This is a genomic window from Rhodococcus sp. NPDC059179 (assembly GCF_042754885.1).
In the GTDB taxonomy this organism is placed as follows: domain Bacteria; phylum Actinomycetota; class Actinomycetes; order Mycobacteriales; family Mycobacteriaceae; genus Rhodococcus_G.
In genome coordinates this window covers 173015-229990 of the sequence record NZ_JBHZBV010000002.1, presented here as the reverse complement: position 1 = coordinate 229990, position 56976 = coordinate 173015, and the positions used below count along the sequence as shown (strand labels likewise).

The window sequence follows — 56976 nt, the reverse complement described above, 5'->3', positions numbered from 1 at the left end:
GGTCGCTCGAAACAACACTGGAGAGGGGTTGCGGCGGGGCGGTGGGGAGCACCGGTTCGCTCGTGAAAGAATCGTCACCCGTGAAGACCTTCGATTCGCTGTTCGCCGAGCTGACCGACCGTGCCGCCACCCGCCCCGAGGGCTCCGGCACCGTGGCCGCGTTGGACGCGGGCGTCCATGCGCAGGGCAAGAAGGTGCTCGAGGAGGCAGGCGAGGTGTGGATTGCCGCCGAGCACGAGAGTGATGAGTCGCTGTCCGAGGAGATCTCCCAGCTGCTCTATTGGGTGCAGGTGCTGATGGTCGGCCGTGGGCTCAAGCTCGAGGACGTCTACCGACATCTGTGAGTCGCGCACCGACCCAGAACCGACTCCTCTAGCCACTTCCGGAAGGAACACCCCCATGCTGCGCGTCGCAGTGCCCAACAAGGGCTCGCTGTCCGAATCCGCCGCCGAGATCCTGGACGAGGCCGGCTACCGTCGCCGCACCGACTCGCGCGACCTGACCGTCCTCGACCCGTCGAATCAGGTCGAATTCTTCTTCCTGCGCCCCAAGGACATCGCGATCTACGTCGGGTCGGGCGAACTCGACCTCGGCATCACCGGTCGCGACCTCGCGCTCGACTCCGGCGCCCCGGTCTCCGAGCGGTTGTCACTCGGGTTCGGCCGCTCGAGTTTCCGCTACGCGGCCCCGGCGGGGAAGGCCTGGTCGCCCGCCGACCTGGCCGGTCTGCGGATCGCCACCTCGTACCCGAACCTGGTCCGCGAGGACCTGGCGGCCCGCGGCATCGAGGCCACCGTCATCCGGCTCGACGGCGCCGTGGAGATCTCCATCCAGCTAGGCGTTGCGGACGCCATCGCCGACGTCGTCGGGTCGGGCCGCACGCTGCGCCAGCACAACCTGGTGGCCTTCGGCGAATCGCTCTGTGACTCCGAGGGTGTGCTCATCCAGCGGGACGGCTCCGACGGCGCGGACAAGGCGCGCAACCAGTTGGTCGCACGTGTGGAGGGTGTCGTTCGCGCGCAGCAGTACGTGATGCTGGACTACGACTGCCCGCGTGCGCAGGTCGACGAGGCGATGCGGATCACCCCTGGGCTCGAGTCTCCGACCATCGCCCCGCTCGCGGACGAGAAGTGGGTCGCGATCCGTTCGATGGTGCCGCGCAAGGTCAGCAACGACGTGATGGATCAGCTCGCCGATATCGGCGCGAAGGCGATCCTGGCTACCGACATCCGGACCTGCCGGGCGTTCTGATCCCAGACGACATCGGGTCCCGCGGCCATGTGCTGCGGGACCCGATGCGTTGTGCCGTCAGTTCGGTCGGATCTGCACCGTCTGGTTGATCCGGCCGACCGGACCGGACTCGTCGTGCAGCACACCCGCGCACATGCCGACGCCGTCCGGGCCGTAGGAGGTCTCCGCGGAGATGCCGACCCATTCGCCGGTAGGCACCCGGAACAGGTGCACGGTCAGGTCGGTGTTCAGGTAGGTCCACTCGTTCGGGTGCAGCTTCGCGCCGACACCGTTGGCGACGTCGGCGACGGTGAAGAGTCGCTGGATCGGGGTGAGTGATTCGCCCTCCACCAGAACGGGATTTGGACGGGCCCACACCTGACCGGGGCCCTCGCAGCCGATATCCGCCAACCACTGCCAGTCCAGGGTGGCGACAAACCCGGTGCCCCAGAAGCGCCCGTCCATCGGGGTCGTGTGCGACTGCGACAGCGGGGCCAACGCGGGGTCCGCCGCGTGCTGGACCGCGGTGGTGTCCGCGGTCTGCATGCGCCATCCGGTACCGCGGGCGACCGCGCGCTGGGTGCCGTCCGGGCCGGCGGCCCACAGCTCCGCCACGACCAGCTCGACCCGCTTGCCCGGCCGTTCCACCCAGGACCGCACCTCGATCTCGCTCAGCGGCACCGGCCCGAGGATCTCGATGACCACCCGCGTCAGCCGGGTGTCGGGGCGCTGCTCGCAGCGCTCGAGCGCCCGCACCAGGAGGGCGGACGGCGGCGCGCCGTGCTGCATGGTGTCGGCCCAGGTGCTCACGGTCAGGGCGGTGGTCGCGAAACGTTCGACGCCGTCCCCGGTCGACTCCAAGGGGAGGTAGTAGGCCTGGTCACTCACTCGACGATCTCCTCGAACTGTTGCGCTTCATCTGCCGGGCTCTCCGGCCACCCCGGGTACGGCGGCGGCGTGCCGCCGAATGCGGGGCAGCGAACCTTATGATCGCACCAGTTGCACAGCCGCCCCGGATTCGGTCGGAAGTCGCCCGTGACCCCGGCCGCGAGAATGGCCTTCCAGATCGCGGACAGGGTGCGCTCGAAGCGGAGCAGTTCGGCCTCGTCCGGCGCGTAGGTGAGGATCTCGGCGTCGGCCAGGTAGATCAGCCGCAGCTGGGCAGGCACGATTCCGCGGGTGCGCAACAGCACCAGCGCGTAGAACTTCATCTGGAACAGGGCCTTGGACTCGCTGATCTCCCGGGGCGCCCGACCGGTCTTGTAGTCGACCACCCGGACGTGTCCGTTCGGGGCGACGTCGATCCGGTCCACGAACCCGCGCAGCAGCACTCCGTCGTCGAGTTCGGTCTCCACCCGCAGCTCGCACGATTCGGGATCGAACCGGGTGGGATCCTCGAGCCGGTAATAGCCCTCGATCAGCGCGCGTGCCTCTGCCAGAAACGCGACCCGCTCCTCGGCGGGGACCGTATCGGCGATCTCGGGGGATTCCGCGAGCAGTTGCTCCCAGGCCGGGTCGACCAGGGACACCGCGCGGTCGGGAACCCGTTCCGGGGCGGGTAGCGCGTACAGCGACTCCAGCGCCGCGTGCACCACCGTTCCCTTGAGCTGCGCCTTCGACGGCACCTCCGGGATCCGGTCGACCGCGCGGAAGCGGTACAGCAGCGGGCACTGCTTGAAATCGCCCGCGCGGGAGGGGGACAGTGCAGGCCGTGAGCGCGGGCGCGCCGTCCCCGCGGCGGTGGCGTCGGGGGACTCGGCAGGGGGCGTCGACACGGGAGAGCTCACACCTGGCAGGGTATGCGGCGGGTCCGACACCGCTGTCGGGGCCGGCGCGTGGGTCGCCGGGAATGCTGAAGCAAGGAGATCTCCAGTCGTGGTTGGGCAAGACGTGAACGCACGCGAGAAGCGACCTACCGGACCGTTTCGGGAGGGCGACCGCGTTCAGCTCACCGACGCGAAGGCGCGCAAGTACACGGTGGTACTCGAGGCGGGCAAGGAGTTCCACACCCATCGCGGCGGGATCCTGCACGACGACCTGATCGGCACCCCCGAGGGAAGCGTCGTCACCTCCACGAACGGCACCCCGTACCTGGCGCTGCGGCCGCTACTGGTCGACTACGTGCTGTCCATGCCGCGCGGCGCTCAGGTGATCTACCCGAAGGATGCCGCGCAGATCGTGCACGAGGGCGATGTCTTCCCTGGCGCGCGGGTCCTCGAGGCCGGTGCCGGATCGGGCGCGCTGACCTGCTCGCTGCTGCGAGCGGTCGGGCCCGAGGGCAAGGTCATCTCGTACGAGATCCGCGACGACCACGCGGAGCACGCGGTCCGCAACGTCGAGACCTTCTTCGGCGGCCGCCCCGACAACTGGGAGCTGACGGTCGCGGATCTGGCGGACTTCGACGCCGAGGCGTCCGGAGGTCCGGTGGACCGCGTGATCCTGGACATGCTCGCGCCATGGGAGACGCTGCCCGCGGTGTCGAAGGCACTGGTGCCGGGAGGAGTGCTCATCGTCTACGTCGCGACGGTCACCCAGTTGTCGCGGGTGGTCGAGGCGCTGCGCGAGCAGGAGTGCTGGACCGAGCCGCGGTCATGGGAGTCGATCGTGCGCGGCTGGCACGTCGTCGGCCTCGCGGTCCGCCCGGAGCACCGCATGCAGGGCCACACCGCGTTCCTGGTCAGCGCGCGCAAACTGGCCGAGGGAACGGTCACCCCGAAGCCGCAGCGTCGCGCAGGCAAGGACAAGAAGGTCTAGAGGCGCTCCGCGCCCGTGAGTCCTTCTGGCCCCTGTGTGGACCAGAAGGACTCACGGGCGCCGCAGGCGCCTATTTGACGCAGGTCAGCTTGCCCATCGAGAAGATGGTGCACGCGGCGTCCTCGGAGAGCACCCACTTGCCGTCGACCTGCTCGAAGACGACCTCGGACGCGGCGCCGCCGTGCGGGCCCGTGATGGTCGTCGTCGCCGACACCGTGTCTGCGTCCACCGCAGCCACCTTGGTCACCTCGGTGGTCAGCGGATAGCCCTGCAGGACGCCGTTGAACTGTTCGAGGACCGCGGCCTGGCCGTTGCCGTTCTCGACGAGCACGGCCTTCTCCGTGGTGGCGACCGCGGGGTCGAAGAAGGTGACCAGCGTCGCCTGCAGCTCTTCGACGGTCGGGATCGCTGCGGCCGCGTCGGCGGTGCTGGTGGCGGTGGTGGCCTCGGTCGACTCGTCGGAGCTGCAGGAGGCGACTCCTGCGGCCAGGGCGATTGCGCCTGCGGCGATGAGGGACTTGCGAATGATCACGAATAGGCCTTTCTCGTTGGCGACGGTGCCATTTAGTCAGGTAAGGCTAACATCAGGAGTATCGTGGGGGACCGGGCTGCCGTCCCACAGTGTGCGACGGCATGCGGCCCGTGTCCGCCTGTCGGTCCACAGTTTTGGTACCGCGGCTGTAGCGTTGATAGATCGCACTGGGAGGAGACGCACATGAGCGCAACAGAGAATCCGGACTCGCTTGCCGCCCGGGCGGAGCTCGAGGCGCTACGTCTGGAAGCCGCAGGACTTCGCCGTCAGCTCGCCCAGTCACCCGAGCAGGTACGTGAGCTCGAGTCCCGCGTCGACTCGCTGTCGATCCGGAACTCGAAGCTGATGGACACGCTCAAGGAGGCTCGTCAGCAGCTGATCGCGCTGCGCGAGGAGGTCGACCGTCTCGGTCAGCCGCCCAGCGGTTATGGCGTACTGATCTCGACCCACGCGGACCAGACGGTCGACGTGTTCACCTCCGGCCGCAAGATGCGACTGACCTGCTCGCCGAACATCGACACCGAGACGCTCCGGCCCGGTCAGACCGTCCGCCTCAACGAGGCGCTCACCATCGTCGAGGCGGGGGCCTTCGAACGGGTGGGGGAGATCTGCAGTCTGCGCGAGGTTCTCGACGACGGGGAACGGGCTCTGGTGGTCGGTCACGCCGACGAGGAGCGCGTGGTGTGGCTCGCGCATCCGCTCGCGCTGGCCGCGTCCGACACGACGATCCATCCCGATGACGAGGACATCGACTCGCCGTCGCGCAAGCTGCGGCCCGGAGATTCTCTGCTGGTCGATTCCAAGGCGGGCTACGCCTTCGAGCGCATCCCCAAGGCCGAGGTCGAGGACCTCGTGCTCGAGGAGGTGCCCGACGTCGACTACGGCGACATCGGCGGTTTGGGTCGGCAGATCGAACAGATCCGCGACGCCGTCGAGCTGCCGTTCCTGCACAAGGACCTGTTCCACGAGTACTCGCTGCGCCCGCCGAAGGGTGTGCTGCTCTACGGCCCTCCCGGCTGCGGCAAGACGCTCATCGCCAAGGCCGTCGCCAACTCGCTGGCCAAGAAGATCGCCGAGGCCAGGGGGCAGGACGCAAAGGACGCCAAGTCCTACTTCCTGAACATCAAGGGCCCGGAGCTGCTCAACAAGTTCGTCGGTGAGACGGAACGGCACATCCGGATGATCTTCCAACGGGCTCGTGAGAAGGCCTCCGAGGGCACCCCGGTGATCGTGTTCTTCGACGAGATGGATTCCATCTTCCGCACCCGCGGGTCCGGCGTCTCCTCCGATGTGGAGACCACGGTCGTGCCGCAGCTGCTCAGCGAGATCGACGGCGTCGAGGGCCTGGAGAACGTCATCGTCATCGGTGCGTCGAATCGCGAGGACATGATCGACCCCGCGATCCTGCGGCCAGGCCGGCTCGACGTCAAGATCAAGATCGAGCGTCCGGATGCGGAGTCGGCGCAGGACATCTTCTCGAAGTACCTGACCGAGAGCCTGCCGGTCAACGCCGACGATCTGGCCGAGTTCGGAGGCGACCGGACGGCCTGCATCAAGACGATGATCGAACGCGTCGTGGACCGGATGTACGCCGAGAGCGACGACAACCGATTCCTCGAGGTGACGTACGCGAACGGCGACAAGGAGGTGCTGTACTTCAAGGACTTCAATTCGGGCGCGATGATCCAGAACATCGTCGACCGGTCCAAGAAGTACGCGATCAAGTCGGTGCTCGAGACGGGGGCGCCCGGCCTTCGGGTGCAGCACCTCTTCGACTCGATCGTGGATGAGTTCTCCGAGAACGAGGACCTGCCCAACACCACCAATCCCGATGACTGGGCACGTATCTCGGGCAAGAAGGGCGAGCGGATCGTCTACATCCGTACGTTGGTCACCGGCAAGAACGCCAGTGCCAGCCGCGCCATCGACACCGAGTCCAACACCGGCCAGTACCTGTAAAGCGGAATCGATCGGGCCGGGCACTCACGCGGGTGCCCGGCCCGATCGCGTTGCGGCGTGGGACGGGGCCGCGAGGCTCACGCGAAATAGTCGGCGAGCAGTTCCCGGGTATCGGGCACGAACGGCCACGACGGGTCGGCGAGGTGCGCGCGCAGCTGCGCCTCGGTCCACCACCAACCGTCGACGATCTCGCTCGCCTGGTGCCGGATTGCGCCCTCATAGCGCGCCTCGAACGCGAACAGGTGACAGCGCAACGGTTTACCGTCCCAGCTGCCGTCCCACGCCACCCGGGCGATGGCGGACAGCTCGACCCCGGTGACGCCGAGTTCCTCGGCCAGTTCGCGGACCGCGGTCTGCTCGGGGCTCTCTCCCGGATCCACCACCCCGCCCGCGAGGCAATCGTGCATGCCCGCGAAGACCGCCTTGGCGGGGGAGCGGCGGTGCACGTAGATCCGGCTGCCGTCCACCGAACGCAGCAGCACCCCGGCGCTGGCGTGCCACAGGCCCTCGGCGTATACCTGCGACCGTGGGGCCGTGCCGATCACCGCACCCGCGGCGTCGAAGACCGTCACGACCTCATCCGGCGCGGCGGGGCCGCCTGCCGACGGAGGCTGCGATGGGCACTGATCCATCCGCCCATCGTTCCACGCGGGGATAGGCTGGCGAAGTGCCCCTACCGCGCAGGCTCGCCGAGATCAACAGGGTGGTCACCAATCGTGTCACCCGGCTCGGCGCGGGCTGGTTGCCGGGCTACGCGATCGTGCTGCACCGCGGCCGTCGATCGGGACGGTTGTATCGGACGCCGGTCAACGTCTTCCGTCGCGGCGACGGGTACCGGTTCGCGCTGACCTATGGACCCGGCAGCGATTGGGTGCGGAATGTGCTGGCCGCCGGGCATTTCGATATCACCACCGGTGGTCGGCTGATCACGCTCGTCGAACCCCGCGTTGTCCGGGACCCTTCAGCGGGATGGGCGCCGCACGGCGTCCGCCTGGTACTCCGCCGGGTCGGTGCCGACACGTACCTTCAGTGCCGGATCGAGCACTGAGCCCGCTGAACCACCGGGCCTCGCGGAGGGGCGGTCTGCCGCCCGAAACGGCTTGGCGCAGACCGGAAGCAGGGCGATGGACTCCGCAAAGGTGCGAACAGATTCCATCCGGAATGTCCGGCTTCTTTACCTGAGATAATGTCATAACGCAGCTTATCGGCATTTGGGCCGAACTGGGACAGTCGCGCACCGAACGATCTCGAACAAGCCTCGAGGGCGGGGGTTCGGCGCCCGAGGGGGACCGAACATCGACTCGGTGACGTAGTGAATCGTGCTCGGTGGCCCGGTTGTGTTTCGATTCGAGGGTGGTTGGCGAGGACCGGCAGGGCGCACGCGTGAACATCCGGGTTGCGGTTGCGCAGCCGACGACCGCGCTCGGCTGCCTCTCGGACAACGTTGCCGCACACGCGGCGGCGGTGAATCGTGCTGCCGCCGATCTCGTCGTCTTCCCGGAGATGTCGTTGAGCGGATACGCGATGGACGCGCCGACGATCGCTCTCGACGACCCGCTCCTCGTTCCGCTGATAGCGGCATGCCGGCGCACGGGCGCCATCGCCCTGGCCGGGGCTCCGGTCCACACCGGCACCGGCGGCCGGGGCATCGGAGTGCTCGCCGTGTCCGGCGACGGAGTCACCGTGGCCTACATCAAGATGTCCCTCGGTGCGGACGAGGCACGGCACTTCGAGTCCGGTCACGCTCCGGCGAGTATCGAGGTGCGAGGCAGGCGGGTCGGCATCGGGGTGTGCCGGGATACGAGAGTCGCGCATCACCTCGACAGCACCGCCGCCCTCGGCGTCGACGTGTATGTGGCGGGCCTGGTCCACGCGCCTGACGAGCTGGCCGAACTCGGCGCCCGGGCGCGGAGGATCTCGACGGCATATGACGTGCCGGTTGCATTCGCAGGGTTCGCCGGGCCGACCGGTGGTGGTTTCGGGCAGACCAGCGGCGGCTCGGGAGTGTGGGATCGAACCGGGACCGTGCTGCGGCAGCTCGGAGCCGAGCCGGGCGCGGTCGCCACGGCGGACCTGTGACCCGACCGGCGACGCCACGGCACCGCATAGGGGGAACGGTCGAAAGATCGAGCGGGTCGACGATCTAGGCTCGTGGGCATGCAGCGCATCATCGGTATCGAGGTCGAGTACGGGATTTCCTCCCCGACGGAGCCGACCGCGAACCCCATCCTGACCTCGACCCAGGCGGTGCTGGCCTACGCGGCCGCCGCCGGGGTGCCCCGAGCCAAGCGCACCCGCTGGGACTACGAGGTGGAATCGCCGCTGCGCGACGCCCGCGGATTCGACCTCGGCCGGTTCAGCGGTCCGGCGCCGGTGATCGACGCCGACGAGGTCGGCGCCGCGAACATGATCCTCACCAATGGCGCCCGGCTGTACGTCGATCACGCGCACCCCGAGTACTCCGCGCCCGAATGCACTGATCCGCTGGACGCGGTCATCTGGGACAAGGCGGGCGAGCGGGTGATGGAGGCGGCCGCTCGGCACGCCTCGAGCGTTCCCGGCGCCCCGCGGCTCCAGCTGTACAAGAACAACGTCGACGGCAAGGGCGCGTCGTACGGCACCCACGAGAACTACCTCTGCTCGCGGGAGACCCCGTTCTCGGCGATCATCGCCGGGCTCACGCCGTTCTTCGCGTCCCGGCAGGTGATCTGCGGGTCCGGTCGGGTCGGCATCGGGCAGTCCGGAGACGAGTCCGGTTTCCAGCTCTCCCAGCGCGCGGACTACATCGAGGTCGAGGTCGGCCTCGAGACCACCCTCAAGCGCGGCATCATCAACACCCGCGACGAGCCGCACGCCGACGCCGACAAGTACCGGCGCCTGCACGTGATCATCGGCGACGCGAACCTCGCCGAATGGTCGACCTACCTCAAGGTCGGCACCACCGCGCTGGTCCTGGACCTGATCGAGGCGGGGGTGGACCTGTCCGACCTGCAGCTCGCCCGGCCGGTGACCGCCGTGCACCTGATCAGTCACGACCCGACGCTACGACAGACTGTCGCACTGGCGGACGGGCGCGAGCTGACCGGCCTTGCGCTGCAACGGATCTACCACGAGCGGGTCGCCGCCTTCGTGGAGCGGCGGGGTAACGACGACCCTCGGGTGGCGGACCTGCTCGACAAGTGGGCCACGGTCCTCGACATGCTCGAGCGGGACCCGATGGAGTGCGCGCACCTGTTGGACTGGGTCGCGAAGCTGCGGCTGTTCGAGGGCTTCCGGCAGCGCGAGGGACTGGCGTGGTCGGCACCCAAGCTGCACCTGCTGGACCTGCAGTATTCGGATGTGCGCCTGGACAAGGGGCTCTACAACCGTCTGGTGGCGCGAGGCTCGATGGAACGGCTCGTCACCGAGCAGCAGGTGCTCGACGCGATCCGCAACCCGCCCACGGACACCAGGGCGTACTTCCGCGGCGAGTGCCTGCGCCGGTTCGGGGCCGACATCGCCGCGGCCAGTTGGGACTCGGTGATCTTCGACCTGGGAGGCGATTCCCTCGTCCGGATTCCCACGTTGGAGCCGCTGCGGGGCAGCAAGGCGCATGTCGGCAAGCTGCTTGAGTCGGTCGATTCGGCCGCTGACCTGGTCGATCAGCTCACCAGCTGAGACCGGAGCGCGCGACACGCTCGTCCACCACCTCAGGGTGCCTCGCACTCGGTAGGGTGGGGGTCCGTGCACGAGCGAGCGCACACTGGTTGTGCAGGTAGTTGTGCAAGACATAAGAGGAGGTCGGCGGCTATGGCGCAGGAGCAGACCAAGCGTAGTGGCGGTGGCGACGACGACGATGCCCCGATCGGCGACGGTGCCGCGGGACAGGAACGTCGGGAGAAGCTCGCCGAGGACACCGACGACCTCCTCGATGAGATCGACGACGTGCTCGAAGAGAACGCCGAGGACTTCGTGCGCGCGTACGTGCAAAAGGGCGGCCAGTGACGGCGGATCACCAGCGGTCCATGGTCGGGGGTGACCGGCTGCACTTCGGTTCGCAGCTGTCCTCGTTCTCCGATCACCTCCGCAAGCATGCGCCGGAACTGTTGCCGGAGAACCGGATCGACCTCGGTCGTCAGCGCGTGGGAAGGGGTGACGCGATGGACGCGGCGGACATCGCTCCGCACGGCACCACGATCGTCGCGCTGACCTTCGCAGGCGGCGTGCTGATCGCGGGCGACCGCCGGGCGACGATGGGAAACCTGATCGCCAGCCGTGACGTGGAGAAGGTGTACGTCACCGACGACTATTCGGCGGCCGGTATCGCGGGAACCGCGGGCGTCGCGATCGAGTTGGTGCGGCTGTTCGCCGTCGAACTCGAGCATTACGAGAAGATCGAGGGCGTGCCGCTCACATTCGACGGCAAGGCCAACCGGCTCTCCTCGATGGTGCGCGGCAACCTCCCGGCGGCGATGCAGGGCCTCGCCGTGGTGCCGCTGCTCGTCGGCTTCGACCTGGATTCGGCGACGCCGGAGAAGGCCGGGCGGATCGTGTCCTACGACGTGGTCGGCGGGCGGTACGAGGAGCGGGCCGGCTACCACGCGGTCGGTTCCGGATCGCTGTTCGCGAAGTCCGCGCTCAAGAAGACCTACGACCCGAAGGGGGACGAGGAGAGCGCGCTGCGGGCCGCGATCGAATCCCTCTACGACGCAGCAGACGACGATTCCGCGACCGGCGGGCCCGACGTGAGCCGCGGCATCTACCCGACGGCGGTCGTCATCACCGCGGCCGGTGCCGTCACCGTTTCCCAGGAACGGACGTCCGAGCTCGCCAAGACGGTTATCGCCGAGCGCACCAAGGCTGAGCACATCAAGGAACGGGGTGAGAACGCATGACGATGCCGTATTACGCCTCCGCCGAGCAGATCATGCGGGATCGCTCGGAGCTGGCACGCAAGGGAATCGCCAGGGGCCGCAGCGTCATCGTGCTGACCTACGCGCACGGCGTGCTGTTCGTCGCGGAGAACCCGTCCACCGCGCTGCACAAGGTGAGCGAGCTGTACGACCGGCTCGGGTTCGCCGCCGTCGGCAAGTACAACGAGTTCGAGAACCTGCGGCGGGCGGGCATCGTGCATGCCGACATGCGCGGCTACTCGTACGACCGTCGCGACGTGACGGGTCGCTCCCTGGCCAACGCCTACGCGCAGACCCTCGGCACCATCTTCACCGAGCAGCCCAAGCCGTACGAGGTGGAGATCTGCGTCGCCGAGGTGGGCCGCGTCGAACAGCCGAAACACGCTCAGCTCTACCGCATCACCTACGACGGGTCGATCGTCGACGAGCAGCACTTCGTGGTGATGGGCGGTGCGACCGAACCGATCAGCACCGAGCTGAAGGCGTCGTACAAGCCGGACCTCGAGCTCGGCCCCGCTGTCGAGATCGCGGTGAACGCGCTGCGGGTCGGCACCGGAATACCAGGCAACGGTGAGGCCGAACCGCGCGCCATCGGCGTCGAGGCCCTCGAGGTCGCGGTGCTTGACCAGACCCGCCCACGCCGGGCGTTCAAGCGGATCACCGGCACGGCGTTGTCCGGGTTGCTGCCCGCCAACATGGTCGCCGGGTCCTCGGACGCGAAGTTGCCCGAAGCCGCTCCCGAAGGTGACGAGGGAGCCGGCGCCGCCGGGAACGGCACCGGCAAGGCCTGACGGGGGTCACCGGGGCGGGAGCTCAGCGGTAGAGCCGCAACGCCAACGGTCTGCTGGCGAACCGGAAGCTGCGCCCCTGCCCGACCACCTCGCCATCGGTGGCGAGTGAGACGGCCTCGCCGTGCACCAGGGCCTCCAGGTCGGTCACCAGGCGGCGTTCGTAGCCGGCCGAGCCTCCCAGGGTGCCGGTCGCGGCTGCCAAGAGCAGCCGGGTCCGCGACCAGTGCCGGTCCGCGCGTAGGAATCGGACGTCGAGGCGGCCGAGATGCAGTTCCGGCCGCGACATCGGGACCTGATCGGACGGCGAGTAGCGGCCGTTGCCGACGAAGAGCATCCACACCGCGGTCCGGTGTCCGTCGAGGGACAGCTCGAGGGGCTGCGCCTCCGCGAGGACCCTCACCATCGCGGCGGCTGCGGCAGGCCACTTCCCGATCCGCGGCTCCCATCGTTCGCGCAGCCGAACCGCGTCCGGATAGCCGCCGAGGCTGGCCGTGTTGACGAACGGCAACGGCGTCCGCCCGTCCACGCACACGTCCGCGACGTCCAGCAGCACCGCGCGTCCCGACGCCAGCGCGTCTCGGGTGGCCTCGATGTCCTCGACCCCGGCGTCGCGCGCGAAATGGTTCAGCGTGCCGCCCGGGAACACCGCCAGCGCAAGGTCACTCCGGATGGCGGCCGCGGCCGCGGTCACCACCGTGCCGTCGCCGCCGCACACCCCCAGTGCGCGCGGCCGCTCGCGCGCGATCGCGTCGAGCAGTTGGTTGCCGACGTCCGTGTCCTGGTCCGCCTCGAGGAGCGTCGCGCCGGGCAGCGTCGCGGCCAGCTCGGTGGACGGGTCGTCGTCCGCCGCACCGGAGCCGGGGTTGACCAGGATCAGCACGCCCGCGCCGTCGGGAACCTCCGGCGCCTTCGCGGTCGGGCCGAGGGTCGCCGGGTCCTCGCTCCGCACCGCCCACCAGCGTCGAGTGAGTAGGGCCATGCCCCCACCCACCGCGGCGCCCGCCAGCACATCCGACGGCCAGTGCACGCCGATGTGCACCCGCGAATAGGCGACAGCTGCCGCCACCGGCGCGAGCAGCGCCGCGGTTGCGGGTGATTCCAGGGCCACCCCGGACACGAATGCGGCGGCGGAGGCCGCGTGGCCGGACGGGAACGACGAGGACGACGGGACCCGTCGCGCCTGCCGGTACACCGCCACCCACCCCTCTGGCGGGCGCCTGCGGGGGAGGGCAGGCTTGAGCACCCCGTTCGTCAGCGCGCTCGCGCCTCCGAGTGAGAGCAGTCCACGCACGGCCGCGCGCCGGGGCCGCCCGCCGAGCAGGAACAGGCAGGCACTGATCCCGAACCACATCACACCGTGATCAGCGGCCCGGCTGAGCGCCCTCAGGCCGCGGTCGGACGCGAGCGGCGCCAACGGCGAGACCCGCTCCGACGTGGTCATCTGTTCAGCGTAGGCGCCACGAAACGCCGTATGTAGGTATTGCTGTGAGCCGGTCAGAGGGGCGTTCGGCGCTGTACTGTCAGAGTGTGGAACGACGAATCATGGGCATTGAGACCGAGTTCGGTGTGACGTGCACCTTTCACGGCCATCGGCGGCTGAGCCCCGACGAGGTGGCTCGCTACCTGTTTCGCCGCGTGGTGTCCTGGGGCCGCAGCTCCAACGTCTTCCTCCGCAACGGCGCACGCCTCTACCTCGACGTGGGCTCGCACCCCGAGTACGCCACCGCCGAGTGCGACAGCCTGGCGCAGTTGGTCACCCACGACCGGGCGGGCGAGCGGGTCCTCGAGGACCTCCTGATCGACGCCGAGGAGCGGCTCGCCGAGGAGGGCATCGGCGGCGACATCTACCTGTTCAAGAACAACACCGACTCGGCAGGCAATTCGTACGGCTGCCACGAGAACTTCCTGGTGGTGCGGGCGGGCGAGTTCTCCCGGATCTCCGACGTTCTGCTGCCGTTCCTGGTGACCCGCCAGCTGATCTGCGGCGCGGGCAAGGTGCTGCAGACGCCGAAGGCGGCGACCTTCTGCCTCTCGCAGCGGGCCGAGCACATCTGGGAGGGTGTCTCCTCGGCGACCACCCGCTCGAGGCCGATCATCAACACCCGCGACGAGCCGCACGCCGACGCGGAAAAGTACCGCCGACTGCATGTCATCGTCGGCGACTCGAACATGTCGGAGACCACCACCATGCTCAAGGTGGGCACGGCGGCGCTGGTGCTTGAGATGATCGAGGCCGGGGTCGCGTTCCGCGACTTCGCGCTCGACAATCCGATCCGCGCGATCCGCGAGGTCAGCCACGACATGACCGGCAAGCGTCCGGTCCGGCTGGCAGGCGGACGCCAGGCCAGTGCGCTCGACATCCAGCGCGAGTATTACGCCCGCGCCGTCGAGCACCTCAAGACCCGCGAACACGACCCGCAGGTCGACCAGGTCGTCGAACTGTGGGGGCGCACCCTTGACGCCGTCGAGTCGCAGGACTTCGCGAAGGTCGACACCGAGATCGACTGGGTGATCAAGCGCAAGCTGTTCCAGCGGTACCAGGACAAGCACAACCTCGAGCTGTCGGACCCGAAGATCGCCCAGCTCGACCTGGCGTACCACGACATCAAGCGTGGGCGCGGCGTCTTCGACCTGCTGCAGCGCAAGGGGCTGGCCAAGCGTGTCACCGAGGACGAGCAGATCGACGAGGCGGTCAACACACCTCCGCAGACGACCAGGGCGAAGCTGCGCGGCGAGTTCATCTCGGCCGCCCAGGACGCAGGCCGCGACTTCACCGTGGACTGGGTGCACCTCAAGCTCAACGACCAGGCGCAGCGCACGGTGCTGTGCAAGGACCCGTTCCGTTCGGTCGACGAACGCGTGGAACGCCTCATTGCATCGATGTGAGTGCCGGACGGCCAACGATCTGGCACTAGGCTGCTGAGCCGTGGCGATCACCAAAGTCGAGCGGTTGATGAACCTGGTCATCTGTCTGCTCTCCACGCGGCAGTTCCTGACCGCCGAGAAGATTCGGCACAGCGTGGCGGGGTACGACGAATCTGCCAGCTACGAGGCGTTCAGCCGGATGTTCGAGCGGGACAAGAACGAGCTCCGCGATCTCGGCGTGCCGCTGGAGACCGGCCAGGCCACCCGCTACGGGACCGTGGAGGGGTACCGGATCAACCGGGACGCCTACGAGCTGCCTGACATCGATCTGAGCAGCGAGGAGGCCGCGGCCGTCGCGATCGCGGTGCAGTTGTGGGAGTCGCCGGAACTGACCTCGGCCGCCCAGGGCGCGCTGCTGAAGCTGCGCGCGGCGGGAGTGGTGGTCGACCAGGACTCCGCGTCGGCGATCATCACCGCGCTGCCCGCCCGTACCAGGGGATCCGAGCCGGCGCTGGAGAAGCTGCTGGCCGCGGTCGACGCCGGGCAGAGCGTTCGGTTCGAGCACCGGTCGGCCCGCAACGAGCCGCTGCGCACGCGCACCGTGCAGCCGTGGGGCGTGGTCACCCACGCCGGCCGCTGGTACCTGGTCGGGCACGACACCGACCGCGACGCCACCCGGACGTTCCGGCTGTCCCGGATCGGTGACGACGTCGCCGCGTTCGGGCCGGTGAACTCGGTACACAAGCCGGAGGGCGTGGACCTGCGCGAGATCGTGGACCGGATCGTCGGCTCGGGCGGCGTCACCGGCACCGCCACCGTGTGGGTGGCGGACGGTCGCGCCCAGGAACTGCGGCGGCTCGGGCGGGCGGCGTCGGATCGGACCGTCGGCGACCGGTCGGGCACTGTGCTCGAGATACCGGTGCGGTCATGGGACTGGGTGGCCAGGCTGATCGCAGGCTACGGGGAGGACGCGCTGGTGTTCGAGCCCGCGGAGCTGAGGGAGGACGTGCTGGACAAGCTGCGCTCGGCGCTGACGCCCGCGGGTGATCTGCCCGGGAGCGATGTGTCCGCGAGCGATGTGGAGGGCCGATGAGCCAGAAGCTGTCGTCCCGGCTTGCCCGGCTGCTGAACATGGTGCCGTACTTCATCGCCAATCCGGGGATGAGCGCCGCGGAGGCCGCCGCCGAGCTGGGGGTGAGCACCACCCAACTGATGAACGACCTGAACCAGCTGTGGATGTGCGGGCTGCCCGGGTACGGACCGGGCGACCTCATCGATCTCTCGTTCTCGGAGGAGAGCATCGAGGTGACCTTCTCGGCCGGCATCGACAGGCCCCTGCGACTCACCTCGACCGAGGCGACGGCGCTGCTGGTTGCCCTGCGTTCGCTCGTGGAGATGCCGGGCACCGCCGACCCGTCAGCGGTGCAGGGTGCGATCGCGAAGATCGAATCGGCCGCAGGCGTCGCGGCGGGCGGGTCCGTCGCCGGCGTGGGCGAGCGGGGCGAACAGGCGGAGGACCCGGTGGCCGCGACAGTTCGCTCGGCGGTGCGTCGAGGCCTGGCCCTGGAGCTGACCTACTTCTCCGCGTCGCGGGACGCGGTGTCGCAGCGAGTGGTGGACCCGGTACGCATCGTCCTGGTCGACAACCACAGCTACCTCCAGGCGTGGTGCAGGCAGGCCGGGGGAGTCCGGTTGTTCCGGTTCGACCGGATCGATGCGGCAACCGAGCTCGACGAGCCAGCCGCCGCGCCCGAGGACGCGCTGGAGGACGGGCATTCGATGGACCTGTTCCACGACGACCCGACGCTGCCGCAGGCCCGGCTGCTGATCGCGCCGGAGCACGCCTGGGTGATGGATTACTACCCGATGACAGAGGTCGTCGTCGCCGACGACGGCTCGATCGAGGCGTCGATGCGGTACGGCTCGCAGGACTGGATGACCCGGCTGATGGTCGGGTTCGGGCCGGGTGTCCGGGTGCTCGGCCCGGACGATCTGACGGCGTCCGTTCGAAACCGTGCGCAGGTCGCTCTCGCCGCCTATCGTGGGGCCGCGACCGCCGGCTGACCCGCACTCTCCGCGGGTCATCGACCCCGCTGGTCCGGTAGCATCGAATCATCTGAAACCTGGAGGTAAAAATGGGAGCCATGAGCCCCTGGCACTGGGCCATTGTGGCGCTGGTCGTCGTCATCCTGTTCGGCTCGAAGAAGCTTCCCGACGCCGCTCGCGGACTGGGTCGGTCGCTGCGGATCTTCAAGAGCGAGGTCAAGGAGATGCAGAACGACGGCACCCCGGCCGCCTCGGCACCCGTCGCCCCGCCCGCCGAGCTGCCCGCCGCGGCACCGGTCGCCGACACGACGCAGTCCGCGGTCACTCACACCGAGCCGCGGGCTTCCTAGCCGATTCCGACGGTCCCGGGGTGCGCATCGCGCCCCGGGTCGACTGCTGACCAAGAACCAGGGCCCACTGTGCGCATCCCTTTCGACCCGCGGCGGAGCAAACGCAGGGTCAATCCCGACGGCAGCATGTCGCTGATCGATCACCTGTACGAGCTGCGGACCCGGTTGCTGCTCGCGATTCTCGGCATCCTGATCACCACCGCCTTCGGTTTCTTCTGGTACTCGCACGAGATCCTCGGCATGCAGAGCCTGGGCGAGCTGATGCGCGGGCCGTACTGTTCGCTGCCCCCGGAGAGCCGCGCAGCACTCACCGAGGACGGTGGCTGCCGGCTCCTGGCCACAGGACCGTTCGACCAGTTCATGCTCCGGTTCAAGGTGGCGTTCACCGCGGGCGTGGTGCTCGCCTGCCCGATCTGGCTGTACCAGCTGTGGGCGTTCATCACGCCCGGGCTGTACTCCAAGGAACGCCGGTACGCCATCGGATTCGTCGCGGGTGGCGCCGCGCTGTTCGTCGCGGGTGCGGTGCTCGCCTACGTTGTCGTATCGAAGGCGTTGCACTTCCTGCTCACCATCGGCGGCGACGTCCAGGTGACAGCGCTCAGCGGATCCGAGTACTTCGGATTCGTGGTCAATCTCATCATCATCTTCGGCGTCAGCTTCGAGATCCCGTTGCTGATCGTGGCGCTCAACGCCGTCGGCGTGCTCAGCTACGAGAAGCTCAAGGCCTGGCGCCGCGGGATCATCATGGGGCTGTTCGTGTTCGCCGCGATCGCCACACCCGGCCAGGACCCGTTCTCGATGCTCGCGCTGGCGTTCGCATTGGTCATCCTCGTCGAGTTCTCCATTCAGATCGCGCGGCTCAACGACAAGCGCAGGTCCCGCAAGCAGGAGGAGGGCTGGGGCTCCCTCGACGACGAGGAGGCCTCGACCATTTCCGGCGCGACACCGCTCGACGAGACGACGACGGTTCCCGCCGCGACACCGGTAGGCGACCTGTCCGACACGCTCTGACGCCCCGGCCACAGGGGAGTGGCTAACCTGGCTGTGTGGAACTCGAGACCTTCGCGGCGCAGCTGAGCTTTCCGCTCGACCCCTTCCAGAACGAGGCCTGCCGGGCGCTGGAGGCGGGGCACGGGGTGCTGGTGTGCGCGCCCACCGGTGCAGGCAAGACGGTGGTCGGTGAGTTCGCCGTACACCTGGCGCTCACGTCGGGCCGAAAGTGCTTCTACACCACTCCGATCAAGGCGCTGAGCAACCAGAAGTACGCCGACCTGGTCGACCGGTACGGCAAGGCCTCGGTCGGGCTGCTCACCGGCGACCTGAGCATCAACCCGGAGGCTCCGGTGGTGGTGATGACCACCGAGGTGCTGCGCAACATGCTGTACGCGAACTCCCCGGTGCTGCGCGGTCTCTCGCATGTGGTGATGGACGAGGTGCACTACCTGGCGGACCGGTTCCGCGGCGCGGTGTGGGAGGAGGTCATCCTGCACCTGCCCGAGGACGTCCGTCTGGTCAGCCTGTCCGCGACCGTCAGCAACGCCGAGGAGTTCGGCGCCTGGATGGAGACCGTGCGCGGGGACACCGAGATCATCGTCGACGAGGTCCGGCCGGTGCCGCTGTGGCAGCACATCATGGTGGGCCGCAGGCTCTTCGACCTGTTCGACAGCGATGCGCAGGCGTCGGACAGCGGCGCCAAGCTGATCGTCGACCGTGAGCTGGTCCGGCATCTCAAGCAGCGCCAGGCACTCGACCGGTCGGACTCGTGGCAGCCACGCGGGCGGGGCCGCGGCGACCGCGGCGGCTCGAACAGTAACTTCCGGCCGCTGGCCCGGCCCGAGGTGATCGCGCGCCTCGACGAGGAGGGTCTGCTGCCCGCGATCACCTTCATCTTCAGCCGCGCGGGCTGCGATGCGGCGGTCGCCCAGTGCCTCCGGTCGCGGCTGCGGCTGACCACCGAGGATCAGGCCGCCGCGATCACCACGATCATCGACAAGCACACCGGGGAACTGCCGCGTGCCGATCTGGAAGTGCTCGGCTACTGGGAGTGGCGCGAGGCCCTGGAACGGGGCATCGCCGCGCATCACGCCGGAATGCTGCCCGCGTTCCGGCACACCGTCGAAGAGCTGTTCGTCAACGGATTGGTGCGGGCGGTATTCGCGACCGAGACGCTGGCGCTTGGCATCAACATGCCGGCCCGGACCGTGGTGCTCGAGCGGCTGGTCAAGTTCAACGGTGAGACGCACGCCGAGCTCACCCCCGGCGAGTACACCCAGCTCACCGGTCGGGCGGGCAGGCGCGGCATCGACGTCGAGGGCCACGCCGTGGTGCTCTGGCAGCCGGGGATCGAGACCACCGAGGTGGCGGGCCTCGCCTCGACCCGAACCTTTCCGCTGCGGAGCTCGTTCCGGCCCGCGTACAACATGTCGATCAACCTCATCGACCGGATGGGCGCGGTGGAATCACGCTCGCTGCTAGAGCGATCGTTCGCGCAGTTCCAGGCGGACCGGTCCGTGGTCGGGATCGTCCGCACGATCGAACGCAACAGGCTCGCGCTCGCGGAGCTGAGCGAGCAGCTCGGCGGCGTGGACGGCGAGTTCTTCGAGTACGCCCAACTGCGGGAACGGGTTCGCACCCGGGAACGCCAGCTGGAGAAGCAGGGTCGCACGGACCGCCGACAGGACGCGGTGAGCTCCCTGACCGCACTCCGGCGCGGCGACGTCATCGCGATACCGGTCGGCCGTCGGTCCGGGCTGGCTGTTGTGCTCGAGACGGATTCCGACCCGACGGACCCGCGACCGCTGGTGCTCACCGAGGACAAGTGGGCGGGGCGCATCTCCGCGGCGGACTTCCCCGCACCAGCCAAATCGCTGGGCAGCATGCGGCTGCCGCGCCACGTCGACCACCGAACCGCCCGCAGCCGAAAGGATCTCGCCTCGGCGCTGCGCAGCACCGGAATCGTGCCGCCCGGCAGGTACAGCAAGCGGAAGTCGCCCGCGGCCAGCGACCGCGAGTTGGCGACGTTGCGCCGGGCGTTGCGCTCGCACCCGTGCCACACCGCGCCGGACCGCGAGCAGCTCAGCCGGATCGGCGAGCGGTACAACACGCTGGCCCGCGAGACCGAGACGCTGCGGCAGAAGGTCGCGGCGACGACGAACTCGTTGGCCCGCACCTTCGACCGCATCGTCGCGCTGCTAGCGGAACGCGAGTACATAGAGCCGGAGGGGCACGGCATCACCGAGAACGGGCAGCGCCTGAGCCGGATCTATTCCGAGAGTGACCTGCTCGTCGCGGAGTGTCTGCGGGGCGGTCTGTGGAAGGGGCTCGGGCCGGCCGAGTTGGCGGGCGTCGTGTCGACGATGGTGTACGAGTCGCGGCAGGACGGGGACATCGGCGACCGCGGTCCGACCGGGCCCACTCGGCACGCACTGACGCGGACCCTTCAGCTGTGGAGCGAACTGCGTGCCGACGAGGTGCGGCACAAGCTGCCGCTCACGCGGGAACCGGACTTCGGTTTCCTCTCCGCTATCTACAAGTGGGCGCGTGGCGAGCCCCTCGTCGATGCGCTGCTCGCCGCGGGTGATCGCGGACAGGCGCTCTCCGCAGGCGATTTCGTCCGTTGGTGCAGGCAGGTGATCGATCTCCTCGATCAGGTGCAGTCCACCGCGCCCGACCGGGAGGTGCGGGCCGCGGCAACCAAGGCGGTGCACGCCATCCGCCGTGGTGTGGTCGCCATCGACGCGGCCTGAGCGCGCCGCATCTGATCGGATTCGACCGCTCGTCGGGCGCCCGCTCCGTTTGACCTCGGGATGGGACGCCGCGAGGGACTACGGTGTACGTCAACACAACCTTCAGGGGAGGCAACGATGAGTGGCCCGGTCGGACCCAGCCATCCAGACGAGCGCCGGGGGGCGTCCAGCGAGGACCAGTCGGGGACAGGTGAGCCGTCACCCGCCGAGGCCTCGGCCCCAGGAGCGAACCCTCCGCAGGTAGGCGGCGAAGCCGCCGATGCGCAGTCGCAGCAGCAGAGCGGCGACCAGACGCAGCAGATCCAATGGCCGCAGCACCCCGGGGCCGAGGCGACGCAGGCGTATCCGGCTGCGCAACAGCCTTACCCGGGCGCCGAGAATCCGCAGGCGCCCGTGCCACCCCAGTACCACGGACAGCCGTACCCCGGTCAGCAGTATCCGGGACAGCAATATCCCGGTCAGCAGCAGTACCCGGGTCAGCAATACCCGGCGCAGCCCCAGCCCGACGAGCAGCAGTGGAGTCAGCAGGCCTGGGGAGCAGCGCAGCAGTCGGCGCAGCCACAGACCGGCGCTCAGCCGCAGTACCCGTCGTATTCCGCTCCGCAGCAGCCGTATCCCGGTCAGCAGCAATACCCGGGTCAGCCGCAATACCCGGGACAGCAGTACCCCGGTCAGCAGCAGTACCCGGCGCAGCCCCAGGCCGACCAGCAGCAGTGGGGACAGCAGGCATGGGGAGCGCAGCAGCCGGGGCAGGCCCAGGCCGGTGCCCAGCCGCAGTTCCAGGCGTACAACGCACCGCATCAGCAGTATTCCGGCCAGCAGGGGCAGTACCAGCAGGGCGGATACCCGCAACCCGGCCAGCCCGGGCAGCCGCAGTGGGGTGCGCCGGTCTCCACGCCGCCCGGGGGCGGTTCGTCGAAGCTGCCGTTGTGGATTGCCCTGGGCGCCTGCGCAGTCGTGGTGCTCGGTGTCATTGCCGCGATCGCCGGGTTCGCATCCTTCGGCGGGACTGACACGCTGGACCGGGCTGCCGTGGAGAAGGGCGTCGAGCAGGTAGTCACCGGCTCCTACGGGATCAAGGACGTCGGCGACGTGACCTGCCCAGCCGACCAGAAGGTCGAGGAGGGTAGGAGTTTCACCTGCGACCTGACCGTCGACGGCGAGCCGCAGCAGGTGACCGTGACGTTCACCGACGACACCGGCACCTACGAGGTCAGTCGGCCGACGAATAAGTAGGTTCGGCCTTCTGTTGACCGATCGGCTAGCGGAACACCATGGCGATGGTTCCCGCAGACGCCTGGACGAGACTATTTGTAGAAGCCGTCGCGCAGGTTGATGCCGTGTTCGGCCCACACCTTCAGTGCGGCGAGCATGCCCGTCCAGCCCTGGCAGTTGCCGAAGGCGTGCGTGGCGCCGTCCTTGGTCGGCAACCAGGCGGATTCGGTGATCGTCACCAGAGTGCGGGTGTCATCGTCCACGGTTTCGAACTCGAAGGTGGTGGTGGTCTTGCCGGTGTCGCCGGCGGTCGCAGTGCCTGCCCACTCGATGACGATGCGCTTGGGCGGCGTCGCCTCGACGACGGTAACGGGGAAGGCGCCTGGAAAGTCGTGGAAGTCCCAGGTGACCTCGGCGCCCGCCTCGAGGCGTCCCTGGGCGCCGCCGGTTGTGAAGTAGCTCGAGAGTTGCTCCGGGTCGGCGACGGCCTCGTACACCTCGGCGCGGGGGCGTGAGACGTAGCCGGAAACCGTGAACGCGAGCTCGGTCAGGCTGGTCGAATCATTCATGTTGTAATCTTACAACATGAATGGGCATGGCGGCGAGAGCGCGGACGACGACAGGGTCTTCAAGGCGCTGTCCTCCCGGACCAGGCGCCGGATGCTCGACGTTCTCAAGGATTCTCCTTGCATGACCGGCGAACTGTGCGCCCACTTTCCCGAGCTCGACCGCACGACGGTGCTGCAGCACCTTCGGGTGCTCGAGCGGGCGGCACTGGTCACCGGCCACAAGGTCGGACGCGAACGACGGCTGGCGTTGGCGCCATTGCCGATCAAGCGAATCCACGACCGCTGGATCGGCGAGTACACGCGCGCCGCCGTCGAGCTGCTGCACCGGCTCGACGGCGAATGACGGCCCCCGAGTCGGCGCTGACCGGCCGCCCGACCGCAGGCGATTTGCCGGGCGGCCGGTCAGCGCACGATGCGGACCGGCTGGGAACCGGTCGTCGCAATCACGGTCGATCCCTGGGTGAGCGTGACCGTGACCATGCCACCGGATTCGTCAGGCAGCACGCGACCGGGCGCGATGAGGTCGCCCGACCAGGTGTGCTGGGTGCTGTCGCAGTCGACCAGAACGGCGCCGTCGAGTTGCACGGCGATCGGGCCGCCGCCACCACCTCGGAGCATTTGTTCCAGCGAGCCGTCCACGACATCGACTCCCGCGGTGCCGCCGCCATGGCAGGTGGCCGTCCCGCGAATGCTCAACGTGGTGACGTTGTAGGTCAGTTCGGGCTCGACCGTGATCGACGCGGGCGCCTGGCCAGATGAGGCGGCCGCGGTGATTCCCCAACAGGCTGTCGCCGCGGCGAGAACTGCCAGGCGCGAGCGAAGCGAACTGCGGAACGTGATGGCCCTCATGTCGATGTCCGATAGCAAGATGTCCGATCAACCAGTAGGTCATCTTACTCGCGGTCAACCGTCTAACCCGAGATCAAGCCCACCAAGACGGCTGCGCCAGCGGCAAGGCACCAATGCGTGTGCGGTCCGGCACGAGCGTGCGCGGTCAGCCGTGGCGGGTGGCTTCCTGCGCGAGTTGTACGCGAGAGGTCAGTCCGAGTTTGGTGTAGACGTGGGTGAGGTGGGTTTGCACGGTGCGCGGTGAGACGAGGAGCCGTGTCGCGATGTCATTGTTGGCGAGCCCTTCGCCGACCAGGCGGACGACGCTCCGCTCGGTTGGGGTGAGCGAGGCCCAACCGCTGGTCTGGCGTTTCCGTTCGCCGCGACGGCGCTGCGCATAGGCGATCGCTTCGTCGGTGGACAGGCCCGCGCCCTCGGCCCATGCGGATTGAAAGTCCTTCTCCATCCCGTCGTGAATCGCGGCCACCGAGAATTCGACAAAGGCGTCGAAGATCTTGAAGCGGACCTGGCCGCTGCGCTGGCGGATGGCGTCGGCGGCGCCGAACAGTCGCGCGGCTTCGCGGTGACTGCCACCGCCGACTGCGAGGGCGGCCAGGCACTCCAGGGCGTCGGGAACGGCGCTGTATGCCCCATTGTCGGCGGCGGTTACGAGTGCGTCGTGCGCGTCGCGGCCGGCCTGTCCGGGCTCACCCTGCGCGATCGCAACGCCCGCGCGCGTCGTAAGCGCCAGCGACCGGTGAAATCCGCCCGTCGCGGCGACCGCCTCGTCGGCCAAGCGCCGGGCCGCGATCAGATCGCCGCGCGCGAGTGCAGTTTGGGCTGAGTAAGTGGTCCAGATTGCCGCCATCTTGGGCTGAACATCGAGGTGGGGCCACCCCGTTGCGATCGCGTCGTCCGCCGCCGCACCATCACCCGCGGCGAGGGTCGCAACAGTCAGCGCCGCGTAGGCGAGGCCCGGGAAGAACCCACCGAGGTCCGCCGCGGCCTCGACGGCCGAGTTGGCCATCTCCTGCGCCGCATCCGGGTCCCCGTGGTGCGCCAGCATGACGGCCTGCATGAATAGGGCGCAGCACCCCCAGTACGTGTCGTGAGCGGCGTCGGCCTCGGCAATCACCTCGCCCAACTGCGCGACGGCCCCAGCCGAATCACCGGTCATCCCCTGTGCCACACCGAGACACCAGAGACACCCATGCCAGACGAACCGGTCACCGATGGCGCCTGCGAGGTCGCGTCCTTCTTCGCCGGCCGTGCGCGCCGCGGTCGGATCGCCCGTCATGACCCCCGCGAACGCCTGCCAATTCAAGACATAGCCGAGCCTCCACCGGTCGCCTGTCGTCCGCGCGAGGCCGATCGCCTCGGCGAGGTACGGCCGGGCCACCTCGGGGTCATAGGCGGCGATGCCGCCGCACGCGGTCAGGGCCCGCAGCACGAGGGCGGGGTCGTCGACTTCCCGCGCGATCGCCAGGGCTTGGAGGGCTTGCTCCATGCTGTCGGTGGCACCCATCATCGCGTTGAGCGTGGCCTTGTCGGCCAGCGCACGCGCGCGCACCGCAGGCGCTACCTCGACCGGGTGTGCATCTTGGTCGGTGAGCACGGCGTCGAACCAGGTCAGCCCTTCCCGGATCCGCCCCCGTGCGAGCCACAGCGGCTGCAGTGATGACGCCAGCTGCGACGCGAGCTCGAAATCGGAATGCTCGCGGCTCCATGCGAACGCGGCCCGCAGGTTGTCGATCTCGGTTTCGGTCTGCTCGAGACGCTGCTCGTGGCCGGGACGTGCTGGGGGGTCGAGCAGGGCCGCCATGGCCGTGTAGTGACCGCGGTGACGGGCACGAGCAGCGTCCGCCTGGCCCGACTCGCCGAGCTTTTCCCGTGCGTACTGGCGCACTGTCTCCAGCAACCGGTATCGCATTGGGCCACTTGTGCTTTCGGCCACAACAAGGGACTTGTCGACCAACAGGGTGAGAAGGTCGAGGACTTGGTCGCGTTCCACGTCGCCGCCCACGGCGACCGCTTCTGCGGCGTCGAGGTCGAACCCGCCCATAAAGACGGCCAGCCGGGCGAACAAGACGCGTTCGGGCTCGGTCAACAGTGCGTGTGACCAGTCGACCGAGGCACGCAACGTTTGCTGGCGGGGCACCGCAGTGCGTGCGCCCCCGGTCAGCAGCCGGAAGCGGTCATGTAGGCCGTCGCTGATCTCGGTCAGCGACAAGACGCGCACCCGCGATGCGGCCAGCTCGATCGCCAGCGGCACGCCGTCGACGCGCCGGCAGATCTGCGCAGCCCTGGCGGCGTTGTCGTCGGTGAGGCGGAAATCGGGTCGGACCTGTCGCGCGCGGTCGGTGAACAACTCGATCGCCTCATCGGCCAGCGACAGCGACGGCACCCGCCAGGTCACCTCGCCTGCCACCCCGATCGGTTCGCGACTGGTCGCCGCAACGGTCACCGCCGGGCACCGGCCCAGCAGGGCAACCACCAGCGCCGCACACGCGTCCAGCAGGTGCTCGCAATTGTCCAGCACCAGCAGCATCCGACGGTCGCCGACAAACCGCAGCAGTGAGTGCATCGTGGAACGGCTCGGCTGGTCGGGCAGGCCCAGCGCGCGAATCACCGCAACCGGCACCAGATCGGGATCGGTAATCGGCGCCAGATCGACGTACCACACGCCGTCACCGAAGCCACCGCCGATCTGGGCCGCCACCCGCACCGCCAGGCGTGTCTTACCCACACCGCCGGCGCCGGTGAGCGTCACGAGCCGGTTGTCGGCCATGATCTGCCGCACCTCGTTCATTTCGGCTCGGCGGCCAACAAAACTCGACAGCTGCGCCGGAAGGTGCAGGGCGACTACGGTGTCCGGTGCGCGTAGCGGCGGGAACTCCATGCGCAGGTCGGGGTGGCACAGCTGCACCACCCGTTCCGGGCGGGGCAGATCACGGAGATCATGGGTGCCGAGATCGGTCAACCACGCGTCGGCTGGGAGTCGGTCGACGACCAGATCCTCAGTGGTGCCCGACAGGACCGTCTGGCCGCCGTGCGCCAGATCGCGCAGGCGTGCCGTCCGATTGATCGTCGGACCGATGTAGTTGCCCTCGTCACGCAGCTGCACCTCCCCGGTATGCACACCGATACGCAGCCGGATCGGCGCCAGCGGTGCGCGCTGTAACGCCAAGGCGCACGAGACCGCGTCGCTCGCACGGGTGAATGCGACCACGAAGCTATCGCCTTCGCCCTGTTCGACCGGTCGCACGCCGTCATGGGCGGCAACGATGTCGCACACGATGCGATCCAGCCGCGCGACGGCGGCCGTCATCTCCTCGGGTTGGTCCTGCCACAGCCTCGTCGAGCCCTCGACATCGGCCAGCAGCAACGTCACCGTCCCTGTCGGCAGCAGCTTGCTCACCGCCTTCATCGCTCCCGTTCAACCGCGGCGTATCGGCGCCCTTTGCTCATGCTAGCCAGCCTGCGGCGGCCAGATGCCGCAGAACATCAGCGGAATCGCGTAGACCGTCGCCCCGCCGCTCGGAATCTACGACCCCTCAGCGCGCCGATCTCCACGTTCTGACCGACGATCTCGCGCCGATTACAGCGAATAGTCGAGAGGTGTCGACCTGAGGAGACCGCCATGACGGTTCACGGCGCTGCTTCGGGATGGAGGTGGCCCTGCTCTCCGGTCGGCCAATGGGTGGAAAGCGAGTAGCCGACTACCCTAGCCGGCCCCACAGGGCCCGACAGACAATAGGTGTCCCGGCAATCTGTCCCGGCGCCGTGGTCGCCGGGCGCGAAGAAAGGCCGAACAATGTCCGCATCCCAACCATCGGCTGCGGCGGGGGACAGCGCAGTCAAGAGCTGCGACGTCTGCATCGTCGGGGCCGGTATCACTGGACTCAACGCCCTCTTTGTCGCCAGCCGATATCTGGCACGCGATCAGAAGGTCATCCTGGTCGACCGCCGGCAACGAGTAGGGGGCATGTGGGTCGACACCTATCCGTACGTGCGACTGCACCAACCCCACGGACTGTTCACCGCCGGGAACATCAAGTGGACACTCGGGCAGGATCGCTCCTACCTGGCGACAAAGGATGAGGTTCTCGATCATTTCGACCACTGCCTCGACCTCATCAAGCAGCGGGTGCGGGTCGAGGAACTTTTCGGCTGGGCGCTGGAATCCGACGGCGAAACCGACGGGATGGTGCGGATCACCTGCAAGTCCTCCGACGGCCGGCTTCTGACGGTGCAGGCGAAACAACTGATCAAGGCTTACGGCCTGCGCATCGCGGCGAACGACCCGCTGGAGATCTCGAGCCCGGATGTCCGTTCTGTGTCTCCCGACAACTGCGACATGCGCGGCGACGAAATGCGAGCCAGCGACGCCCCCGTGTGGATCATTGGCGGCGGTAAGACGGCCATGGACACCGCGCACACACTCGTCACCGAATACCCCGGCCGGGAAGTGAACCTGGTGGCCGGTTCCGGCACGTACTTCAACAGCCGCGACCGACTCTTCCCCGCAGGAGCCCGGCGATGGTGGGGCGGAACGCCCGTGAGCGGTCTCGCACAGGGCGTGGCCGGGCGTTTCGACGGGACCAACGAGACCGATATCGGGGACTGGTTCCGCGCCTGCTACTGCACGTGGTTGACCCCCACCACCGGCAACTACCTGTTCGGCAACCTGTCCGAATCGGAGAACACGACGATCGCCGCCGGCCTGAACGACGTGATCATGGATCACCTCGTTGATGTCGTCGACCGCAACGGTTCAACCGAATTGATGTTCCGCAGTGGGTCCACCAAGGCGGTCCGGCCGGGCAGCTGGATCGTCAACTGCACGGGATACGTCCTTCGGGAGGACCACCCCTACGAGCCCTATGCTTCGGTCGACGGTGCCGTGCTCTCGATCCAGCCGCGGTCTGCCACGATGCACCTGACGTCGTTGATGGGCTACTTCCTGCCTCACCTGCTGTTCCTGGGCGAGATTGGGAACGTCCCGCTGTATGAGCTCGACCTGCAGGATCTGCGAAAGAAGTCGAAAACGGTACTTCCCTACGCGATGGTGTCACTCGTTCAGCACAACCTCAGCCTGATCGCAGACAGTGTCCCGACCAAGGTCTTCCTCGACTGCGGACTCGACCTGGATCGCTGGTACCCGCTGCCACGCCGCATGGTCAGTACCGCTCGGTTCATGCTCACCCACCGCCGCGAACGCGAACACCACCGCCACACCCTCGACACCGTGCGCGAACGCTTCGACATACGGTGTGGCCCGCTGACAAATGCGGTGCCGCGGTTGTGATCTCGGTCAGGACCGTGGCGACATGACTGGGCAGCGCGGGTTCTGGCCGGCGACAGGTCACCGAGATTCGAGCAGGGAGGTATCGGTGGTGGTTACGAGGTCGAGTTCTGGCGGGATGGGCAAGCGACCGTCCGAGGAGACGTTCTCCGAGCAGGAGCGTGCCGCGATGAAGGACCGGGCCGCGGAACTGAAGACGCAGGGTCGGCGCGGTCGCGGTGCGGACAAGGCGGCGGCCGACGAGGCAGATGTGCTGGCCAAGATCGCCCAGATGCCGGAATCGGATCGTGCGCTGGCTGAACGCGTGCACGCGATCGTGGCCACCGTGGCCCCGGAACTGGCGCCGAAGCTCTATTACAGCCAGCCCGGCTACGCCAGGCAGGGGAAGGTGGTGTGCTTCTTCCGCAGTGGACAGATGGACAAAGAGCGATACTCGACGTTCGGGTTCAGCGCGCAGGCGAATCTCGACGACGCCAGCGGTCTGTGGCCGACTTCGTATGCGCTCGCCGAGCCGACCGAGGATGCCTGGGAAAGGCTTGCTGAACTCGTTGAGCAGGCTGGGAAGCAGCCTTGACAAGAAGTAGTTTCGCGCGGCGTTCGCCAGCGTGCCGCACGTCAACGCGCATGGAGTAGAGATGCCCGATCACAGCCCTGCCTCGACAGCCATCGCCCCGCCGAACGGCGTCCCCAACGCGCAGATCGTCCGGTGGGCTTTCGACCGCATCGACGCCAAGGACGTCGGCAGCCTGCGCGACTTCTGGACCGCCGACTCCATCGTCAACTTCCCGACCGGGACATGTCGCGGGACCGACGAGATCGCTGCCTACTTCGAGCAGGTCTTCTCCGCCGTCGCGGACTTCGCCTTCGAGATCGTCTCGATCGCCGAGTCCGGCGACGACGTCCTCGTCCACTGGCACCTGACCGGACGGCACGACGGCACCTTCGCCGGCATCGCCGGCACCGGGCGGCGAATCGACTTCGAGGGATTCGACCACTTCGTCATCGCGGACGGGAAGGTCGTCACCAACACGGTGCGCTACGACCAAATGGAGTTCGCCCGCCAGATCAAGCTGCTCCCGCCCGACGGATCGATTGCGGATCGCGCGATGAAGGCCGCCTTCAACGCCAAGACACGTGCAGTGGGCATCGCTACTCGGCGTCGCTAGCTCGCGTGCACGCGGGTCGCGCACCCGATCCCGTCATCTTCAGCCTGGACTACCCGCCGTACCCGTTCCGCGGCGCCGCCATCGCCTTGGTCAGCCTGCCGATCGAAGCCCCGATCGCGAGTTCGTCCGCAAGCGCCGCGAGGCGTTCCTGATCGACCGGCGCGGCGGGCAACGGGTCCGGACGCGACATTTCGACCTCCGCGTCGGTGGCCACACGAACGACAGGGAGCGCGGCGTCGAGGTACTCGGACGCGGCGGTGATCTTGGCCCGGATCCCCTTGGCCAGACCGGATTTCGGATCGTCGACGGCCGCGCGGAGCGCCGCGACGGACCCGTATTCGAGCAGCAGAGCCGACGCGGTCTTCTCACCGACCCCCTTGACACCTGGCAATCCGTCGGACGGGTCTCCGCGCAGCAGGGCCAGCTCCGCGTACCCGATTCCGGGCCGATCCGCGGGCACGCCGTACTTCTCCGCCACCTCGAGGGGACCGAAGAGCTCGGCCTTGGAGAGCCCGCGTCCGACGTACAACACCCGCACCGGCACCGGCTCGTCCGCGACCACCTGCAGCAGATCGCGATCGCCGCTGACCACCACAACGGTGTCGGAGCGCTCGCGGGCCGCGAGGGTGCCCAGCACGTCATCCGCCTCGAAACCCTCGGCGCCCGCCGTGGCGATGCCTGCCGCGGCGAGCACATCGAGAATCATGTCGACCTGCGGCGTCAGGGTGTCCGGCACCTCCTCGACGTCGGGGCCAACGGCGGTCTCCACCGCGACGCGGTGGGTCTTGTAGGACGGCACGGCGTCCACCCGGAACTGCGGGCGCCAGTCCAGATCCAGGCACACCGCCAACCTTTCGGGCTGATGCCTGGCGATGAGCGAGGCGACCATGTCGGTGAACCCGCGGACCGCGTTGACCGGCCTCCCATCGCGGGAGGTGAACGATTCGGGCAGCGCGTAATACGCGCGGAACCACAGGCTCGCGCCATCGAGGAGGAGCAAGGGGCCAGTCATGGCCCCCATCCTGCCAAACCGAACTAACCTGAGTGGCATGAGTTCCCACGGCGATTCCGCGAGCACCTCATCCGGCAGTGCAGATGCGGCCGGCAGCCCTGAAATTCCCATCGGTCGACATGCGCAAGCGCCCTCGCGCTTCCCGACCGCGATCTACGCGGCCCGACTGCGCCGGGCCGCCGAACTCACTGCGGCGGCGGGCCTCAACGCCCTGCTCATCACGCCGGGGCCGGATCTTCGCTACCTGCTCGGTTCCCGCGCGGACTCGTTCGAGCGGCTCACCTGCCTCGTCATTCCGGCTGACGGATCCGGCGCGTCGGTGGTGGTTCCGCGGCTGGAATTGGCCGCACTCGGCGATTCCGCGACGGCCGAGTTGGGCCTGACGGTCCGGGACTGGGTGGACGGTGTCGACCCGTACGCGCTGGTGGCGTCGGGGCTGCCAGCGCCCGCGCGGACGGCCGTCGCCGACGCGATGCCCGCGCTGCATGTCATCCCGCTCACCGCGGCCTTCGGTGCGCCGCCGGTCCTGGCCACCGAGGTGCTCCGGGAACTGCGAATGATCAAGGACCCGGCCGAGATCGACGCGCTGCGGCGTGCGGGAGCGGCGATCGACCGGGTGCATGCTCGAATGGCGGAGTGGCTTCGACCGGGCCGGACGGAGGCCGAGGTCGCGTCGGACATCGGTGCCGCGATCATCGCCGAGGGTCACACCGCGGCGGAGTTCATCATCGTCGGATCCGGCCCGCACGGGGCGGACCCGCATCACGAGGTCTCGGATCGGGTGATCGAATCCGGCGATGTCGTCGTCATCGACATCGGTGGCCCGGTCGAGCCGGGCTACAACTCCGACTCGACCCGCACCTACAGCCTGGGCGAGCCGTCGTCGGCGGTGGCCGAGCGGTTCGCGGTGCTCGAGCGGGCGCAGCGGGCAGCCGTGGACGCCGTTCGTCCCGGCGTCACGGCCGAATCGGTCGACGCCGCCGCCCGCGACGTGCTGGCAACGGCTGGCCTCGCGGACGTGTTCGTGCACCGCACCGGACACGGGATCGGGCTCTCGGTCCACGAGGAGCCGTACATCGTGGCCGGAAACCGTATCGAACTGGCCGAGGGGATGGCCTTCAGCATCGAGCCGGGCATCTACTTCCGGGGCGACTGGGGTGCCCGGATCGAGGACATCGTGGTCGTCACCGCGGACGGCTGCGAGTCCATGAACACCCGTCCGCACGGACTGACGGTGCTCGGGGACTGACCCGGCGCTGTCCCGGGCGGGTCCTGGCCGCCTGAACCGGGATTCCGCTGGTAAACGGCGCAGAACAGATGTGTCCGACGTCACCGCAATTGGATCAGTTAGCGTGAACGCATCCAAGATCGGAGGGTGGCGTGGCTACGCACACACGGGAGAGCGAAACAACGTTCTCCGCACAGTATTTCGACCCGGGCGACCGATGGGTTCCCGGGGATCGCCGGTGGCTGGGAATGGACCGGCGGACTCTGTTGCCCGCGCTGGTGGTGCTGGCGCTGGCGTTCCTGCAAGCGATCGTGATCCCCAACATCAATGACGCGATCACCGAGAAAGACGTCACCACGGCCGGTGACGTCATCGCGGTGCAGGATGGCATCACGTTCACAGCGGCCGCTGGCTGGTCGCTGGTCAGCGGCGAACGCCGCAGCGACGAACCCACCCGTGCGGGATATCCGGCCTCAGCGGTCCTCACGCGCGGCGGAGCCCAGTTCGTGGTGCGAACCGGCAAGTTCACCGGTGACCCGTCCGCGCTGCTGGCGCAGATCGAGCGCACCGACGCCGCGCTGAAGGGCGCGTTCACCGCGACCGGCGATCCGGTGGCGATCGTGGCACGTACCGGCGAACCCGGGGTCATCACCAAGTACGCGGCACCCGGCGCCGACGGCGTGCTGGCAGCGTTCGTCTTCGGCAGCACCGGTGTCGAGGTCATCGCAGTCGGACCCGCGCAGCCTGGCCACGACCTGCTCACCGAGGTGGGTCAGATGATCGCCGATATCGGCAGCACCGGTCAGGAGACGAAATGACCACCACCGCTTCCAGCCCCGCGGCCGAACTCACCCGTGCGCGTTTCACCGCCATCGAGGAATCCGGGTGGGGTCGGTCGTTCACCTTCTACCAGCCGCGCAATCTCGCGTTCTGGGTGTATCTGCTGCTCACCGCGTCCGGTGCGATGCTGTTCGCTACCCGCATCCAGAGCACTTACCCGGCCTACGGCCGCGCCATCTTGGTCACTGCGGTCGTGTTCGCCGTCTATGGGGCGATCTTCTGGTGGTTCACCCAGCACATCGACCGCTACGCCCGCCAGCCGATGAAACTACTGGTCGCGGCCTTCTGCTGGGGTGGATTCGCGGCCACCTGGTCGATGGCCGCCTACGCCAACGACGCACTGATCAGCATCTACGGCAAGCTGTTCGGTCATGCGTGGGCACAGGACTGGGGAGCGGGCCTGGCCGCGCCGTTCACCGAGGAAACAGCCAAGGGTTTCGGGTTGCTGCTGCTGATCGCGCTGGCGCCCCGGTTGGTGCGCACCGCCTTCGACGGCTTCATCCTCGGCGCGTTCCTCGGCCTGGGATTCGAGATCATCGAGGACATCGCCTACGGAATGAATGCCGGCGCTTCGCAATTCGGTGCCGACCAGGTCGAGGCTTCGCTATCGACGGTGTTCTTGCGCGTGGCCACCGGCGCCACCGGCCACATCCTCTACACCGCCCTGTTCTGCGCCGGGCTGGTGTATCTGCTGGGCCGCCCCGCCGAACCGCGTCGCATCGGCCGTGGCCTGCTATTGATCATGACCGCCATGGTCCTGCACGGACTGTGGGACTCGATGGCCAACTTCGCCAGCAGTGAAGCCGCCGCGCTCGGGCTGATCGCCGCGGTCATGGTCATCGCGCTGCTCATCGTCGCGCGGGTGTTCGCGATAACCGTGCCGCGCGAACGACTGTTCCTGGCCGACATCCTCGCCCCCGAGGTCGAGGCCGGATTCGTCACCAGCGCCGAAGCCGACGCCGCATGCGGAAACGCCAAGGCACGCCGCATCTTCCGTCGATCCGGAGACCGTGCGGCCCGTCGACGCAACAGCTACGTCCTCGACGCGGTTTTTGACCTGGCCGACGCCCTGGCCACCGACCACTGCGGCGAAACACCCCGCGTCGAATTCGCTCGCGCCGAGGTGGCCCGCCTCCGCGACGGCCGCGCACCCTCCCAGGCCCTGCTCCCGGTGCAACTCTGACCACGGGTCCACGCAACTGACAAGCCCGACAACACGGGCAGCCAGACTCCGTGAACGGCAGTGGCCCGAGCTCAGCTCGGGCCATTGCCTGTTGGTTGACGCGGGGGTCGTCAGAGGCCGAGCGCGGTGACGGCGTTGCCGTGCAGGCCCGCGTGCTGGCGGGAGTAGATCGCGATCATCCGCTGGTCGGTGTGTCCGCTCTGGGTCATGATCTGTTCTGCGCTCGCGTCGTTGCGGACCGCCTGGGTCACGAATCCGGCCCGCAGGCTGTGCCCGCCGAGCAGGGCCACGAATTCCTCGGCATAGCCCGCGCCGATGGCGCGACGCTGAATCATCGACGCGATCGCCTGTCCGGACAGGGCCTGCGAACCCAGCCCTCCGGTGCGATGCACGGGCCGGAACAACGGCCGGACGGCGGCCTCGGGACGCCCGAGCACCCCGCGACAGCGGTGCTCGAGGGGTTCCATGGCCGCCGCCGAGAGCAATTCGCGCACAGCAGGTTTGCCGTCCCGGTCCCACACGTCCAGCACCTCTCGCCACCGCCAGTACGCACACACCGGGCAGGTGATCTCGGCGGAGCCATAGGGCAGCGTGACCGTACGTCCCGCCGCGGCCTGGTCGGTCTTCGACCGGCGGATCGTCACGTACAGCCCGTCCGCCCTGTGCGGGACGACATCACCGACGGCGAGCGCCGACAACTCCGATCGGCGCATCGCCCCGGTCAGTCCGATCAGCAACAGTGCCGAATCCCTCCGCTCCGCGGCCCGATCGGCCCAGGAACCCTTCGCGGAGCGGTCACGCATGGATTCGACAATGGTGCGTATGTCGTCGGTCAGCAACGGTTCGCGCCGGACCGGCGGCGTCGCCCTGGTGCGGGCGATGCCGCGCAGGATCTCGCGCACGGTGGGGGACTGCCCGGGCTTCGGATGACCGGCCAGGGAGTGGATCTTGTTGATCGAGGCGACCCAGCGGGTCATGGTCGCCGACGCGTATGCGGGCCGTCCGTCTTGGCGGACCTCCGAGGACTTCTCGGTCAGGAACCAGCCGACGAGGTCAGGGGAGGCCGGGATGGGGTTCCGTCCGACGCGGTCGCACCAACGGGTGAAGTTCTTCCAGTCACTCATCTGCGCGGCCCGGGTGTTGGGGGAGACCGATTCGACACGCAGTCGGTGCATCGCCGCGGCGGCGTCGGCCGGGACCGCGAGAGCACTACTCGCCGCGTCGTCCGCGGGCAGGGTTTCGAGTTCGGCCGGCACCTCTGAAAGATACGTCAGACGGCCCGGCGCGGCGCCTGCCCGACGAGGTCATCCATTGCGCCGCAGCCGGAGCCGGCTGTAGGTGACGACTGCGAGCACGCAACTGATGAGCACCAGCATGGCGATGCTGAGCAGCCACCACGACGCGGCGTGCTGCCAGAGCGTGTCGGCCTCGGTACCCGCGGCATTCGTGACCAGGTCCACCGTTGAGGCGGCGGCCGCGAATCCCCAGCGGGACGGGAAGAGCCACGCGAACTGCTCGAGCACGGCGCGTCCAGTGATCGTGATCAGTCCTCCACACATCACCAGCTGCGCCATGATCGTGACCACCAGCATCGGCAGCACCTGCTCGTTCGAGCGCGCCACCGACGACAACGCCAATCCGACCAGCACGCAGGAGCAGGTGGTGACGGCGATGTCCACGATCAGTTCGACGGATCCGGACGGGATCATGCTGCCGCGACCGGGGAAACCCTTGCCCGCGAAGACGATCAGCACCATGATCACCGACTGCACGATCGCAGCGGCGCAGAACACGACGATCTTCGCCGTCAGGTAGGCGGACGGCAGCAGGCCGGCGGCACGTTCGCGGTGATAGATCAAGCGCTCGCCGACCAGGTCGCGAATGGTGAGCGAGCAACCCATGAAGGCGGCGCCGAGAATCAGCACCACCAGGATCTGGGTGAGTTCCCCGGATACGTCGGTACCCGACGGCCCGAACCCGGTGTCGCCCGGCACGAGCAAGGCCAGCCCGCCGAGCACGAAGGGCAGCAGCGACAGGAAGATCAGATAGCCCCGGTCGGCGCGGATCAACCGAACCTGGCGGCGGGCGACGGTGCTCAGCTGCCTGCGCCGCGAGGTGTGCGCGGGACTCCCGAGCGGCCCGGGCGAGCTCGGTGGGGGCGCCTCCACCGTCGGGCGGGTGGCGCGGTACTCGGCGAAAACTCCGTCGGGGTCGGCCGCGACGCGGGCGAAAATGTCGGCCCAATCGGTGCTGCCGAGCGCGGCCCCGACCCGGTCCGGCGGACCAACGTAGGCGGTCTTGCCGCCCGGTGCGAGGAGCAGTACCTGATCGCACATCTCGAGGTACGACAGCGAATGCGTGACGATGACGACGACGCGGCCCGAATCGGCGAGGCGGCGCAACGTTGCCATGATCTGCCGGTCGAGCGCGGGGTCGAGACCCGAGGTCGGTTCGTCGAGGATCAGCAGGGACGGGCCGGTGAGCAGTTCCAACGCGACCGACGCGCGTTTGCGCTGTCCGCCGGAGAGGCGATCGACGCGGGTGTCGGCATGCTCGGACAGCTGCAGTTCGTCGAGCACCGTCGCGATCACCTCCTCGCGGTCGGCCCGGGTGGTGTCCGGCGGCAGCCTCAGCTCCGCGGCGTAGCCGAGGGCCTGCCGGACGGTCAGCTGCCGGTGTACGACGTCGTCCTGGGGAACCATGCCGATGCGGGAGCGCAGCACCTGGTATTCGGTGTGCACGCTGCGCCCCTCGAACTCGACGACGCCGTCCGTAGGGCTTGCCGAACCGGAGATGATGGTGGCAACTGTGGTTTTCCCCGCGCCGGAGGGGCCGATCACGGCGGTGAGACTGCCGGGCGCGGCGGCGAAGGTGACATCCTCGAGCAGGCGCCGCCCGCCGTCGATGGTGAGTCCGACGCCGTCCACCCGCAGACCGCCTGCGGACGGGGTTATGGCCTGCCGTGGAACGAGTCGGCCTTCCTGCACGGCGAAATCGGTGTTGCCGATCGTGACGACGTCGCCGTCGATCAGCTGTGCGCGCGACACCCGGGCGCCGTCGACGAACGTTCCGTTGACGCTCGCCAGGTCGTCGATCTCGAGGCCGGACGGCACGTTGTGGACGATGGCGTGGTGGCGTGAGGCCAGCACGTCTCGGACGACGATGTCGCTGTCGGGCGACCGTCCCACGGTGAGGGATCCCGCCGGGACGGTCTCGTGTGGTGTCGGGGGCGGGGCGCTCGCGGTTCCTACCTCGATCGTCGACTCGTCCCATTGACCGCCCACGACCTGTCGCGTCGCGTCGGGATCTTCGATCGAGATCCGCACGACGGGTCCCTCGACCGCGTCACCCAGACGGACGAGGACGGGGCTCGTGACGGGGACCGTTTCTCGGCGCTCACCGTCGAGATAGATCCCGTTCTTACTGCCGGAGTCGACGAGCTGCCACCCATCGTCCCACCGCAGCCGTGCGTGCTCGCGCGAGACCATCGGATCGACGATCGTGATCTCCAGTTGCGGATCACGACCGATGCGAACAGCGATGTCGGCGCCGTAGCTTGCGCGGCCGTGGTCGGTCTCGACCACAACACGCGGGTGCTTCCTTTGCGCCCGGTCGTCCATCGCCACGGCCTCCGGTCAGCGTCGGGCGTAGAGCGTCGACTCATCCATGGTCGCACGCACGCCCCGGGATCCGTCGGCAGAACGGTCACTCTCGGATCCCCGTCGCCGACCCGGAAATCTGCGGCGCGCACGGCGCCAAGACCGCCCAGCTTGTAACTCACGATAAGTGGGGATTATGACGATCAAGAATCATCGTTTCATTACCGATCGCGTTACGTAACTTGTAACGTAACGTAACTATAGAGCCGACCGGCAACGATCAGGGGAGTGCACGTGAACAGCGAGGACGTGAATGACGCGGTGGCCGTCGAGGAACCGAAGGTGCGACCAGGCCGGCCCCGTCAATACGCCAGCGACGCAGACCGTGTCCGGGCCTTCCGCTCGCGCCGTAAGGCCCGCGAGCAGCAGGGCGAACTCGAGGCGCTCACCAGCGCGACGCCGAGCGAGGTAGTCGGGGTCCTCCAACGGACGCTCGAGGACCTCCGAGCCGTCACCGCCACTTCGGTCGAGCAGTTCAACGTGTTCGCCCGGCAGATCACCGCGGCAGTGGACAAGCTCACCGACCCGGACGCGCTCGACGTGGCACTGCACCGCGCCACCGTCGAACTCGCGCAGACGAAGGCGAAGTACGAGACCGACCTGGCCGAGCTGCGGACACGGCACGACGCCGCGGTGGAGGATCGGGCGAACGCGGAGGCAACCGTCGACGCGGTCGACGCCGAACTCTCCGCCGCGGTCGCGGATCACCGGCTCGAACTCGAACGACTGTCCGCGGACCATCAGGCCGAGCTCCGAGGTCTGGAGGAGACGCATGCGGGGGCGCTGAGAGCCGCGACCGAGCGGGTCGCGGCCGTTGAGGTGGATCGCGACACCCGCCTGTCGGCGGCAGAATCCGACCTCGACGAACTGCGCAGCAGGTTCCGCGAGGCGCAGTCCCTGGCGGAGGCGGCCGAACGAAGCGCCGCGACCGCCGAACAGTCCGCGGCCGCCTCCGAGCAGCGTGCCGTTCAGGCCGGCGAGGCGGCCGAACAACGCCTCGCGCAGGTCGTCGCCTCGGCCGAACAACGCATAGCCGACATGCGCGCCGCCGCCGAACTCGCGGCGACCACTGCAGCGGAGGCCGTCGCGCGGCTCGAGAAGTCCGTCGACCACGAGCGGGCGGCGGCCACCGCCGCCCGTGAACGCGCCGACACCCTCAGGGACGACCTCGAGCGGGCGCGCCTCGACACCGGGGAGGCGCGCACCGCCGAGGCCGCACTGCGCGAGAAGTTGGACGAGCTAGGCCCCCGCTCTCGCGATGGTGGGACGGCGGAGACCGCGACCACCTGACGCGAAGTCGCAGTTAGAATCCGGTTTTCGCCCAGCTTCGGGGCGTTTCCCACGCCGGAGGGTCACGCCGGAAATCGTCGGGACCGCTCAGATCGGTCAACGGCGCACCCGATAGCGCAGGTGAAGCACCCGGTTGCCCTGAATCGCCACGTCAGGATCCTCCAACAGGTGCTGCGCGTGGACCGACCCGAAGTAGCGCTTGCCGGACCCGAACACGACGGGTACGACGTCCATGCGCACCTCGTCGATCAGGCCCGCGGCAAGCACCTGGCCACCGACGTCGCCAGCGGCGACCTCGACTATGCGGTCACCCGCAAGCTCCTGCGCCTTGGCCACGGCCACCTCGACGCCGTCGACGAAGTGAAAAGGCGCCTCGGGGTCCCAGCCCTCGGGCTCCGGCCGGTGCGTCACGACGACCACGTGGTCGACCCCGCCCGGAGGCTTCCCGTCCCAGCCGTCCGTCATGTCGAAGACGTGGCGGCCGACGACGGTCACCCCGATCTGGTCCCAGTACGGCCGGGTGTAGTCGTAGGACGTCTGCGACACCTTCAACACGCCGCTCTCGTCCAACGGCACGTCACCGCTGGTCAACCAGTCGAACAGCGGTCCGGGCTGGTCGTTCTCGTCCGCGACGAAGCCGTCCACCGACACCGAGCTGTACATGACCACCTTGCCCATGGGGCGCTCCTTTGCGTTGGGGTGCCCCCAAATTAGCGTGTCGTGAGCTGTCCTCCTTGGGCGTTGATCGAGGAACTGCCCGACCCCGCGATTCCTTGACAGGTCCTCGCCGCGTGGAACCATGGTGAATGGGTATTCGCGATACACACCGCGACCACAGGAGCGCTGTCATGACTGTTTCCTCACCGACCAGACAGGGATTCGGATCGATCCGCGCGGGCGGACTGAACTGGGATTCCTTCCCGCTGCGACTGTTCGCGAAGGGGAACTCGCTGTTCTGGGACCCGGTGAACATCGACTTCCGGCGGGACGCCGAGGACTGGCGTGGGCTGACCAGCGAACAGCAGCGCAGCGCGACCTACCTGTGCACCCAGTTCATCGCCGGTGAGGAGGCCGTCACCGAAGACATCCAGCCGTTCATGAAGGCGATGTCCGCGGAGGGCCGGCTCGCTGACGAGATGTATCTGACCCAGTTCTGCTTCGAGGAGGCCAAGCACTGCCAGGTGTTTCGGCTGTGGATGGACGCCGTCGGACTGACCGGCGATCTGCACCCCTTCGTCGCGGACAACCCGTACTACCGGACCCTCTTCTATGAGGAGCTCCCCGGAGCAATGCGCATACTCGAGACCGACCCGACTCCGGCCAACCAGGTGCGGGCCAGCGTCACCTATAACCACGTGATCGAGGGCAGCCTCGCCCTGACCGGGTACTTCGCCTGGCAGAAGGTGTGCACGAAGGAGGGGATCCTCCCCGGAATGCAGGAACTGATCCGCCGGATCGGCGTCGACGAGCGCAGGCACATGGCGTGGGGAACCTTCACGTGCCGTCGCCATGTCGCCGCCGACGACTCGAACTGGGGTGTCGTGCAGCAGCGGATGGCCGAGCTGATGCCGCTGGCGCTCGGCATGATCGACTGGGTCAACAACCAGTTCGAGGTCCAGCCGTTCGGGCTCGACGAACAGGAGTTCGTCGACTACGCGGCCGACCGCGCGCAACGCAGGCTGGTCGCCATCGAGTCGGCCCGCGGCCGCCCGGTCGAGGAGATCGATCTCGACTACTCGCCCGAGGTACTCGAGGACGAGTTCGGCAGGGAGGACGCTGCCGTGTTCGTCGAGGCGGCCGAGTGATTCTGCGGGACCTCCGCAACTACACCGGGATCCCCGCATCTAGACGATGAAGGTCCCGACCGTCGGATTGTTCTGACAGATCAGCGCGGGGCCAAGGGAGATCGACGCAAACGCGGTGGCGATGACCTCACCGTGCCCGGTGCGGACGGTCTTGGACAGGTACGGGTACGCGCCCTCGAGGTTCACGATGCCGGACTGGCCGGTGCTGGTGTTCAGCCACGCGACGGTCACTCGTCCCGCCGCGGGGATCGGCGGTGCCGCGGGGAAGGACTGGAACCTGATCTCCCCTGGCCCGATCCCGGGTTCTGGCCCCGACTGCCCGGTCGCCGCGGTGAGCGACATCAGGCTGCCCTGATTGGGACACCCGATGGTCAGGGCGGGCAGGCCGAACGGGTGCGGCGGCAGTGCGGTGGCCGGTCCGGCCGCCAGGAACGCGAAGGCCGCGGGGGCGGCAAGCGTGAGGATCATCCGAGTCGTGCGTAGAGCGCTCATCGCTGCTCCTAGGTCCGAGTGCCATTGCCGGACCGGTCGCGGCGGGACGCACGGCCGAGTCCCCCGAAGAGCAATGTATGACCTAGATCACACTAGCTGCCTGCGGCGGGGTGCGTCGAGGGCCCAGCCGCAGCGGCCGAGCGGGTACCCAGCCTCAGCGGCCGAGCAGGGTGCCCAGGCCCATGACCCGCCGCACCGCGATCTCCACGACAACCCTGGTCGGGTTCTCCCGCGGCTGGCGGTACCGGGCGGCGTAGCGAGCCACCGCATCCGCGACGGCGTCGGGATCCGATCGCACGGTGGCCGGACCCTCGAGGGTGAGCCACCGCGCCCCTTCGATCTGGGTGAGCGCGGCGTACCCGCGGCGCTCGGCGTTGATCGCCTTCTGCGAGCCGCCGTTCGTGATCACCCGGGCCAGCTGGTGCTCGTGGTCCCAGGTGAACCCGACCGCCACCACGTGCGGGGTTCCGTCGTTGCGCAGCGTCGAGAGTGTGGCGAGGTGTCGATCGGTGAGGAAGGCGAGCGCCTCGTCGGACAGATCTGTCGGGTTGAAGGGGGTGCGGGCCATGCGCCGACCGTAGTCCAGCACACTTGACGGCATGAGTGTCGGATCAGTCGTCATCCTCGGCGGCCGCAGCGAGATCGGTCTCGAACTGGCCACCCGGCTTGCCCCCGGCCGGACCGTCGTCCTGGCGGCACGCCGCAGCGGGGACCTCGAAGGGGAGAGGCAGGCGGTGCTGGCCGCGGGTGCCACCTCGGTCGAGACCGTGGAGTTCGACGCCGACCACCTCGCCGACCACGGCCGCGTCCTGTCCGCGATCGTCGAGCTCGGCCCGATCGACGTGGTGGTCCTGGCGTTCGGCGTCCTCGGCGACCAGGCTCGCGCCGAATCCGACGCCCAGCACGCCATATCCGTCGTGCACACCGACTACGTCGCACAGGTCAGCGTTCTCACCCACCTCGCGCAGCTGCTGCGCGCGCAAGGATCGGGACGGATCGTGGTGTTCTCGTCGATAGCGGGCGCGCGGGCGCGACGAGCGAACTACGTGTACGGCTCGGCCAAGGCCGGTCTCGACGGCTTCGCCAGCGGACTCGGCGACGCCCTCGCGGGCAGCGGGGTGAGCCTGCTGCTCGTTCGCCCCGGCTTCGTGATCGGCCGGATGACCGAGGGGATTAGCCCGGCACCGATGTCGCGCACCCCGGACCAGGTGGCGGATGCGGTGGTCAAGGCGCTGCGCCGCGGCCGCGAGCGGGTGTGGATCCCCGGCATGCTCCGTCCGGTCATCTTCGTGATGCGAATGGTGCCGCAACGGATCTGGCGGCGGATGCCGCGATGACCGCACCGCTCACCGTCGTCGGCATCGGCGCGGACGGATGGCCCGGTCTCTCGCCGAACGCCCAGCGCGCGATCGCCGACGCGGAGGTGCTGATGGGTTCGCCGCGTCAGCTGGACCTGGTCCCCGCCGACCCCGGCTCCGGCGCCGTCCGGGTGCCCTGGCCGTCGCCGCTCGTGCCCGCACTGCCCGGCCTGCTCGCCGAGCACGAGGGCAGGCGGGTGTGCGTGCTCGCCAGCGGCGACCCGATGTTCCACGGCATCGGGGTGACGCTGGTGAACCTCGTCGGACCCGACCGGGTGCGGGTCATCGCGCACCCGTCCTCGGCCTCGCTGGCGTGTGCGCGCCTCGGCTGGGCGTTGCACGAGACGCCCGTCGTGAGCGTGGTGACCCGGCCCGTCGAGGTGGTCGGCCCGGAGCTGGCCGATCACCGGCGGATCCTGGTGCTCAGCCGTGACGGCGACACCCCCGCGGCATTGGCGGACCTGCTGCGCGAGAAGGGCTACGGCGCCAGCGAACTCACCGTGCTCGAACAGCTCGGTGGCGACAGTGAGCGCGTCGTACGGGGTCGGGCCGACGACTGGGACCATTCCGCGGCTGACCCGCTCAATATCGTCGCGATCCGCTGCGCGCGCGACCCTGCCGCGCCGCGGCTGACCCGCGTTCCAGGCCTCGCCGACGAGGCGTACGAGTCCGACGGCCAGCTGACGAAGCAGGAAATCCGTGCCCTGACCCTTGCCGCGCTCGCGCCCGCGCCGGGGGAGCTGCTGTGGGACGTCGGCGGAGGAGCCGGCAGCATCGGAATCGAGTGGATGCGCGCCGACGGCAGCTGCCGCGCACTCAGTTTCGAACGCGATGCCGACCGCGCCACCCGCATCGCGACGAACGCCCGGCGGCTCGGGGTGCCGGGGCTCGAGATCCGCGGCGCCGCGCCGGAGGCCCTCGCGGACGCGCCGACGCCGGACGCGATCTTTCTCGGCGGCGGTGTGACGGCCCACGGCGTGTTCGAGACGTGCTGGGACCAACTGCCACCCGGCGGCCGGATCGTGGTGAACGCGGTGACCGCGGAGTCGGAGGTCCTGTTGCTGCGGTGGCACGGCCTGTACGGCGGCACGCTGCGCAAGTTCCAGGTCTACCGAGGCGCGCCGCTGGGCGGCTTCACCGCGTGGCGGCCGCAGCTTCCCGTGGCCCAGTGGATCGCAACGAAGAAGGAACCAACCCAGTGACCATCCATTTCATCGGAGCCGGACCCGGCGCCGCCGACCTCATCACTGTGCGCGGACAGCGGATCATCGGGCAGAGCCCCGTGTGCCTGTACGCCGGAAGCCTGGTCCCCGCTGAGCTTCTCGCGATGTGCCCCGAGGGCGCGGAGATCCTGGACACCGCGCGACTGAGCCTCGACGAGATCACCGACCGGCTGATCGCGGCCGACCGCGCCGGACTCGATGTGGCGCGCCTGCACTCGGGGGACCCGTCCATCTACAGCGCGGTCGCCGAACAGGCGCGCCGTCTCGACGCGGCTGGCGTCGGCTACGAGATCGTGCCCGGGGTACCGGCGTTCGCCGCGGCGGCGGCATCACTCGGCCGCGAGCTGACCGTCCCTGGGGTGTCCCAGTCGATCGTGCTCACCCGGGTCTCCACGCTGTCCACTGCGATGCCGCCAGGCGAAGACCTGGCGACCCTCGGTGCGAGCGGGGCCACCCTGGTGATCCACCTGGCCGCGCACCGCATCGACCAGGTGGCGCTGGAACTGCGCGGGCCGTACGGCGACGACTGCCCGGTCGCGGTGGTCGCGTTCGCCAGCAGACCGGACGAGATCGTCCTGCGCGGCACCGTCGGCGACATTGCGCGACAGGTACATTCCGCCGGGGTGACCAAGACCGCCGTGATCATCGTCGGCCGGGTGCTCAGCGCCGAGGGGTTCCCGGACAGCTACCTGTACTCGGCCGCGCGGCGGCGAACCGACCACTGATGGCGCCCGCTGTGCGCGTGCTGATTCTCGGCGGGACCTCCGAGGCCCGATCACTGGCGGCACGGCTCTTCGCCGCCCCTGGCATCGAGGTCGTCTCCTCGCTGGCCGGCCGGGTCCGGGACCCGCTGCTGCCCATCGGGGAGGTCCGGGTCGGCGGCTTCGGCGGCGCGGAGGGACTGCGGGAATGGTTGCTGGGCAACCGCATCGACGCTGTCGTCGATGCCACTCACCCGTTCGCGGCACGGATCTCGGCCAACGCCGCGGCAGCCGCCGCGGCGGCCGGAACGCCGGTGGCGGTGCTGCGCCGCCCCGGCTGGTCGGCCGGACCCGGCGACCGATGGACCCAGGTCGATTCGCTCGACGCCGCGGCCGCCGCGTTGCCCGCGTCGGGCAGGCGGGTGTTCCTGACCATCGGCAGGCAGGGCGTCGACCGGTTCGCGGGCGTCGACGCGTGGTTCCTGGTCCGGGCCATCGACCCGCCCGACGGCGACGTGCCTGCCGAGATGACGCTGCTGCTCGACCGGGGCCCGTTCGACGCCGACGCCGAGATCTCGCTGATGCGTGAGCACTCCGTCGACGTGCTGGTGACCAAGAACAGCGGCGGAGCGCTCACCGAGGCCAAGCTCGTCGCCGCGCGGGCGCTCGGGATACCGGTCCTGATGGTGCGCAGGCCTGCGGTGCCGGACGGGGTCACGGTGTTCGGCACCGTCGACGAGGCCGAGCGCTGGCTACTCGCCGCCCGCTGAACGTCCCGCCGGGGGCGCATCGACGGCCTTGTCGGCAATGATCCGTGCCAGCCCGTCGAGGTGGTAGTTCATCGCTTCGGTGTCGCGATCGACCAGCCACCGAAGCACCAGTCCGTCCAGGGCGGCGAGTCCGAATCGCGTGATCGCGGAAACCGGTTCGGCCCATGAGGTTCGGGTGCGCTGTGCGCATTCCTCGAGGAAGTCCGCGACCTCGGCCGTCATCCGCTCCCGCTGCTCGACGGCGATCGCCCCGGCACGCGTGGAACCGGCCGCGCGGTGGCGGAGCGCGTGGGTGGTGATCTCATAGGTCAACAGTCGGCGTTCGGGGTTCGCCTCGATCGCGGGCCAACCCCATTCCAGACCCGTGCGGAGCAGCAGGTAGACCCCTTGTCGGCCACGCAGATCCGGTTGATCGGGCAGGGTGTCGAATGTGCGGCGGGCCGAGCTGCTGAGCTCCTTGACGAGTTGGTCGGCCATCGCGACGACAAGCTCTTCCTTGTCGTCGAAGCAGTACTGGACCATGCCAACCGACACGCCAGTCTGCGCGGCGACCGCCCGGACGGTGACCGCGTCCAAGCCACCGCGTTTGGCCAGTTCCAGCGCGCTCGTCACCAAAGTGGCTCGCCGCTCATCCCCAGTGAGCTTACTTCCCATTCGGTGATCCTAGCCGGTCCGCGCCGTCATGTTGGACAACTGTCCAACATTGGAGGAATGCACCCTTTGTCCGGAAACTCAACCGCGACAAAAGAGTTCACACTCGCAGCGGCCTCGGCGTGATCCTGGATTCTTCTCAACCCGGGTAGCGGCGCGGGGTGAACACCTTTGCCCCGTCGGCAACCTCGACCACGGTGGTCAGCGACGAGCCGATGATCAACAGGCACCGCATGTCGATCTCGGACGGATCCAGCTCGCCGAGCGTGACGATCCGCACGCTCTCCTGCGGACCCGCGACGTCTCGGCCGATGATGACCGGGGTCGCGGGATCGCGGTGCTCGAGCAGCAGATCGCGCATCGCGCCCACCTGCCAGGTGCGCGAGCGGGACGCCGGGTTGTACACGGCGATCGCCATGTCGGCCGCGGCCACCGCGGAGATCCGCTTGGCGACGATGTCCCACGGCTTGAGCCGGTCGGAGAGTGAGATCACCGCGTAGTCGTGGCCGAGCGGGGCGCCGACCCGACTCGCGACGGCGTTGGCCGCGGTCATGCCGGGCAGCACCCTTACCGGGACGCCGGACCACTGGTCATCGGCGGCCATCTCGATGACCGCCGCGGCCATCGCGAACACGCCGGGATCGCCGGAGGACACCACGACCACCCTGGCCCCGCGCCTGGCCAGGTCCAATGCCATCGCCGCGCGCTCGGATTCGACCTTGTTGTCGCTCGCGTGCCGGTTCTGTCCCTCGATCACCGGCACCCGGTTGACATAGGTGGTGTACCCGACGATGTCGGTCGCGAGAGCGAGCTCCCGGCGAACCTCGGGGGTGGTCCAGGCGTCGTCACCGGGTCCGAGACCCACCACCACGACCTCGCCGTCCGATGCGGCTCTGGTGACAACGGGATTGTTCGACGGGCTCGGCACCAGCGCGATGGAGAAGTACGGCACCTCCGACTCGTCCACGTCGGCGGCAGCGATCACACGCTGGTTCGGGGTGCTGGCCCGTTCGACGTAGCTGGCCTCGGCCAACCGGCCGGAATCCGAGAGCGCCTGGCGGACAGCAGGAAAAGTGCGGCCGAGCTTGAGGATCGCGGCGGAATCGGTCTCCCGCAGCCGCCGGGTCAGTTCCTCGACGGGCAAGGTGCCGGGCAGCACGGTGAGGATCTCGTCCCGCTCCACCAGGGGAGTGCCGAGCGCCGCCGAGGCCGCGCTGACCGAGGTGACACCCGGGACGACCTCCGCCTCGAAGCGGTCCTGCAGCCGCTTGTGCATGTGCATGTACGAGCTGTAGAAGAGCGGGTCGCCCGCGGCCAGCAGCGCCACCGTGCGGCCTGCCTCGAGATGCCCCGCCAGCCGCTCCGCCGCCACCGCGTAGAACTCGTCGATCGCGCCCTGATAGCCGCCCGGGTGATCCACCGTCTCGGTGGTCACCGGGTACACCAGATGCTCCTCGATCTGTCCCTCGCGCATGTAGGGCTGCGCGACCGCGCGGGAGATGCTGCGACCGTGCCTCGCGCTGTGGAACGCGATGACGTCGGCCTCGGCGATGATCCGGGCCGCCTTCACGGTCACCAGCTCCGGATCGCCGGGCCCGAGCCCGATGCCCCAGAGCTTGCCGGGCGTCACGTGATCCGCCATCACTCCACCTCGCTGGCGATGGCGTTGAGCGCGGCGGCGGTGATCGCGCTGCCACCACGGCGGCCCCGGACCACCAGGTACTCGGACCCACCGCGGGCGATCAGCTCGTCCTTGGACTCGGCTGCCCCGATGAAGCCCACCGGGCCGCCCACGATCGCGGCCGGCCGCGGCGCGCCCTGATCGATCATGTCGAGCAGGTGGAACAGCGCCGTCGGGGCGTTGCCGATCGCGACCACCGCGCCGTCCAACTTGTCGCCCCACAGCTCGAGTGCCGCGGCCGACCGGGTGTTGCCGAGCTGCTCGGCGATAACGGGGACCCGGGGATCGGCCAACGCGCACAGCACCTCGTTGTTCGCAGGCAGCCGCTTGCGGGTGACGCCAGCCGCGACCATGGTCGCGTCACACAGGATCGGGGCCCCGGCCCGCAGGGCGGCGCGGGCCGACTCGACCACGCCGGGTGTGAACGCGATGTCCTCGACCAGATCGACCTGTCCCGAGGCGTGGATCATCCGCACCACCACCTGCGACACGTCCGCCGGGAACCGGTCCAGGTCCGCCTCGGCCCTGATGGTGGCGAAGGACTGACGGTAGATCTCGGCGCCGTCGCGGATGTAGTCGGTCATGCGCCACACGATATGGGGTCAGCGAGTCGGTCGGTCCACCCGGTAGCCGTCGCCGGTGGCCACCACGTCGGTGACCTCTCCACTCGGCCTGCCGCACTTGCGGTCACAGCCCACCCAGTGCTGCCTGCCCTCGGCCGGCAGCTCCCCGGCCTCCATGGCCGCACCGAGGTCGCCGCGGACGTCGGCGAGGGACTTGGCGCAACCGGGGCTTCCTGTGCAGGCGCTGACCTGCAGCCACGGCGAGGCGGCGTCGAAGATCAGGCCCATCGGCGCGAGCACCCGAACCACCTGTTCCGCGGTCCATTCGTCGAGGTCACACAGCAGCAGCGACCGCCAGGGCGTGACGACCAACGGCTTGTCGACGGCGGCCAGGAACTCTGCTGTGCGCGCGGTGATCGTCCCAAGCGCGAGGCCCGCCGCGAGGGTCACGCCGCCGTCGTCGTGGTCGAGCCAGCCGATCGGTCCGGTGTCGCCGCGGGGCAGGTCGACGGGCGCCGCGTCGCGCAGGCCCAGGCGCTTCAGGATCTGCTCGGCGCCGCCGTCGATCTCGTGCAGCCGCCACCGGTCCCCGCGGATGTCGAGCAGGTGCCGGGCGGCCTCGAGCAGCACGGGAACCCCGTCCGACGCGGCAATCCGGCCACCGGAGTCCCGGCCTGCCAGGACCAACGCCACGTCATCGGCGCCGACGGCATGCAGCCCGAGGTCCGCGGACAGCCCGGAGACGTCGCCGCGTCCGTCGTCGAGGGAGAACATCACCCGGCCCGGCAGCTGCGCCAACGCGGGGTCGGCGCAGAGGCCGCGGTCGAGGTCGCGCACCCAGTCGCGGACGTCGACGAGTCCACCGATCCGCCCGGAGAGGGGACTCGCAAGGATGTTGCGGACCCGTTCGTGGGTGGCCGAGGGGAGCAGGCCGATCTCGGCCAGCAGCTCCGCGAACCGGCCGGGATCGGTGACCGCGCGCAGCTGCACGTTGCCGCGCGAGGTGAGCTCCAGCTCGCCGGCCGCGAGCTCGCGGGCCGCCTCCGCCAGCGCCTGAAGCTGGGTGGGTTCGAGGAACCCGCCGGGCAGCCGCACCCTGGCCAGCGCGCCGTCCGCCGCCTGGTGCACCTGGAGGGCTCCGGGGCAGGCGTCGGGGCGGGACCGGTCGGGTGTGGTCTGTTCAGCGGGCATCGTCACCAGGTTACGTCCCGGCACCGGTAGCATCAGCGGCGCTTGCGGCAGCTCGAGAGGAAACCGGTGAGAATCCGGTGCGGTCGCGCCACTGTCACCCGACCGCCCGCTGCTGCGGGCCCGGGAAGCCAGACCCTCCACCGCTGCCGTTTCGAACCGAATGGGGCGCGAAAACCCCGAGGAGGCCATACCCGTGATCCTGCTGCTGTCGACGTCCGACACCGATCTGCTCAGTGCCCGAGCGAGCGGCGCCGCGTACCGCTGGGCGAACCCGTCCCGGCTCCTGGTGGATGACCTGCCGGGCCTGCTCGACGGGGTCGAAATGGTGGTGGTGCGCATCCTCGGCGGTCGCCGCGCCTGGGAGGACGGCCTCGACGCCGTCCTCGCCGCGGGCCTGCCGACGGTGGTACTCGGCGGCGAGCTCGCCCCCGATGCCGAGCTGATGGAGCACTCGACGGTGCCCGGCGGCGTGTCCGCCGAGGCGCACTCCTACCTGGCCGAGGGCGGCCCGCAGAACCTGCTGCAGCTGCACCACTTCCTCACCGACACCGTCCTGCTCACCGGGCACGGGTTCGAGCCGCCGGTGCACACCCCGACGTGGGGCTTCGCCCCCGTGAGTCCTTCTGGCCCCGCTGCGGACCAAAAGGACTCACAGGTCGTGGCGGTGCTGTACTACCGGGCGCAGCACCTGGCGGGCAACACCGAGTACGTCGAGGCGCTGTGCCGGGCGATCGAGGAGCGCGGCGCGCGGGCGTTGCCGATTTTCTGCGCCTCGCTGCGGACCGCCGAGCCGGAGCTGCTCGCGATCCTCGGCACGGTCGACGCGATGGTCGTGACCGTGCTCGCCGCGGGTGGCACCAAGCCCGCGAGTGCGTCGGCGGGGGAGGACGACGAGGCCTGGGACGTCACCGAGCTGGCCGCGCTCGACGTGCCGATCCTGCAGGGCCTGTGCCTGACCAGCAGCCGCGAGGCGTGGGAATCCAACGACGACGGGCTCTCCCCGATGGACGTCGCGACGCAGGTCGCGGTGCCCGAGTTCGACGGCCGGCTGATCACGGTTCCGTTCTCGTTCAAGGAGATCGACGCCGACGGCCTCACCGCCTACGTGCCCGACCCGGAGCGGGCGGCCCGGGTCGCGGGCATCGCGGTGCGGCACGCGCGGCTGCGGCACATCCCACTCGCCGACAAGCGGATCGCGCTGATGCTCTCCGCGTACCCCACCAAGCACGCCCGCATCGGCAACGCCGTCGGCCTGGACACTCCCGCGAGCGCCATCGCGTTGCTCACCGAGATGCGGGCAGCCGGATACGATCTCGGGCCGGTCGACGGAGACGACGCACTGCCCGGTCTGGCCGCCCAGGACGGTGACGCGCTGATCCATGCGCTCATCGCGGCAGGCGGGCAGGACCCCGACTGGCTGACCGCGGAGCAGTTGGAGGGCAACCCGATCCGCATCTCCGCGGCCCGCTACCGGCAGTGGTTCGCCACGTTGCCGCAGGAGCTCCGCGAGGGCGTCGAGAAGCACTGGGGTGCTGCACCGGGCGAGCTGTACGTGGACCGGTCGGCCGACCCCGACGGCGAGATCGTCATCGCCGCGATGAAGGTCGGCAACGTGGTCCTGATGGTGCAGCCGCCCCGCGGGTTCGGCGAGAATCCCGTTGCCATCTATCACGATCCGGACCTGCCTCCGAGCCATCACTACCTGGCCGCCTACCGCTGGCTGGCCGCCCGACAGGACGAGGGCGGCTTCGGCGCCGACGCGGTGGTGCACCTCGGCAAGCACGGAAACCTCGAGTGGCTGCCAGGCAAGACGCTCGGCATGTCCGCGTCCTGCGGCACTGATGCGGCGCTCGGCGACCTGCCGCTGATCTATCCGTTCCTGGTGAACGATCCGGGTGAGGGCACCCAGGCCAAGCGCCGTGCGCACGCCACCCTTGTCGACCACCTGATCCCGCCGATGGCCCGAGCCGAGAGCTACGGCGACATCTCGCGGCTCGAGCAGCTACTCGACGAGCACTCCAACATCTCGGCGCTCGACCCGGCGAAACTGCCCGCGATCCGCCAGCAGATCTGGACGCTGATGCGCGCGGCGAAGATGGACCATGACCTGGGCCTGGCGGAGCGCCCCGACGAGGACGTCTTCGACGACATGCTGCTGCACGTCGACGGCTGGCTGTGCGAGATCAAGGACGTGCAGATCCGGGACGGGCTGCACATCCTCGGCAGGGCGCCGGAGGGTGATGCGGAGGTGGAGTTGGTGCTCGCGATCCTGCGGGCACGGCAGATGTGGGGCGGCGAGCGCACAGTGACGGGCCTGCGTGAAGCGTTGGGGCTCAGCGAGGACGGTGACGAGGTCCGCACCCGGGTGGACGCGATCGAGGAGATCGCGCACCGGCTGGTCGCGGGCCTGCAGGCCGCGGACTGGGACCCGGCTGCGGCGGCCCGCATCGGAGCCGAGCACGGCGAACAGGTCGTCGCGGTCTTGGAGTTCGCGGCGGCGGAGGTGGTCCCGCGGCTCCGTCAGACGAACGGCGAGATCGCCCAGGTGCTGCGCGCACTGGACGGCCGGTTCATCGCGGCCGGGCCGAGCGGGTCGCCGCTGCGCGGGCTGGTCAACGTGCTGCCGACCGGCCGCAATTTCTACTCGGTGGATCCGAAGGCGGTGCCGTCGCGGCTCGCGTGGGAGACGGGGCAGGCGATGGCGGAGTCGCTGCTGGCCCGCTACCTGGCCGATCACGGCGAGTACCCGAGGTCGGTCGGCCTGTCCGTCTGGGGCACCTCGGCGATGCGCACCTCCGGCGACGACATCGCCGAAGTCTTTGCCCTGCTGGGCGTCCGGCCGGTGTGGGACGAGGCCTCGCGCCGCGTCACCAGCCTGGAGGCGATCTCTCTCGAGGAGCTGGGCCGTCCCCGCGTGGACGTCACCGTCCGGATCAGCGGCTTCTTCCGGGACGCCTTCCCGCACGTGCTGGCCCTGCTCGACGACGCGGTCCGGATGGTCGCGGCGCTCGACGAGCCGGCCGCGAGCAATTACATCCGCGCGCACGCACAGGCGGACCTGGCCGACCACGGCGACGACCGTCGCGCCACCACCCGCATCTTCGGCTCCAAGCCGGGCACGTACGGCGCCGGCCTTTTGCAGCTGATCGACTCGAAGAGCTGGCGCAACGACGCCGACCTCGCCGAGGTCTACACGACCTGGGGCGGCTACGCGTACGGCCGCGGACTCGACGGGGCGCCCGCGTCCGATGACATGCGTACCGCTTACCGTCGAATCGCGGTGGCGGCCAAGAACACCGACACCCGCGAGCATGACATCGCGGACTCCGACGACTACTTCCAGTACCACGGTGGCATGGTGGCGACCGTCCGCGCGCTGACCGGGAAGTCACCGGAGGCCTACATCGGAGACAGCACCCGTCCGGATGCCGTCCGCACCCGCACGTTGTCCGAGGAGACCGCGCGGGTGTTCCGCGCGCGGGTGGTCAACCCGCGGTGGCTCGAGGCGATGCGCAGGCACGGCTACAAGGGCGCCTTCGAGATGGCCGCGACTGTCGACTACCTGTTCGGGTACGACGCCACCACGAACGTCGTCGCGGACTGGATGTACGAGAAGCTCGCCGAGACATATGTGCTGGACGAGCAGAACCGTAAGTTCATGACCGAGTCCAATCCCTGGGCCCTGCACGGGATCGCGGAGCGGCTGCTCGAGGCGGCCGAGCGCGACATGTGGGAGCATCCCGAGCAGCAGACCCTCGACGGACTGCGTCAGGTGTATCTCGAGACCGAGGGCGAACTAGAAGGGGAGTGACCCCAGTTCACTGGCGTAGAACACGAGAGTGGCCGGCCCGGATTCCGGGTCGGCCACTCTCGTGTCACTGTCGGTTCAGCTGTCGCTACGACAGGGTGACGGGTCCGCGACGGATCATCAGGGTGAACCCGATCGCGGCGAGCGAGGTCACGGCGAGCATCGCGACGACTGCGTTCAAGCCGCCGACGGTGTTCAGGCCGGAGGCGAGCGCGGTGTTGGCGAGCAGCATCGTCGCGATCGAGACGCCGATTCCGCTGCCGCCGGTCCGGACCACCGCGTTGGTGCCGGTTGCCTCGCTGGTGCGCCGCTCGGGGACCGCCTCGACCAGCAGATTCGGCAGCGCCGTGTAGGCGAACGCCGTCGCCACCGACACCGTGATCACCATGATCATCATGCCGACGACGGAGTCGTGGAATACGAACAGCATCAGGTTGCCGAGGAGGAACAGCGCGCTGCCGATGAGCATCGACGTGCGGGCGCCGACCGCCGCGGCGATCTTACCGCTGAGCGGGGTGCAGACGAACCCGAACATCGAACCGGCGAAGGAGAGCCACCCGGCGTTGGTCGGGGTCAGGCCCAGGCCGAACGGGGCGCTGGTCGGCGACTGCAGGACGATCGGGATGATCATCGTGGTCACGCCGATCGGACCGATCGAGATCGCGAAGGTCGCGAGCATGGTCAGGGCGAACTTGCGGTCACGGAACTGCCGGAGGTTGACGATCGGCGAGGTGGTTCGCAGCTCCCACAGCACCCACAGCGTCAGCGTCGCCACGCCGCCGATCACCAGCGCGAGCGTGGCCGGACTGGTCCAACCCCATGCGGTGGACTTGTTGACGCCGAGCAGTACGGCGGCGATGGCGGGCACGAAGGCCACCGCCCCGACGTAGTCCACCGTCTCGGTGTTGCCGGTCGGGCGGCGCCACGGCAGCACGAAAAGCACCAGCAGAATGGTGAGCGCCGCGTAGACCGCCGCGACGATGAAGATCATATGCCAGCTGGCGTGGTCGAGCATGACGCCCGCGATCAGCAGGGCCGAGGAGCCGGCGGCCACCGCGGAACCGGAGATGACCGCGACCGCGACCGGAACCTTGGCCGGGGGCAGATGCTCGCGCGCCAGTCCGATGCACAGCGGCAGGATCGCGCCGGCCAGACCCTGGATTGCACGTCCGACGATGATGCTGCCGAGACTGTCGCCGACGGCGCTGATCATCGATCCGATTGCCGCCGCGAACAGCAGCACGATCAGCACGCGTTCGCGGCCGTACATGTCGCCGAGGCGCCCGCACACGGCCGCCGAGGCGGACGCCACCAGCAGGAATGCGGTTACCGACCACCCCACCGTCGCCGCGTCGCTGTTGAACTCCGAGATGAACGTGGGGATCGCGGCGTACACCATCGAGGTCTCGAAGGCGCTGATGATCTCCACCACCACGAGCACCGCGATGATTACCCAGGCCGGTCGTTGCCGGGCGTACCGGCCCTTGCCGGTGCCCTCCGGTGCGTCTTCGACTCTGATGTCTGTTGCTGTCACTGGAAATACCTTCTGCCGTCCACCGAAAGTCCCGCAAGCCGAAACCGCTGCGCTTGTATGGGCGACAAAGGTAGATTTTTCTGGAATTCTGCGCCGAGCGACTTCCCGGTGACCGGGACCACAGCCGGTAGTCTGCTGTCATGAGTTCCACATTCAGCGAGATCGGTGCCGCCAAGTACGTCCTGCTGACCACCTTCCGCAAGGACGGCACCGGGGTCCCGACCCCGCTGTGGGCCGCGCTCGACGGTGACCGTCTGCTGATGTGGACGGTCACCGACTCGTACAAGGTCAAACGGGTGCGGCGCAATTCTCGGGTGACGATCGCGGCCTGTGACCTGCGCGGCAATCAGACGGGCGAGGCGATCGAGGCCAGTGCGGCGATCCTCGACGATGCCGGGACCGATCACGCCCGCGACGTCATCGCCCGCAAGTACGGGATCCTCGGCTGGATCACCATGAAGGGCAGCCTGATCCGCCGCGGTAAGACCGGCACGATCGGCCTGGCCGTCACCGCACCCTGACCTCAGGAACAAAAAGACGAGGCCCGTACCGGCAGATTCGCCGGTACGGGCCTCGTCGACTTCTGGGGTGATCTGTCAGCTACCGAAGGACGAGCTGAGCTGGCCGAGATCGGGGAGCCCGGGGATCGGAATGACCGGTGTCAGCGAGTTGAACTGCAGGAGCACCATGGCCTCGTCGTCGGAGGCCGCGAGCCGATCGGTGCCGCCCGCGGGAACCAGGAAAGATCCGCCGCCGCCGCCCCCGTTCGCTGCGCCGCCGCCGCCCCCGAAGTAGCCCGCGCCGCCATCGCCGCCGCCACCGACACCAGCACCGCCGTCACCGAGCACTCCTGCGGCGCCGGACGGAGACCCGCTGCCGCCCGCACCACCTGCGGTCGCGGTGCCGGCCTTACCGCCCGCCGCACCGACCGCGGCGGCACCGGCGTTGCCACCGGCACCGAGGCTGCCATCCCCGCCACCGGGAGCGACGAGGGTGCGCGACTTGAGACCCTTCTCTCGGTCCTGCTTGATAGACTCGGTCGCCGTCCCGGAGAAGCCGCCGCCCGCGCCGCCGCCCTCGCCGACCAGGATGTACAGCTTCGATCCCGGAGTGACGGGGAGGTCCGCGGTGACGCGACCACCGAGTCCGCCTGCGCCGATCCCGTTCTGGCCGGCCTCACCGATCGCGGTGACTTTGACCGAGGTCACCCCGGCAGGAATGTCGAGGGCATGCTCGCCCGCGATGCTGTACATGCAGTTGACGAGCGGCCCCGACTGCGCGCATCCCGCGACCTGGTCGTCGGCGGCCGCAACGCCCGCACCTGCGCCGGTCACCGCCGCCGCGACGGCTGCGGTCATGCCCACCGTCGCGGCCAGTCCCACGGTGCGCCGCGCCCGTGTCGATCCCGCCTGCCACACACGCCCTTGCATCAACAAACCTCGCAGAGTTGTAAATGATCCGGGGCGATTGCCGCCGGCGGTGGAAGCATGCCACGCGCCCAAGCTCGATGTGGGCGCATTGAGGCACAGAACTGGACGCTGGGTCCACTGGCGGTGGCTCCGCCAAGCCGGTGAGGGTCCCGGTCCGCTACGACGCCGGTCCGCCGGAGCTGCCGGCGCTCCCGGATCCGTCGGAACTACCCGCACTACCCGAGCCGCTGGAGCTGCCCGCGCTCCCGGATCCGCTGCCGCTGTCGGTGCTGCCGGTGCCCATGACGTACGACGAATCGAAGTCGATCA

The 56976-nt window shown here is 69.0% G+C and carries 54 protein-coding genes and 1 riboswitch (1 of these 55 running past the window's edge); of the genes, 32 read left to right on the top strand and 22 right to left on the bottom strand.

Features of this window, described 5'->3' with window-relative positions; all coding sequences use genetic code 11:
* The first annotated feature begins 62 nt into the window (after positions 1 to 62).
* Positions 63 to 344 (top strand): phosphoribosyl-ATP diphosphatase, encoded by a 282-nt coding sequence (locus ACFXMV_RS06040; RefSeq protein WP_378499327.1) that lies wholly within the window; start codon positions 63 to 65, stop codon positions 342 to 344.
* Between the two features lie 55 nt (positions 345 to 399).
* Positions 400 to 1251, top strand: a complete 852-nt coding sequence (hisG, locus tag ACFXMV_RS06035) for an ATP phosphoribosyltransferase (RefSeq protein ID WP_378499328.1) — start codon at positions 400 to 402, stop codon at positions 1249 to 1251.
* A 57-nt stretch (positions 1252 to 1308) separates the two neighbouring features.
* Here the strand turns inward: hisG and ACFXMV_RS06030 are convergent, their stop codons facing one another.
* Together ACFXMV_RS06030 and ACFXMV_RS06025 are read right to left on the bottom strand one after the other, a co-directional pair.
* Positions 1309 to 2118 carry a thioesterase family protein gene (locus ACFXMV_RS06030; RefSeq protein WP_378502757.1) on the bottom strand — a complete coding sequence of 270 codons (810 nt, stop codon included), beginning with the start codon at positions 2116 to 2118 and terminating at the stop codon, positions 1309 to 1311.
* A complete protein-coding gene (locus ACFXMV_RS06025; RefSeq protein ID WP_378502862.1) occupies positions 2115 to 3005 on the bottom strand; it encodes a RecB family exonuclease in 891 nt (296 codons plus the stop codon). Before ACFXMV_RS06025 ends, ACFXMV_RS06030 begins: the two co-directional genes overlap by 4 nt.
* A 115-nt stretch (positions 3006 to 3120) precedes the next feature.
* Here ACFXMV_RS06025 and ACFXMV_RS06020 point away from each other — a divergent pair, with 115 nt between their 5' ends.
* The gene (locus ACFXMV_RS06020) at positions 3121 to 3984 is read left to right on the top strand and encodes a tRNA (adenine-N1)-methyltransferase (RefSeq protein WP_378502522.1); all 864 of its coding nucleotides are present in this window, start codon (positions 3121 to 3123) and stop codon (positions 3982 to 3984) included.
* A 70-nt stretch (positions 3985 to 4054) separates the two neighbouring features.
* On the opposite strand, the gene ACFXMV_RS06015 is transcribed toward ACFXMV_RS06020, so the two are convergent.
* A complete protein-coding gene (locus ACFXMV_RS06015) occupies positions 4055 to 4516 on the bottom strand; it encodes a nuclear transport factor 2 family protein (RefSeq protein WP_378498617.1) in 462 nt (153 codons plus the stop codon).
* A 183-nt stretch (positions 4517 to 4699) separates the two neighbouring features.
* Between ACFXMV_RS06015 and arc the strand changes: the two genes are divergently transcribed.
* Positions 4700 to 6475: a proteasome ATPase gene (gene arc, locus ACFXMV_RS06010; protein WP_378502756.1), complete on the top strand. Its 1776-nt coding sequence runs from the start codon at positions 4700 to 4702 to the stop codon at positions 6473 to 6475.
* A 77-nt stretch (positions 6476 to 6552) separates the two neighbouring features.
* Here the strand turns inward: arc and ACFXMV_RS06005 are convergent, their stop codons facing one another.
* A complete protein-coding gene (locus ACFXMV_RS06005; RefSeq protein WP_378498619.1) occupies positions 6553 to 7107 on the bottom strand; it encodes an NUDIX domain-containing protein in 555 nt (184 codons plus the stop codon).
* 35 nt (positions 7108 to 7142) lie between these two features.
* On the opposite strand from ACFXMV_RS06005, the gene ACFXMV_RS06000 reads away from it, so the two are divergent.
* From ACFXMV_RS06000 to prcA, 6 genes are all read left to right on the top strand, one after another.
* Positions 7143 to 7523, top strand: a complete 381-nt coding sequence (locus ACFXMV_RS06000) for a nitroreductase family deazaflavin-dependent oxidoreductase (RefSeq protein ID WP_378498620.1) — start codon at positions 7143 to 7145, stop codon at positions 7521 to 7523.
* A 335-nt stretch (positions 7524 to 7858) separates the two neighbouring features.
* On the top strand, positions 7859 to 8554 hold the full coding sequence (locus ACFXMV_RS05995; RefSeq protein ID WP_378498621.1) for a carbon-nitrogen hydrolase family protein: 696 nt from the start codon (positions 7859 to 7861) through the stop codon (positions 8552 to 8554).
* A 78-nt stretch (positions 8555 to 8632) separates the two neighbouring features.
* Positions 8633 to 10132: a depupylase/deamidase Dop gene (gene dop, locus ACFXMV_RS05990; protein WP_378498622.1), complete on the top strand. Its 1500-nt coding sequence runs from the start codon at positions 8633 to 8635 to the stop codon at positions 10130 to 10132.
* A gap of 132 nt (positions 10133 to 10264) precedes the next feature.
* Positions 10265 to 10459: a ubiquitin-like protein Pup gene (locus ACFXMV_RS05985; RefSeq protein WP_077041654.1), complete on the top strand. Its 195-nt coding sequence runs from the start codon at positions 10265 to 10267 to the stop codon at positions 10457 to 10459.
* A complete protein-coding gene (prcB, locus tag ACFXMV_RS05980; protein ID WP_378498623.1) occupies positions 10456 to 11349 on the top strand; it encodes a proteasome subunit beta in 894 nt (297 codons plus the stop codon). Before ACFXMV_RS05985 ends, prcB begins: the two co-directional genes overlap by 4 nt.
* The gene (gene prcA, locus ACFXMV_RS05975) at positions 11346 to 12158 is read left to right on the top strand and encodes a proteasome subunit alpha (protein ID WP_378498624.1); all 813 of its coding nucleotides are present in this window, start codon (positions 11346 to 11348) and stop codon (positions 12156 to 12158) included. Before prcB ends, prcA begins: the two co-directional genes overlap by 4 nt.
* Before the next feature lie 22 nt (positions 12159 to 12180).
* Here the strand turns inward: prcA and ACFXMV_RS05970 are convergent, their stop codons facing one another.
* Positions 12181 to 13599, bottom strand: coding sequence for a phosphatase PAP2 family protein (locus ACFXMV_RS05970; RefSeq protein WP_378498625.1), 1419 nt, complete (start codon positions 13597 to 13599; stop codon positions 12181 to 12183).
* An 86-nt stretch (positions 13600 to 13685) separates the two neighbouring features.
* On the opposite strand from ACFXMV_RS05970, the gene pafA reads away from it, so the two are divergent.
* From pafA to ACFXMV_RS05940, 6 genes are all read left to right on the top strand, one after another.
* Positions 13686 to 15044 (top strand): Pup--protein ligase, encoded by a 1359-nt coding sequence (gene pafA / locus ACFXMV_RS05965; RefSeq protein WP_378502755.1) that lies wholly within the window; start codon positions 13686 to 13688, stop codon positions 15042 to 15044.
* Positions 15045 to 15084: 40 nt separating this feature from the next.
* The gene (locus ACFXMV_RS05960) at positions 15085 to 16116 is read left to right on the top strand and encodes a helix-turn-helix transcriptional regulator (RefSeq protein ID WP_378498627.1); all 1032 of its coding nucleotides are present in this window, start codon (positions 15085 to 15087) and stop codon (positions 16114 to 16116) included.
* Entirely contained in the window at positions 16113 to 17087 is a 975-nt protein-coding gene (locus tag ACFXMV_RS05955) for a helix-turn-helix transcriptional regulator (protein ID WP_378498628.1), read from the top strand. Before ACFXMV_RS05960 ends, ACFXMV_RS05955 begins: the two co-directional genes overlap by 4 nt.
* 71 nt (positions 17088 to 17158) lie before the next feature.
* The gene (tatA, locus tag ACFXMV_RS05950; RefSeq protein WP_378498629.1) at positions 17159 to 17419 is read left to right on the top strand and encodes a Sec-independent protein translocase subunit TatA; all 261 of its coding nucleotides are present in this window, start codon (positions 17159 to 17161) and stop codon (positions 17417 to 17419) included.
* Positions 17420 to 17488: 69 nt separating this feature from the next.
* Positions 17489 to 18430, top strand: a complete 942-nt coding sequence (tatC, locus tag ACFXMV_RS05945) for a twin-arginine translocase subunit TatC (RefSeq protein WP_378498630.1) — start codon at positions 17489 to 17491, stop codon at positions 18428 to 18430.
* A gap of 35 nt (positions 18431 to 18465) precedes the next feature.
* Complete coding sequence (locus ACFXMV_RS05940; protein WP_378498631.1) at positions 18466 to 21165, top strand: DEAD/DEAH box helicase; 2700 nt, start codon at positions 18466 to 18468, stop codon at positions 21163 to 21165.
* A gap of 198 nt (positions 21166 to 21363) precedes the next feature.
* Here the strand turns inward: ACFXMV_RS05940 and ACFXMV_RS05935 are convergent, their stop codons facing one another.
* Positions 21364 to 22017: a hypothetical protein gene (locus ACFXMV_RS05935; protein WP_378498632.1), complete on the bottom strand. Its 654-nt coding sequence runs from the start codon at positions 22015 to 22017 to the stop codon at positions 21364 to 21366.
* Between the two features lie 75 nt (positions 22018 to 22092).
* On the opposite strand from ACFXMV_RS05935, the gene ACFXMV_RS05930 reads away from it, so the two are divergent.
* Positions 22093 to 22401: a DUF4333 domain-containing protein gene (locus ACFXMV_RS05930; RefSeq protein WP_378498633.1), complete on the top strand. Its 309-nt coding sequence runs from the start codon at positions 22093 to 22095 to the stop codon at positions 22399 to 22401.
* 71 nt (positions 22402 to 22472) lie between these two features.
* Here ACFXMV_RS05930 and ACFXMV_RS05925 read toward each other — a convergent pair whose 3' ends face one another.
* On the bottom strand, positions 22473 to 22949 hold the full coding sequence (locus tag ACFXMV_RS05925) for an SRPBCC domain-containing protein (RefSeq protein WP_378498634.1): 477 nt from the start codon (positions 22947 to 22949) through the stop codon (positions 22473 to 22475).
* A gap of 16 nt (positions 22950 to 22965) precedes the next feature.
* Between ACFXMV_RS05925 and ACFXMV_RS05920 the strand changes: the two genes are divergently transcribed.
* Positions 22966 to 23292 (top strand): ArsR/SmtB family transcription factor, encoded by a 327-nt coding sequence (locus ACFXMV_RS05920; RefSeq protein WP_378502754.1) that lies wholly within the window; start codon positions 22966 to 22968, stop codon positions 23290 to 23292.
* A 59-nt stretch (positions 23293 to 23351) separates the two neighbouring features.
* Here the strand turns inward: ACFXMV_RS05920 and ACFXMV_RS05915 are convergent, their stop codons facing one another.
* Both ACFXMV_RS05915 and ACFXMV_RS05910 read right to left on the bottom strand, forming a co-directional pair.
* Positions 23352 to 23798 carry a hypothetical protein gene (locus ACFXMV_RS05915; protein ID WP_378611374.1) on the bottom strand — a complete coding sequence of 149 codons (447 nt, stop codon included), beginning with the start codon at positions 23796 to 23798 and terminating at the stop codon, positions 23352 to 23354.
* A gap of 145 nt (positions 23799 to 23943) precedes the next feature.
* Positions 23944 to 27204, bottom strand: coding sequence for a LuxR C-terminal-related transcriptional regulator (locus ACFXMV_RS05910; RefSeq protein ID WP_378503134.1), 3261 nt, complete (start codon positions 27202 to 27204; stop codon positions 23944 to 23946).
* 387 nt (positions 27205 to 27591) lie between these two features.
* Between ACFXMV_RS05910 and ACFXMV_RS05905 the strand changes: the two genes are divergently transcribed.
* The 3 genes from ACFXMV_RS05905 (at position 27592) to ACFXMV_RS05895 (ending at position 30248) form a co-directional block, all read left to right on the top strand.
* A complete protein-coding gene (locus ACFXMV_RS05905; RefSeq protein WP_378503135.1) occupies positions 27592 to 29085 on the top strand; it encodes a potassium transporter in 1494 nt (497 codons plus the stop codon).
* A 115-nt stretch (positions 29086 to 29200) separates the two neighbouring features.
* Positions 29201 to 29656 carry a DUF1801 domain-containing protein gene (locus ACFXMV_RS05900; RefSeq protein ID WP_378503136.1) on the top strand — a complete coding sequence of 152 codons (456 nt, stop codon included), beginning with the start codon at positions 29201 to 29203 and terminating at the stop codon, positions 29654 to 29656.
* A gap of 61 nt (positions 29657 to 29717) precedes the next feature.
* Positions 29718 to 30248 carry an ester cyclase gene (locus tag ACFXMV_RS05895; RefSeq protein ID WP_378501235.1) on the top strand — a complete coding sequence of 177 codons (531 nt, stop codon included), beginning with the start codon at positions 29718 to 29720 and terminating at the stop codon, positions 30246 to 30248.
* 49 nt (positions 30249 to 30297) lie between these two features.
* Here ACFXMV_RS05895 and ACFXMV_RS05890 read toward each other — a convergent pair whose 3' ends face one another.
* Positions 30298 to 31260, bottom strand: coding sequence for a 5'-3' exonuclease H3TH domain-containing protein (locus ACFXMV_RS05890; RefSeq protein ID WP_378503137.1), 963 nt, complete (start codon positions 31258 to 31260; stop codon positions 30298 to 30300).
* 37 nt (positions 31261 to 31297) lie between these two features.
* Between ACFXMV_RS05890 and ACFXMV_RS05885 the strand changes: the two genes are divergently transcribed.
* The 3 genes from ACFXMV_RS05885 to ACFXMV_RS05875 all read left to right on the top strand — a co-directional run bounded on the left by ACFXMV_RS05885 (position 31298) and on the right by ACFXMV_RS05875 (position 34511).
* Complete coding sequence (locus tag ACFXMV_RS05885; protein WP_378501237.1) at positions 31298 to 32509, top strand: M24 family metallopeptidase; 1212 nt, start codon at positions 31298 to 31300, stop codon at positions 32507 to 32509.
* A 227-nt stretch (positions 32510 to 32736) separates the two neighbouring features.
* Positions 32737 to 33306, top strand: a complete 570-nt coding sequence (locus tag ACFXMV_RS05880) for a hypothetical protein (protein WP_378501238.1) — start codon at positions 32737 to 32739, stop codon at positions 33304 to 33306.
* A complete protein-coding gene (locus ACFXMV_RS05875; RefSeq protein WP_378501239.1) occupies positions 33303 to 34511 on the top strand; it encodes a PrsW family intramembrane metalloprotease in 1209 nt (402 codons plus the stop codon). Before ACFXMV_RS05880 ends, ACFXMV_RS05875 begins: the two co-directional genes overlap by 4 nt.
* A 110-nt stretch (positions 34512 to 34621) precedes the next feature.
* Here ACFXMV_RS05875 and ACFXMV_RS05870 read toward each other — a convergent pair whose 3' ends face one another.
* Together ACFXMV_RS05870 and ACFXMV_RS05865 are read right to left on the bottom strand one after the other, a co-directional pair.
* Entirely contained in the window at positions 34622 to 35767 is a 1146-nt protein-coding gene (locus ACFXMV_RS05870) for an integrase (RefSeq protein ID WP_378503138.1), read from the bottom strand.
* Between the two features lie 48 nt (positions 35768 to 35815).
* Positions 35816 to 38131, bottom strand: a complete 2316-nt coding sequence (locus ACFXMV_RS05865; protein WP_378500422.1) for an FHA domain-containing protein — start codon at positions 38129 to 38131, stop codon at positions 35816 to 35818.
* A 273-nt stretch (positions 38132 to 38404) separates the two neighbouring features.
* Between ACFXMV_RS05865 and ACFXMV_RS05860 the strand changes: the two genes are divergently transcribed.
* A complete protein-coding gene (locus ACFXMV_RS05860) occupies positions 38405 to 39460 on the top strand; it encodes a hypothetical protein (protein ID WP_378503139.1) in 1056 nt (351 codons plus the stop codon).
* 96 nt (positions 39461 to 39556) lie between these two features.
* On the opposite strand, the gene ACFXMV_RS05855 is transcribed toward ACFXMV_RS05860, so the two are convergent.
* Complete coding sequence (locus ACFXMV_RS05855; protein ID WP_378503140.1) at positions 39557 to 40138, bottom strand: dihydrofolate reductase family protein; 582 nt, start codon at positions 40136 to 40138, stop codon at positions 39557 to 39559.
* 170 nt (positions 40139 to 40308) lie between these two features.
* Between ACFXMV_RS05855 and ACFXMV_RS05850 the strand changes: the two genes are divergently transcribed.
* Entirely contained in the window at positions 40309 to 41265 is a 957-nt protein-coding gene (locus ACFXMV_RS05850) for a R2-like ligand-binding oxidase (RefSeq protein WP_378501137.1), read from the top strand.
* Positions 41266 to 41304: 39 nt separating this feature from the next.
* On the opposite strand, the gene ACFXMV_RS05845 is transcribed toward ACFXMV_RS05850, so the two are convergent.
* Together ACFXMV_RS05845 and ACFXMV_RS05840 are read right to left on the bottom strand one after the other, a co-directional pair.
* Entirely contained in the window at positions 41305 to 41757 is a 453-nt protein-coding gene (locus ACFXMV_RS05845) for a hypothetical protein (RefSeq protein ID WP_378501136.1), read from the bottom strand.
* A 154-nt stretch (positions 41758 to 41911) separates the two neighbouring features.
* A complete protein-coding gene (locus ACFXMV_RS05840; RefSeq protein WP_378501135.1) occupies positions 41912 to 42325 on the bottom strand; it encodes a PPOX class F420-dependent oxidoreductase in 414 nt (137 codons plus the stop codon).
* 31 nt (positions 42326 to 42356) lie between these two features.
* Here ACFXMV_RS05840 and ACFXMV_RS05835 point away from each other — a divergent pair, with 31 nt between their 5' ends.
* From ACFXMV_RS05835 to ACFXMV_RS05820, 4 genes are read left to right on the top strand one after another with little or no spacing between them, the layout of a single operon-like run.
* A complete protein-coding gene (locus tag ACFXMV_RS05835) occupies positions 42357 to 43094 on the top strand; it encodes an SDR family NAD(P)-dependent oxidoreductase (protein ID WP_378501134.1) in 738 nt (245 codons plus the stop codon).
* The gene (gene cbiE / locus ACFXMV_RS05830) at positions 43091 to 44317 is read left to right on the top strand and encodes a precorrin-6y C5,15-methyltransferase (decarboxylating) subunit CbiE (protein ID WP_378501133.1); all 1227 of its coding nucleotides are present in this window, start codon (positions 43091 to 43093) and stop codon (positions 44315 to 44317) included. Before ACFXMV_RS05835 ends, cbiE begins: the two co-directional genes overlap by 4 nt.
* Positions 44314 to 45063, top strand: a complete 750-nt coding sequence (cobM, locus tag ACFXMV_RS05825) for a precorrin-4 C(11)-methyltransferase (RefSeq protein WP_378501132.1) — start codon at positions 44314 to 44316, stop codon at positions 45061 to 45063. Before cbiE ends, cobM begins: the two co-directional genes overlap by 4 nt.
* Positions 45063 to 45809 carry a cobalt-precorrin-6A reductase gene (locus ACFXMV_RS05820; RefSeq protein WP_378503141.1) on the top strand — a complete coding sequence of 249 codons (747 nt, stop codon included), beginning with the start codon at positions 45063 to 45065 and terminating at the stop codon, positions 45807 to 45809. The genes cobM and ACFXMV_RS05820 overlap by 1 nt, the downstream gene beginning before the upstream one ends.
* Here ACFXMV_RS05820 and ACFXMV_RS05815 read toward each other — a convergent pair.
* The 4 genes from ACFXMV_RS05815 to cobG all read right to left on the bottom strand — a co-directional run bounded on the left by ACFXMV_RS05815 (position 45792) and on the right by cobG (position 49895).
* Entirely contained in the window at positions 45792 to 46421 is a 630-nt protein-coding gene (locus ACFXMV_RS05815; protein ID WP_378500406.1) for a TetR/AcrR family transcriptional regulator, read from the bottom strand. The two genes, ACFXMV_RS05820 and ACFXMV_RS05815, sit on opposite strands and share 18 nt — an antisense overlap.
* 178 nt (positions 46422 to 46599) lie before the next feature.
* On the bottom strand, positions 46600 to 48102 hold the full coding sequence (gene cobJ / locus ACFXMV_RS05810) for a precorrin-3B C(17)-methyltransferase (protein WP_378500407.1): 1503 nt from the start codon (positions 48100 to 48102) through the stop codon (positions 46600 to 46602).
* The gene (locus ACFXMV_RS05805; protein WP_378500408.1) at positions 48102 to 48725 is read right to left on the bottom strand and encodes a precorrin-8X methylmutase; all 624 of its coding nucleotides are present in this window, start codon (positions 48723 to 48725) and stop codon (positions 48102 to 48104) included. The genes cobJ and ACFXMV_RS05805 overlap by 1 nt, the downstream gene beginning before the upstream one ends.
* 18 nt (positions 48726 to 48743) lie before the next feature.
* A complete protein-coding gene (gene cobG, locus ACFXMV_RS05800) occupies positions 48744 to 49895 on the bottom strand; it encodes a precorrin-3B synthase (RefSeq protein ID WP_378500409.1) in 1152 nt (383 codons plus the stop codon).
* A gap of 19 nt (positions 49896 to 49914) precedes the next feature.
* Positions 49915 to 50052, top strand: a riboswitch (cobalamin riboswitch).
* Positions 50053 to 50088: 36 nt separating this feature from the next.
* Here cobG and cobN point away from each other — a divergent pair.
* Complete coding sequence (gene cobN / locus ACFXMV_RS05795; RefSeq protein WP_378503142.1) at positions 50089 to 53706, top strand: cobaltochelatase subunit CobN; 3618 nt, start codon at positions 50089 to 50091, stop codon at positions 53704 to 53706.
* Positions 53707 to 53791: 85 nt separating this feature from the next.
* Here cobN and ACFXMV_RS05790 read toward each other — a convergent pair whose 3' ends face one another.
* Entirely contained in the window at positions 53792 to 55237 is a 1446-nt protein-coding gene (locus ACFXMV_RS05790) for an MFS transporter (protein ID WP_378502052.1), read from the bottom strand.
* A 140-nt stretch (positions 55238 to 55377) separates the two neighbouring features.
* Here ACFXMV_RS05790 and ACFXMV_RS05785 point away from each other — a divergent pair, with 140 nt between their 5' ends.
* Complete coding sequence (locus tag ACFXMV_RS05785; protein ID WP_378502051.1) at positions 55378 to 55758, top strand: PPOX class F420-dependent oxidoreductase; 381 nt, start codon at positions 55378 to 55380, stop codon at positions 55756 to 55758.
* A 75-nt stretch (positions 55759 to 55833) separates the two neighbouring features.
* Here the strand turns inward: ACFXMV_RS05785 and ACFXMV_RS05780 are convergent, their stop codons facing one another.
* Positions 55834 to 56667, bottom strand: coding sequence for a hypothetical protein (locus tag ACFXMV_RS05780; protein ID WP_378500961.1), 834 nt, complete (start codon positions 56665 to 56667; stop codon positions 55834 to 55836).
* A 157-nt stretch (positions 56668 to 56824) separates the two neighbouring features.
* Positions 56825 to 56976, bottom strand: partial view of a hypothetical protein gene (locus ACFXMV_RS05775; protein ID WP_378500960.1) — the end only. Its footprint extends 745 nt past the window's final position; 152 of the gene's 897 nt are visible here — the last part of the coding sequence; the start codon falls outside the window, past its right edge — the gene reads right to left on this strand; its stop codon occupies positions 56825 to 56827.

Coding starts and splice junctions, on each gene's coding strand:
- hisG (WP_378499328.1), top strand. CDS start 400: ATGCTGCGCGTCGCAGTGCCCAACAAGGGCTCGCTGTCCGAATCCGCC.
- arc (WP_378502756.1), top strand. CDS start 4,700: ATGAGCGCAACAGAGAATCCGGACTCGCTTGCCGCCCGGGCGGAGCTC.
- ACFXMV_RS06005 (WP_378498619.1), bottom strand. CDS start 7,107: ATGGATCAGTGCCCATCGCAGCCTCCGTCGGCAGGCGGCCCCGCCGCG.
- dop (WP_378498622.1), top strand. CDS start 8,633: ATGCAGCGCATCATCGGTATCGAGGTCGAGTACGGGATTTCCTCCCCG.
- ACFXMV_RS05985 (WP_077041654.1), top strand. CDS start 10,265: ATGGCGCAGGAGCAGACCAAGCGTAGTGGCGGTGGCGACGACGACGAT.
- prcA (WP_378498624.1), top strand. CDS start 11,346: ATGACGATGCCGTATTACGCCTCCGCCGAGCAGATCATGCGGGATCGC.
- ACFXMV_RS05970 (WP_378498625.1), bottom strand. CDS start 13,599: ATGACCACGTCGGAGCGGGTCTCGCCGTTGGCGCCGCTCGCGTCCGAC.
- ACFXMV_RS05955 (WP_378498628.1), top strand. CDS start 16,113: ATGAGCCAGAAGCTGTCGTCCCGGCTTGCCCGGCTGCTGAACATGGTG.
- tatA (WP_378498629.1), top strand. CDS start 17,159: ATGGGAGCCATGAGCCCCTGGCACTGGGCCATTGTGGCGCTGGTCGTC.
- ACFXMV_RS05925 (WP_378498634.1), bottom strand. CDS start 22,949: ATGAATGATTCGACCAGCCTGACCGAGCTCGCGTTCACGGTTTCCGGC.
- ACFXMV_RS05920 (WP_378502754.1), top strand. CDS start 22,966: ATGAATGGGCATGGCGGCGAGAGCGCGGACGACGACAGGGTCTTCAAG.
- ACFXMV_RS05915 (WP_378611374.1), bottom strand. CDS start 23,798: ATGAGGGCCATCACGTTCCGCAGTTCGCTTCGCTCGCGCCTGGCAGTT.
- ACFXMV_RS05910 (WP_378503134.1), bottom strand. CDS start 27,204: ATGAAGGCGGTGAGCAAGCTGCTGCCGACAGGGACGGTGACGTTGCTG.
- ACFXMV_RS05905 (WP_378503135.1), top strand. CDS start 27,592: ATGTCCGCATCCCAACCATCGGCTGCGGCGGGGGACAGCGCAGTCAAG.
- ACFXMV_RS05900 (WP_378503136.1), top strand. CDS start 29,201: ATGGGCAAGCGACCGTCCGAGGAGACGTTCTCCGAGCAGGAGCGTGCC.
- ACFXMV_RS05895 (WP_378501235.1), top strand. CDS start 29,718: ATGCCCGATCACAGCCCTGCCTCGACAGCCATCGCCCCGCCGAACGGC.
- ACFXMV_RS05890 (WP_378503137.1), bottom strand. CDS start 31,260: ATGACTGGCCCCTTGCTCCTCCTCGATGGCGCGAGCCTGTGGTTCCGC.
- ACFXMV_RS05885 (WP_378501237.1), top strand. CDS start 31,298: ATGAGTTCCCACGGCGATTCCGCGAGCACCTCATCCGGCAGTGCAGAT.
- ACFXMV_RS05880 (WP_378501238.1), top strand. CDS start 32,737: ATGGACCGGCGGACTCTGTTGCCCGCGCTGGTGGTGCTGGCGCTGGCG.
- ACFXMV_RS05875 (WP_378501239.1), top strand. CDS start 33,303: ATGACCACCACCGCTTCCAGCCCCGCGGCCGAACTCACCCGTGCGCGT.
- ACFXMV_RS05865 (WP_378500422.1), bottom strand. CDS start 38,131: ATGGACGACCGGGCGCAAAGGAAGCACCCGCGTGTTGTGGTCGAGACC.
- ACFXMV_RS05855 (WP_378503140.1), bottom strand. CDS start 40,138: ATGGGCAAGGTGGTCATGTACAGCTCGGTGTCGGTGGACGGCTTCGTC.
- ACFXMV_RS05850 (WP_378501137.1), top strand. CDS start 40,309: ATGACTGTTTCCTCACCGACCAGACAGGGATTCGGATCGATCCGCGCG.
- ACFXMV_RS05845 (WP_378501136.1), bottom strand. CDS start 41,757: ATGAGCGCTCTACGCACGACTCGGATGATCCTCACGCTTGCCGCCCCC.
- ACFXMV_RS05840 (WP_378501135.1), bottom strand. CDS start 42,325: ATGGCCCGCACCCCCTTCAACCCGACAGATCTGTCCGACGAGGCGCTC.
- ACFXMV_RS05835 (WP_378501134.1), top strand. CDS start 42,357: ATGAGTGTCGGATCAGTCGTCATCCTCGGCGGCCGCAGCGAGATCGGT.
- cbiE (WP_378501133.1), top strand. CDS start 43,091: ATGACCGCACCGCTCACCGTCGTCGGCATCGGCGCGGACGGATGGCCC.
- ACFXMV_RS05820 (WP_378503141.1), top strand. CDS start 45,063: ATGGCGCCCGCTGTGCGCGTGCTGATTCTCGGCGGGACCTCCGAGGCC.
- cobJ (WP_378500407.1), bottom strand. CDS start 48,102: ATGGCGGATCACGTGACGCCCGGCAAGCTCTGGGGCATCGGGCTCGGG.
- ACFXMV_RS05805 (WP_378500408.1), bottom strand. CDS start 48,725: ATGACCGACTACATCCGCGACGGCGCCGAGATCTACCGTCAGTCCTTC.
- cobG (WP_378500409.1), bottom strand. CDS start 49,895: ATGCCCGCTGAACAGACCACACCCGACCGGTCCCGCCCCGACGCCTGC.
- ACFXMV_RS05785 (WP_378502051.1), top strand. CDS start 55,378: ATGAGTTCCACATTCAGCGAGATCGGTGCCGCCAAGTACGTCCTGCTG.
- ACFXMV_RS05780 (WP_378500961.1), bottom strand. CDS start 56,667: ATGCAAGGGCGTGTGTGGCAGGCGGGATCGACACGGGCGCGGCGCACC.